The 54081-nt window shown below is 64.8% G+C and carries 61 protein-coding genes and 1 tRNA gene (2 of these 62 running past the window's edge); 25 read left to right on the forward strand and 37 right to left on the reverse strand.

Annotated features, from left to right (window positions below; translation table 11 throughout):
• Positions 1-413: the start of an FAD-dependent oxidoreductase gene (locus tag ACSC1Y_RS13695; RefSeq protein ID WP_435335477.1), read on the reverse strand. It extends 877 nt beyond the left edge of the window; the window shows 413 of its 1290 coding nt (coding positions 1-413); its start codon is at positions 411-413; its stop codon lies beyond the left edge, outside the window.
• A gap of 97 nt (positions 414-510) precedes the next feature.
• On the opposite strand from ACSC1Y_RS13695, the gene ACSC1Y_RS13700 reads away from it, so the two are divergent.
• Positions 511-1710: a threonine synthase gene (locus ACSC1Y_RS13700; RefSeq protein ID WP_435335478.1), complete on the forward strand. Its 1200-nt coding sequence runs from the start codon at positions 511-513 to the stop codon at positions 1708-1710.
• Positions 1711-1765: 55 nt separating this feature from the next.
• Here ACSC1Y_RS13700 and ACSC1Y_RS13705 read toward each other — a convergent pair whose 3' ends face one another.
• Entirely contained in the window at positions 1766-1942 is a 177-nt protein-coding gene (locus tag ACSC1Y_RS13705; RefSeq protein WP_435335479.1) for a hypothetical protein, read from the reverse strand.
• A gap of 177 nt (positions 1943-2119) precedes the next feature.
• Here ACSC1Y_RS13705 and ACSC1Y_RS13710 point away from each other — a divergent pair, with 177 nt between their 5' ends.
• The 3 genes from ACSC1Y_RS13710 (at position 2120) to ACSC1Y_RS13720 (ending at position 4313) form a co-directional block, all read left to right on the forward strand.
• Positions 2120-2809, forward strand: coding sequence for a metal-dependent transcriptional regulator (locus tag ACSC1Y_RS13710; RefSeq protein WP_435335480.1), 690 nt, complete (start codon positions 2120-2122; stop codon positions 2807-2809).
• The gene (locus ACSC1Y_RS13715; protein ID WP_435335481.1) at positions 2806-3525 is read left to right on the forward strand and encodes a TMEM165/GDT1 family protein; all 720 of its coding nucleotides are present in this window, start codon (positions 2806-2808) and stop codon (positions 3523-3525) included. Before ACSC1Y_RS13710 ends, ACSC1Y_RS13715 begins: the two co-directional genes overlap by 4 nt.
• Before the next feature lie 89 nt (positions 3526-3614).
• Positions 3615-4313 (forward strand): LysE family transporter, encoded by a 699-nt coding sequence (locus ACSC1Y_RS13720; RefSeq protein WP_435335482.1) that lies wholly within the window; start codon positions 3615-3617, stop codon positions 4311-4313.
• Between the two features lie 15 nt (positions 4314-4328).
• Here the strand turns inward: ACSC1Y_RS13720 and ACSC1Y_RS13725 are convergent, their stop codons facing one another.
• Entirely contained in the window at positions 4329-5024 is a 696-nt protein-coding gene (locus ACSC1Y_RS13725; protein WP_435335483.1) for an HD domain-containing protein, read from the reverse strand.
• 115 nt (positions 5025-5139) lie between these two features.
• Between ACSC1Y_RS13725 and ACSC1Y_RS13730 the strand changes: the two genes are divergently transcribed.
• Positions 5140-5859 carry an alanine--tRNA ligase-related protein gene (locus ACSC1Y_RS13730; RefSeq protein WP_435335484.1) on the forward strand — a complete coding sequence of 240 codons (720 nt, stop codon included), beginning with the start codon at positions 5140-5142 and terminating at the stop codon, positions 5857-5859.
• Between the two features lie 56 nt (positions 5860-5915).
• Positions 5916-6872, forward strand: coding sequence for a DUF3179 domain-containing protein (locus ACSC1Y_RS13735; protein WP_435335485.1), 957 nt, complete (start codon positions 5916-5918; stop codon positions 6870-6872).
• A 55-nt stretch (positions 6873-6927) separates the two neighbouring features.
• Here the strand turns inward: ACSC1Y_RS13735 and ACSC1Y_RS13740 are convergent, their stop codons facing one another.
• Both ACSC1Y_RS13740 and ACSC1Y_RS13745 read right to left on the reverse strand, forming a co-directional pair.
• Positions 6928-7104 (reverse strand): DUF5786 family protein, encoded by a 177-nt coding sequence (locus tag ACSC1Y_RS13740; RefSeq protein WP_435335486.1) that lies wholly within the window; start codon positions 7102-7104, stop codon positions 6928-6930.
• Between the two features lie 80 nt (positions 7105-7184).
• Positions 7185-7257 (reverse strand) — tRNA-Gln (locus ACSC1Y_RS13745).
• 198 nt (positions 7258-7455) lie between these two features.
• On the opposite strand from ACSC1Y_RS13745, the gene ACSC1Y_RS13750 reads away from it, so the two are divergent.
• Positions 7456-8001 carry a hypothetical protein gene (locus ACSC1Y_RS13750; RefSeq protein ID WP_435335487.1) on the forward strand — a complete coding sequence of 182 codons (546 nt, stop codon included), beginning with the start codon at positions 7456-7458 and terminating at the stop codon, positions 7999-8001.
• A 27-nt stretch (positions 8002-8028) separates the two neighbouring features.
• Here ACSC1Y_RS13750 and ACSC1Y_RS13755 read toward each other — a convergent pair whose 3' ends face one another.
• From ACSC1Y_RS13755 to ACSC1Y_RS13780, 6 genes are all read right to left on the reverse strand, one after another.
• Positions 8029-8463, reverse strand: a complete 435-nt coding sequence (locus ACSC1Y_RS13755; protein ID WP_435335488.1) for a metal-dependent transcriptional regulator — start codon at positions 8461-8463, stop codon at positions 8029-8031.
• A 13-nt stretch (positions 8464-8476) separates the two neighbouring features.
• Positions 8477-8974: a ferritin-like domain-containing protein gene (locus tag ACSC1Y_RS13760; RefSeq protein ID WP_435335489.1), complete on the reverse strand. Its 498-nt coding sequence runs from the start codon at positions 8972-8974 to the stop codon at positions 8477-8479.
• A gap of 91 nt (positions 8975-9065) precedes the next feature.
• The gene (gene sufD, locus ACSC1Y_RS13765; protein ID WP_435335490.1) at positions 9066-10277 is read right to left on the reverse strand and encodes a Fe-S cluster assembly protein SufD; all 1212 of its coding nucleotides are present in this window, start codon (positions 10275-10277) and stop codon (positions 9066-9068) included.
• Positions 10278-10291: 14 nt separating this feature from the next.
• A complete protein-coding gene (gene sufB / locus ACSC1Y_RS13770; protein ID WP_435335491.1) occupies positions 10292-11722 on the reverse strand; it encodes a Fe-S cluster assembly protein SufB in 1431 nt (476 codons plus the stop codon).
• Between the two features lie 60 nt (positions 11723-11782).
• Entirely contained in the window at positions 11783-12694 is a 912-nt protein-coding gene (locus tag ACSC1Y_RS13775) for an ABC transporter ATP-binding protein (protein WP_435335492.1), read from the reverse strand.
• 176 nt (positions 12695-12870) lie between these two features.
• On the reverse strand, positions 12871-15672 hold the full coding sequence (locus tag ACSC1Y_RS13780) for a DNA-directed DNA polymerase (RefSeq protein ID WP_435335493.1): 2802 nt from the start codon (positions 15670-15672) through the stop codon (positions 12871-12873).
• 145 nt (positions 15673-15817) lie between these two features.
• On the opposite strand from ACSC1Y_RS13780, the gene ACSC1Y_RS13785 reads away from it, so the two are divergent.
• From ACSC1Y_RS13785 to ACSC1Y_RS13795, 3 genes are all read left to right on the forward strand, one after another.
• Complete coding sequence (locus tag ACSC1Y_RS13785; RefSeq protein ID WP_435335494.1) at positions 15818-15997, forward strand: DUF7331 family protein; 180 nt, start codon at positions 15818-15820, stop codon at positions 15995-15997.
• Between the two features lie 67 nt (positions 15998-16064).
• Complete coding sequence (locus ACSC1Y_RS13790) at positions 16065-16457, forward strand: DUF7322 domain-containing protein (RefSeq protein WP_435335495.1); 393 nt, start codon at positions 16065-16067, stop codon at positions 16455-16457.
• A 124-nt stretch (positions 16458-16581) separates the two neighbouring features.
• Positions 16582-17007, forward strand: coding sequence for a DUF7346 family protein (locus tag ACSC1Y_RS13795; protein WP_435335496.1), 426 nt, complete (start codon positions 16582-16584; stop codon positions 17005-17007).
• Positions 17008-17044: 37 nt separating this feature from the next.
• Here ACSC1Y_RS13795 and rad50 read toward each other — a convergent pair whose 3' ends face one another.
• The 3 genes from rad50 to ACSC1Y_RS13810 form a co-directional block, all read right to left on the reverse strand.
• Entirely contained in the window at positions 17045-19717 is a 2673-nt protein-coding gene (gene rad50, locus ACSC1Y_RS13800) for a DNA double-strand break repair ATPase Rad50 (RefSeq protein WP_435335497.1), read from the reverse strand.
• Complete coding sequence (gene mre11 / locus ACSC1Y_RS13805) at positions 19714-21093, reverse strand: DNA double-strand break repair protein Mre11 (RefSeq protein WP_435335498.1); 1380 nt, start codon at positions 21091-21093, stop codon at positions 19714-19716. The genes rad50 and mre11 overlap by 4 nt, the downstream gene beginning before the upstream one ends.
• A 182-nt stretch (positions 21094-21275) precedes the next feature.
• Entirely contained in the window at positions 21276-21539 is a 264-nt protein-coding gene (locus tag ACSC1Y_RS13810; RefSeq protein WP_435335499.1) for a MarR family transcriptional regulator, read from the reverse strand.
• A gap of 190 nt (positions 21540-21729) precedes the next feature.
• Between ACSC1Y_RS13810 and pan1 the strand changes: the two genes are divergently transcribed.
• Positions 21730-22950 (forward strand): proteasome-activating nucleotidase Pan1, encoded by a 1221-nt coding sequence (pan1, locus tag ACSC1Y_RS13815; protein ID WP_435335500.1) that lies wholly within the window; start codon positions 21730-21732, stop codon positions 22948-22950.
• Between the two features lie 221 nt (positions 22951-23171).
• On the opposite strand, the gene ACSC1Y_RS13820 is transcribed toward pan1, so the two are convergent.
• From ACSC1Y_RS13820 to ACSC1Y_RS13840, 5 genes are all read right to left on the reverse strand, one after another.
• Positions 23172-24845 (reverse strand): TrkH family potassium uptake protein, encoded by a 1674-nt coding sequence (locus ACSC1Y_RS13820; protein ID WP_435335501.1) that lies wholly within the window; start codon positions 24843-24845, stop codon positions 23172-23174.
• Positions 24846-25535, reverse strand: coding sequence for a potassium channel family protein (locus tag ACSC1Y_RS13825; protein ID WP_435335502.1), 690 nt, complete (start codon positions 25533-25535; stop codon positions 24846-24848).
• Positions 25536-25579: 44 nt separating this feature from the next.
• The gene (locus tag ACSC1Y_RS13830; protein ID WP_435335503.1) at positions 25580-26134 is read right to left on the reverse strand and encodes a plastocyanin/azurin family copper-binding protein; all 555 of its coding nucleotides are present in this window, start codon (positions 26132-26134) and stop codon (positions 25580-25582) included.
• A gap of 44 nt (positions 26135-26178) precedes the next feature.
• Positions 26179-27228 carry a M42 family metallopeptidase gene (locus tag ACSC1Y_RS13835; protein WP_435335504.1) on the reverse strand — a complete coding sequence of 350 codons (1050 nt, stop codon included), beginning with the start codon at positions 27226-27228 and terminating at the stop codon, positions 26179-26181.
• A gap of 96 nt (positions 27229-27324) precedes the next feature.
• Positions 27325-28293 carry a DMT family transporter gene (locus ACSC1Y_RS13840; RefSeq protein WP_435335505.1) on the reverse strand — a complete coding sequence of 323 codons (969 nt, stop codon included), beginning with the start codon at positions 28291-28293 and terminating at the stop codon, positions 27325-27327.
• A gap of 187 nt (positions 28294-28480) precedes the next feature.
• Here ACSC1Y_RS13840 and ACSC1Y_RS13845 point away from each other — a divergent pair, with 187 nt between their 5' ends.
• Together ACSC1Y_RS13845 and ACSC1Y_RS13850 are read left to right on the forward strand one after the other, a co-directional pair.
• Complete coding sequence (locus ACSC1Y_RS13845) at positions 28481-28966, forward strand: Lrp/AsnC family transcriptional regulator (RefSeq protein WP_435335506.1); 486 nt, start codon at positions 28481-28483, stop codon at positions 28964-28966.
• A 57-nt stretch (positions 28967-29023) separates the two neighbouring features.
• The gene (locus ACSC1Y_RS13850) at positions 29024-29281 is read left to right on the forward strand and encodes an MTH865 family protein (RefSeq protein ID WP_435335507.1); all 258 of its coding nucleotides are present in this window, start codon (positions 29024-29026) and stop codon (positions 29279-29281) included.
• 8 nt (positions 29282-29289) lie between these two features.
• Here the strand turns inward: ACSC1Y_RS13850 and pdhA are convergent, their stop codons facing one another.
• Positions 29290-30354, reverse strand: a complete 1065-nt coding sequence (gene pdhA / locus ACSC1Y_RS13855; protein WP_435335508.1) for a pyruvate dehydrogenase (acetyl-transferring) E1 component subunit alpha — start codon at positions 30352-30354, stop codon at positions 29290-29292.
• Positions 30355-30565: 211 nt separating this feature from the next.
• Here pdhA and ACSC1Y_RS13860 point away from each other — a divergent pair, with 211 nt between their 5' ends.
• The 4 genes from ACSC1Y_RS13860 to ACSC1Y_RS13875 all read left to right on the forward strand — a co-directional run bounded on the left by ACSC1Y_RS13860 (position 30566) and on the right by ACSC1Y_RS13875 (position 34739).
• Positions 30566-31888 carry a M28 family peptidase gene (locus tag ACSC1Y_RS13860; protein WP_435335509.1) on the forward strand — a complete coding sequence of 441 codons (1323 nt, stop codon included), beginning with the start codon at positions 30566-30568 and terminating at the stop codon, positions 31886-31888.
• Positions 31889-31971: 83 nt separating this feature from the next.
• Positions 31972-32739: an NAD(+)/NADH kinase gene (locus ACSC1Y_RS13865; protein ID WP_435335510.1), complete on the forward strand. Its 768-nt coding sequence runs from the start codon at positions 31972-31974 to the stop codon at positions 32737-32739.
• Between the two features lie 45 nt (positions 32740-32784).
• Positions 32785-33246 carry a DUF7313 family protein gene (locus ACSC1Y_RS13870; RefSeq protein ID WP_435335511.1) on the forward strand — a complete coding sequence of 154 codons (462 nt, stop codon included), beginning with the start codon at positions 32785-32787 and terminating at the stop codon, positions 33244-33246.
• 155 nt (positions 33247-33401) lie between these two features.
• Positions 33402-34739 (forward strand): ferritin-like domain-containing protein, encoded by a 1338-nt coding sequence (locus ACSC1Y_RS13875; protein WP_435335789.1) that lies wholly within the window; start codon positions 33402-33404, stop codon positions 34737-34739.
• A 312-nt stretch (positions 34740-35051) separates the two neighbouring features.
• Here the strand turns inward: ACSC1Y_RS13875 and ACSC1Y_RS13880 are convergent, their stop codons facing one another.
• The 8 genes from ACSC1Y_RS13880 to ACSC1Y_RS13915 form a co-directional block, all read right to left on the reverse strand.
• Positions 35052-35309, reverse strand: coding sequence for a DUF7314 family protein (locus ACSC1Y_RS13880; protein WP_435335512.1), 258 nt, complete (start codon positions 35307-35309; stop codon positions 35052-35054).
• Positions 35302-35625, reverse strand: a complete 324-nt coding sequence (locus ACSC1Y_RS13885; protein ID WP_435335514.1) for a DUF7315 family membrane protein — start codon at positions 35623-35625, stop codon at positions 35302-35304. The genes ACSC1Y_RS13880 and ACSC1Y_RS13885 overlap by 8 nt, the downstream gene beginning before the upstream one ends.
• 16 nt (positions 35626-35641) lie before the next feature.
• Entirely contained in the window at positions 35642-36400 is a 759-nt protein-coding gene (locus tag ACSC1Y_RS13890) for a cytochrome b family protein (RefSeq protein WP_435335515.1), read from the reverse strand.
• 7 nt (positions 36401-36407) lie between these two features.
• On the reverse strand, positions 36408-37202 hold the full coding sequence (locus ACSC1Y_RS13895; protein ID WP_435335516.1) for a cytochrome b: 795 nt from the start codon (positions 37200-37202) through the stop codon (positions 36408-36410).
• A gap of 4 nt (positions 37203-37206) precedes the next feature.
• Positions 37207-38085 carry a ubiquinol-cytochrome c reductase iron-sulfur subunit gene (locus ACSC1Y_RS13900; RefSeq protein WP_435335517.1) on the reverse strand — a complete coding sequence of 293 codons (879 nt, stop codon included), beginning with the start codon at positions 38083-38085 and terminating at the stop codon, positions 37207-37209.
• 2 nt (positions 38086-38087) lie between these two features.
• Entirely contained in the window at positions 38088-38477 is a 390-nt protein-coding gene (locus ACSC1Y_RS13905) for a DUF7318 family protein (protein WP_435335518.1), read from the reverse strand.
• 3 nt (positions 38478-38480) lie between these two features.
• Positions 38481-39146 (reverse strand): plastocyanin/azurin family copper-binding protein, encoded by a 666-nt coding sequence (locus ACSC1Y_RS13910; RefSeq protein WP_435335519.1) that lies wholly within the window; start codon positions 39144-39146, stop codon positions 38481-38483.
• Between the two features lie 81 nt (positions 39147-39227).
• Positions 39228-40121 (reverse strand): DUF7319 domain-containing protein, encoded by an 894-nt coding sequence (locus tag ACSC1Y_RS13915; protein ID WP_435335520.1) that lies wholly within the window; start codon positions 40119-40121, stop codon positions 39228-39230.
• Between the two features lie 126 nt (positions 40122-40247).
• On the opposite strand from ACSC1Y_RS13915, the gene ACSC1Y_RS13920 reads away from it, so the two are divergent.
• On the forward strand, positions 40248-40736 hold the full coding sequence (locus ACSC1Y_RS13920; protein WP_435335521.1) for a DUF7321 family protein: 489 nt from the start codon (positions 40248-40250) through the stop codon (positions 40734-40736).
• Between the two features lie 6 nt (positions 40737-40742).
• Here the strand turns inward: ACSC1Y_RS13920 and ACSC1Y_RS13925 are convergent, their stop codons facing one another.
• Both ACSC1Y_RS13925 and nth read right to left on the reverse strand, forming a co-directional pair.
• A complete protein-coding gene (locus ACSC1Y_RS13925; protein WP_435335522.1) occupies positions 40743-41033 on the reverse strand; it encodes a hypothetical protein in 291 nt (96 codons plus the stop codon).
• A gap of 111 nt (positions 41034-41144) precedes the next feature.
• Positions 41145-41831, reverse strand: a complete 687-nt coding sequence (nth, locus tag ACSC1Y_RS13930; protein WP_435335523.1) for an endonuclease III — start codon at positions 41829-41831, stop codon at positions 41145-41147.
• A gap of 505 nt (positions 41832-42336) precedes the next feature.
• On the opposite strand from nth, the gene mvaD reads away from it, so the two are divergent.
• On the forward strand, positions 42337-43344 hold the full coding sequence (mvaD, locus tag ACSC1Y_RS13935) for a phosphomevalonate decarboxylase MvaD (RefSeq protein WP_435335524.1): 1008 nt from the start codon (positions 42337-42339) through the stop codon (positions 43342-43344).
• A gap of 56 nt (positions 43345-43400) precedes the next feature.
• Here the strand turns inward: mvaD and ACSC1Y_RS13940 are convergent, their stop codons facing one another.
• From ACSC1Y_RS13940 to cyoE, 3 genes are all read right to left on the reverse strand, one after another.
• Positions 43401-44768, reverse strand: a complete 1368-nt coding sequence (locus ACSC1Y_RS13940; RefSeq protein ID WP_435335525.1) for an FG-GAP repeat protein — start codon at positions 44766-44768, stop codon at positions 43401-43403.
• A gap of 255 nt (positions 44769-45023) precedes the next feature.
• Positions 45024-45701, reverse strand: coding sequence for a DUF7546 family protein (locus tag ACSC1Y_RS13945; protein ID WP_435335526.1), 678 nt, complete (start codon positions 45699-45701; stop codon positions 45024-45026).
• Position 45702: 1 nt separating this feature from the next.
• Positions 45703-47139 (reverse strand): heme o synthase, encoded by a 1437-nt coding sequence (cyoE, locus tag ACSC1Y_RS13950; RefSeq protein ID WP_435335527.1) that lies wholly within the window; start codon positions 47137-47139, stop codon positions 45703-45705.
• A 131-nt stretch (positions 47140-47270) separates the two neighbouring features.
• Here cyoE and coxB point away from each other — a divergent pair, with 131 nt between their 5' ends.
• The 4 genes from coxB to ACSC1Y_RS13970 all read left to right on the forward strand — a co-directional run bounded on the left by coxB (position 47271) and on the right by ACSC1Y_RS13970 (position 50853).
• The gene (gene coxB, locus ACSC1Y_RS13955) at positions 47271-48149 is read left to right on the forward strand and encodes a cytochrome c oxidase subunit II (RefSeq protein WP_435335528.1); all 879 of its coding nucleotides are present in this window, start codon (positions 47271-47273) and stop codon (positions 48147-48149) included.
• 151 nt (positions 48150-48300) lie between these two features.
• Entirely contained in the window at positions 48301-49161 is an 861-nt protein-coding gene (locus ACSC1Y_RS13960; protein ID WP_435335529.1) for a cytochrome c oxidase subunit 3, read from the forward strand.
• A gap of 19 nt (positions 49162-49180) precedes the next feature.
• On the forward strand, positions 49181-50563 hold the full coding sequence (locus ACSC1Y_RS13965; protein WP_435335530.1) for a hypothetical protein: 1383 nt from the start codon (positions 49181-49183) through the stop codon (positions 50561-50563).
• Between the two features lie 8 nt (positions 50564-50571).
• Positions 50572-50853, forward strand: a complete 282-nt coding sequence (locus ACSC1Y_RS13970; RefSeq protein WP_435335531.1) for a DUF7410 domain-containing protein — start codon at positions 50572-50574, stop codon at positions 50851-50853.
• Between the two features lie 27 nt (positions 50854-50880).
• Here the strand turns inward: ACSC1Y_RS13970 and ACSC1Y_RS13975 are convergent, their stop codons facing one another.
• On the reverse strand, positions 50881-51156 hold the full coding sequence (locus ACSC1Y_RS13975; RefSeq protein ID WP_435335532.1) for a DUF7111 family protein: 276 nt from the start codon (positions 51154-51156) through the stop codon (positions 50881-50883).
• A 123-nt stretch (positions 51157-51279) separates the two neighbouring features.
• On the opposite strand from ACSC1Y_RS13975, the gene ACSC1Y_RS13980 reads away from it, so the two are divergent.
• On the forward strand, positions 51280-51555 hold the full coding sequence (locus tag ACSC1Y_RS13980) for a PadR family transcriptional regulator (protein WP_435335533.1): 276 nt from the start codon (positions 51280-51282) through the stop codon (positions 51553-51555).
• Between the two features lie 18 nt (positions 51556-51573).
• On the opposite strand, the gene ACSC1Y_RS13985 is transcribed toward ACSC1Y_RS13980, so the two are convergent.
• Genes ACSC1Y_RS13985 through ACSC1Y_RS13995 form a run of 3 tightly spaced genes read right to left on the reverse strand, consistent with a single transcriptional unit; the run spans position 51574 to position 53103 of the window.
• A complete protein-coding gene (locus tag ACSC1Y_RS13985) occupies positions 51574-51726 on the reverse strand; it encodes a VOC family protein (protein ID WP_435335534.1) in 153 nt (50 codons plus the stop codon).
• A 50-nt stretch (positions 51727-51776) separates the two neighbouring features.
• A complete protein-coding gene (locus tag ACSC1Y_RS13990) occupies positions 51777-51956 on the reverse strand; it encodes a hypothetical protein (protein WP_435335536.1) in 180 nt (59 codons plus the stop codon).
• Positions 51957-51960: 4 nt separating this feature from the next.
• Complete coding sequence (locus tag ACSC1Y_RS13995) at positions 51961-53103, reverse strand: acyl-CoA dehydrogenase (protein WP_435335537.1); 1143 nt, start codon at positions 53101-53103, stop codon at positions 51961-51963.
• A gap of 215 nt (positions 53104-53318) precedes the next feature.
• On the opposite strand from ACSC1Y_RS13995, the gene ACSC1Y_RS14000 reads away from it, so the two are divergent.
• On the forward strand, positions 53319-54081 hold the 5' portion of the coding sequence (locus tag ACSC1Y_RS14000; protein ID WP_435335538.1) for a phytoene/squalene synthase family protein. The gene runs 305 nt beyond the window's last position; only the first 763 of its 1068 coding nucleotides appear in the window; it begins with the start codon at positions 53319-53321; its stop codon lies beyond the right edge, outside the window.

Genomic DNA, 54081 nt, shown 5'->3' on the forward strand with positions numbered 1-54081 from the left:
AACAGCGACCCGGGCGACCGCTTGCGAAGCTCGCGCTTGAGCCGGAACGTGTTCACCTTGTCGGCGAGCGTCACGTCGCGGTTGAACAGCGACTCGGTCAGCGACCCGGGGTCACGGAAGGGGTCGGCCAGGGTGGACCGGTGGCCCGGTCGACAGAGACAGGCCCCGGGAGCGAACGATCGAAGCTCCAACCGGTCGAGGTCGAGCTCTCGCTGGACCGCGGGGTACGCGGTGAACAGCACCTGGAACCCCCTGTCGTAGGTGAATCCGTCCTCGTGAGTCGACCGGACCCGCCCACCGACCTCGGATTCTCGCTCGTACAGCGTGACCGACGCGCCGGCCGCTGCGAGTCGGCTCGCGGCGACCAGTCCAGCGAGCCCGCCTCCGACGACGACCACGTCTCGTCCGTTCATAGGCCGTCTTCGTTCGTCGGGACCAAAGTCGCCCGGTCTTCGGACGGCCGTCGCATCGATGGACAGTGATTAGGGAGCACCGCCCCAAGCGACGTGCATGGAGACGACCGACGCCTTCGTCGGCCTGGACTGCGTGGACTGCGGAGCGCGGTTCGACGCCGCTGAGACGACGCACCGTTGCCCCGACTGCGGGGGTATCCTCGACCCGGCGTACGAATACGATTCGCTGGAGCTGTGGCGCGAAGACGTCGACTCCCGCGAGTTCGACTCGATGTGGCGCTACGAGGAGCTCCTCCCGTTCCCCCGGACCGCCGCCGTCACGATGGAGGAGGGAGCGACGCCGCTCGTCGAGTGCCCCTCGCTGGCGGAGGAGCTCGGCGTCGGCGCGGTCTACATCAAGGACGAGGGAAGGAACCCGACGGGGACGTTCAAAGACCGAGGTCAGACGGTCGCCGTCACGGCAGCGGCCCAGCACGGCGCGACGGACGTCGCACTCGCGTCGGCCGGAAACGCCGGGCAGGCGGCGAGTGCCTACGCCGCACGGGCGGGTCTCGACTCGCACGTCTTCCTGCCGGCTCGCTCCGGATTCACGAACAAGGCGATGGTCAACGTCCACGGCGGGGACATGACGGTCGTCGGTGGCCGCATCTCGGACGCCGGCGCGGCGTTCTCTGACGCCATGGAGGACCCGGAGAACGACCACTGGTACTCGCTCCAGACGTTCGAGACGCCGTACCGCCACGAGGGGAAGAAGACCATGTACTTCGAGATCGTCGAACAGCTCGACTGGGAGGTCCCAGACGCCGTGGTCTATCCGACGGGTGGCGGCGTCGGCCTCGTGGGAATGTACAAGGGGGCAACGGAGTTCCAGAACCTCGGACTGACCGAGGACGTACCGGGCTTCTACGCGGCACAGGCGTCGGGCTGTGCGCCCATCGTGGCCGCCTACGAGGACGGCCGTGCCGAGCACGAACCGTGGCAGCATCCGGACACCATCTGCGGCGGCATCGAGATACCGGACCCGGGCGCCAGTTCCTGGATCCTGGAGTGCCTTCGGGAGTCGGAGGGGGGTGCTGTCGCGACGGAAGACGACGAGATACTCGACTCGGCGATCACGGTCGCTCAGCACGAGGGACTGGAGATGGGAGCGACGTGTGCCGCCGCGGCCTCCGGTGCGTGGGAGCTCGCCCAGCGGGGAGAGTTCGACGAGGACGACACCATCGTCCTGATGAACACGGGAACCGCGAACAAGGATGCCGACGTGCTTCGCAGTCACCTCATGGGTAAGGGTATCTGAGCGACGGCGACAGTCTCTCCGAATCGGTGACTGAGTCGGTCACCCACCAGAACCGTCACTCCTCTCTTTCGGTGAGCAGGTACGTGTATCCACCACGGCGCTCGAAGGTCACGTCTCCTTCGCGAGCGCGACGCTGAGCGTAATCGGCGACCGAGCGTGTTCTGAGGTCGGTGACGTCGATCCTGCGTCGCCTGCGTGTCTCGCCCTCGACCGGGCTGGCGAACGTGTTCATACACGCGAAAATGAGCGGTTCCGATATGAAGGCGAGCCACGCGGAGTGAAAGTGAAACTGTCCGGCAGCGACCCGGTGGACACGGACACGCTTGCAGACGCTCCCCTCACGCGTGGAGTACAACGCGAGGGACCAACCACAGAACTTTAGGTTTAGACGAGTCTAATTCCAGCACCAATGCTCAGTGACGTCATGGAGGATTACCTGAAGGCGATCTACTACATACAGGAGCACGAGGGAACACCGGTCACCACCTCCCAGATCGCCGAGTATCTCGGCGTCACGCCCCCCACGGTGACGAGCATGGTCGAAAAGCTCGATGACCGTGGACTCGTCCACCGCGAGAAGTACAAGGGCGTCGAGTTGACCGACGAGGGCATCACGGTCGCACTCGAGGTCCTCCGTCACCACCGACTCCTCGAGGCCTACCTCACCGAACACCTCGACTACGACTGGTCCGAGGTCCACGAGGAAGCCGACGTTCTCGAACACCACATCTCGGAGGAGTTCGAGCGCCGCGTCGCGGAGGCGCTCGGCAACCCGACGGTCGACCCACACGGCGACCCCATTCCGGGTGCGGACCTCTCACCGCCCGAGGAGGACAGCCTGACCCGGCTCACGGAACACGACGTCGGTGCCGTCGTGGAGATCGCGAGAGTAAGCGACCGCGATGAAGAGGAACTTCGCTACCTCAAGGAGGCGGGAATCACCCCGGGGACGGTCGTCGAAATCGTCGACGTCGCCCCCTTCGGGATGGTCACCGTGGCCGTCGCCGGACACGAGCAGAGCCTTCCTGATACGGTCGCGGGCTCGATACGGGTCCGTCCCGTCGGCACGGAGACGGAACGTGCGACCGGCGATGCATGACCGAGTACTTCGGCATCGTCGTCGTCGCACTCGTCGCACAGCTCGCGGTGCTCCCCGGTGAGAAGGTACAGTTCATCATCGCGGGACTTTCGACCCGGTACCACCCGGCAGTGGTCGTCTCGGCGGCGGGAACGGCGTTCGCCGGGTGGACCGCACTGGAGATATGGTTCGGACAGGCGGTTCGTTCGGCGCTTCCCGAGCTCTACCTCGAGCTCATCAGCGGGCTGTTGTTCATGCTGTTCGCTGTCCTCATCTACCGGTCCACGCCGGACGCGGACGGGGAAGAGAACGTGGCGAACGAGCTGGAGACGGACGGCGGCACGTTCTCGTTCGACGCCGCTGATGGCGACCGCGTCGAACTGTTCGGTCGAGAGCTCCCGGCTCCGCTCGGAAGCTGGCTGCCCATCTTCGGGATGATGGCCGCCGGTGAATTCGGCGACAAGACCCAGCTCGTCACGATCGGACTGGCGATCGAGTACGGCGCGACCTCCGCGATCTGGGTCGGAGAGATGCTCGCGATCATCCCCGTGAGCATCGTCAACGCCGTCCTCTTCTACCGGTTCTCCCACGCGTTCGACGTACGGACGGCCCACCGTCTCTCGGCGGGACTGTTCGCGTTCTTCGGTCTCGATACGCTGCAGAGCATCGTGACCGGATTCTCCGTCTGGGAGACGGCGGTCGGCACCATCGCTAACGCCGCCGTCGCCGTCCTCTAATCCGGGGTACTGGGAGGCGTTCTTCGGACGAACCGGTGGCGAATCTCGATGTCCTTTTGAGACTACCACTCCCATGCGTAGCTACCTCCATGGCCACGTTCGTGACCTCCGCCGTTATCGGCGTCGTGTTCGGCTTCGCACTCGCATCGCCGCCGGGGCCGATGAACGCCATCATCGCGGAGGAGAGCGTCCTCCGAGGCTGGACCGCGGGCTTCCGAGCGGGACTGGGCGCGTTCACCGCGGACGCGGTCTTCTTCGTGCTCGCCGCGCTCGGGCTGGTCGGGTTCGTCGAAGATGCCCCGCTGGTCAAGGGGTCGATGGTCGCGGCCGGCGGCGTGCTGATGTGCTACTTCGCCTACGGCGCCTACCGGGACGCCAAAGAGGCAAGTTCGTTCGTCGACTCGACCGACCCCGATGGGGGCGACGGACAGAAGGGCTTCCAGAAGGCGTTCCTGCTCGCGCTCACGAACCCGTACCAGATCGTGTTCTGGCTCACGGTCGGCGTCCACATGCTGGACGCCGCCGCTATCGACGTGTTCGCCCAGGTCCCCTACGTCGGAGCGGACCTGACCGGAGTCCTCGTCGTAGAGACCGGCAGTCCGGCCCTCATCGTGGGGTTCTTCCTCGGCATCCTCTGCTGGGTGTCCGGATTCCCGGCGACGCTCGTCACGGTCGGCAAGCGGATCGACCGGTTCGCGCCGGCGGTCGCTGGCGTCAGTTCGGTCGTCCTCGCGGGATTCGGCGTCTTCTTCCTCGTCGACGCCGTCCAGACGCTCGGACTGCTGTGAAGAACAGGCCGCTTCCTACAACTCGACGTCGCTGTCCGAGTGCTCCATCTCCGAGACCTCCTCTTCGAGCCACTCGCGGAACCACTTTACGCGCTTGAGTCGCTGGTGTGCGATGCTCTCGGCAGCGTCCGACTCGATCCGTTTCGCGGCGTCCTTGCCACGCTCGAGGACACGGTCGACCATCTCCGAGGCGTCCATGTGCGTGCGGGCCTCGTAGCCCATCCGCAGGAGCATGAGTGCGGTTCCGTTCGCACCGACCTTGTCCAGGATGTCGGCCTCGATGAGACACCGCGTCTCCAGTGGGAGGTCGGAGAGGTCGCCCTGGTAGGAGTGGTTCTCGATGGAGCTACAGACCTCGTCGATGAACGAGACCGGGAACTCGCCGTGGGTCTCGAGATACTGGCGTGCGACCCGTGCACCCTCCTCGGCGTGCACCTCCTGGTCCGCGTCGAGCTTTGCGATGTCGTGGAACAGCGCAGCGACGCGCGTCACGTCGACGTCTGCGCCCTCTCTTCGTGCGATCTTGGTCGCCAAGTCGACGACGTTCAGGATGTGGTTGTGGCGGTACTCCGCGGAGTGCCACGGGTACCAGCGCATCCGACCTCCCTCGTCTTCGTTCTCGACGCTCGCGAGGAGATAGTCGTACACGAAACCTTTCATCGCCTCGAACTCTTCGTCTGTGACGCGGGATTCCTTTATTTCGACACCCAAAGAGAATCACCCCGCGTCCGGCGTTCTATAGTCATTGTTATCCGTACAAAGGTCTGTTCGACTCTTAGGCGTTACGACACCGCGAATTAAGTACGCAGCGGCCCTCCCCGCAGTTATGACGCGGGCACTGTATCTCGACGATTCGACGCTCCGACAGTTCGACGCCACGGTCGAACGTGTCACCGACGATAGAGTGGTTCTCGACCGGACGGCCTTCTACCCCGCCGGCGGTGGCCAACCTCACGACACCGGGACGCTACGAGCCGACGGGGAGTCTTGGGAGGTCACGGCGGTCGAGAAGAAGGACACCATCTACCACGCACTCGACGGGTCGGCTCCAGAGCCCGGAACCAGCGTCACGGCCGAACTCGACTGGGACCGCCGCGCCGCGCACATGCGCTATCACACCGCCCAGCACCTCCTCTCTGCCCTCCTGCTCGACGAGTTCGACGCGGAGACGACCGGGAACCAGCTCTACGACGACAGGGCACGGCTCGATTGCGCGTACGACCGATTCGAGGAGCGCGACCTGCGACGTATCGAGGACCGGCTGAACGACCTCGTCTCCGACCGACTCCCAGTCCGGTGGTACGAACTCGACCGCGAGGTCGCAGAGGAGCGACTCGACACCGAACGGACCCGGATAGACCTCCTGCCGGACTCCATCACCGAGCTGCGCATCGTCGAGATCGGCGACGAGGACGGACCGTACGACCGGACCGCCTGCGCGGGGACACACGTCGAGAACACCGACGATATCGGCGAGGTCACCGTCACCGGTCGCGAGACTCGCGGCAGCGGCGAAGAGCGCATCTACTTCGAACTCGACGCCTGACGTCGTCCGTGCACACGCCCGGAGTGCTTTTCCGCCGGGCACGCGCAGCCCCGAACATGAACGTCAGGCAGGTCCTGCCAACGGACGCGATACCCAGCGTCGACGACCCGTCGTTCGCCCCACTCGATTCCTGCGATGGCGACGACTCGGACGAGGTCGTCCTCGTCGACGGAGACACACCGCGAGCGTACCCGATTCGCTACCTGCACTACCACGAGATCGTCAACACAGACCGCGACGGGCACCCGATAGCCGTGACCTGGTGTCCGCTCTGTGGCAGCGCCATCGTCTACGACCGGGTGGTCGACGGCCGCGAACTCGACTTCGGCGTCTCCGGCAAGCTCGCTGACGACGACCTCGTGATGTACGACCGCCAGACTGAGTCCGACTGGAAGCAGAGTCTGGGCGCCTGCATCGCCGGTGAGTTCGAGGGCACCGAACTGACGGTTCTCCCCGCCGCGATGACCACTCTCGGTGCCGTCCGAGCGTCCCACCCGGACGCCCAGGTGCTCGAACGCCCAGGGGGCGTCTCCGAAGCCGGCCAGAAAGGCGGCGACGCCACGGAGATATCCTACGACTCCGACCCCTACGACCACTACTTCGAGATGGACGGCTTCGGCCTCGGTGCCCACCGCGGAACCGGGGACGACCGAGAGTGGACCCGGGCCGACGACATCGGGGCGAAGACCATCGTCCTCGGCATCGAGGTCGGCGACGACGCGCTCGGATTCCCCATGCCCCGCGTTCTGGACGCCGGTGGGGTCGTCCAGACGACGGTCGGCGGCCGTGACGTCGTCGTGTTCGCCACCGACGACGGCGGAATCCACGCCTTCGACGACCCCGGTTACTCGTTCGAGTACGACGCCGACGGCTTCTCAGCCGATGGTACGACGTGGGACCCGACCACGGGACGAAGCGACGACGGCCGCGAACTGGAGCGGCTGCCGGCTCGCCGGCTGTTCGCGTTCCCGTGGCAGGACGACCACGGCGAAGATAGCTTCTACGCGAGCTGAAAAGACGAAGTGAGAACCGTTCGACCGGGGCGCGTCTCGTCGGGAGTCAGTGCCGCTACTCGTCGTCGCCCTTCATGTCCTGGAGCTGTGCGACCAGCTCGTCGTTGGACATGTCGGGTTCGAACTCGACCGTTCCCTCGTGGTCGTGTTCGTGGACGCTGACGGCGTCGTCATCGTCGATGTCGTTGCTCTGTTCCTGTTGCTCAGACTCGTCGTAGCTACCGAATCCCATTGGACTCGGGCCTAAGGTATTCGGGTTGAAAAGTGGTGTGTTCTGTGGGAGGAGACGAATGTGCGAAGAATTCCTGTAAGTAGTCCCGACCGGATTCGAACCGGTGTCATAGGCTCCAAAGGCCCATATGATTGGCCACTACACCACGGGACTGCATCCAAGGCTTGGAAATCCGCGTACAATAAGATTGCTTTTCAGTATCCAAATTGGGGCAGTCACGTCCCGTGAAAACGGGACGAATCACCCCAGTCGACGAAAGTTACACATCCACAACATTCACGTTCGCTAAAACGTCGTCTCACGGGCGTCTGACGGGTTTTGAAGTGGGTACCTATCCAACAGTTGGACGACATGGCACCCACCCCACTGAGTCATCGCCACAGTTCGGGGCGGCGGACCACCGAGTTCGCTAGCTTCTACGGCGTCGCAAACAAGCTACTCCTGCTCGTCGGCGTCTTCTTGCTGAAGACGAGCATCCAGTTCACCTTCTTCTCCGGCTCGCTCCTGAGTATGGTCGCCTACTACGTCGTCACCGTCGGGCTCCCGTTCGCTGGCTTCGTCGCGCTTCGGCGCGCGAACCCCACCGTCTCGGGCCCGATGTCCTCCGGGTCGCGAGGTCGCGGCGACTCCTCGTCGCTGATCGACGTCGACCTGCCCTCGTTCGACCTCTCGCTGCCGGGCTTCGGCAGTGGTCGTGGTCGGGGTCGCGGCCGTAGCAAGAGTCGTCGCAGCGGTCGAGGCCGGAGCCGTAAGAGCCGCCGAAGCCGAAGTCGCCGCAGCGGTCGCGGGGGAACCTCACTCGGCGGCTCACCCTCGCTCGTCGCCCGCGTGCAGAGCGGAATCCGTCGGGTCGTCGCGGCGCTGCCGCTCCCGGGCGACGACATGGACCGTCTCTGAAGAACGGAACGAGCGCCTTCTGTGGTTTCAGTCCGCGGTCTCCTCGATACTGAGCTCGAGGTGTTTGCACTTGTCCGCCTCGGCATCGAAGCAGTCGGGACACTCGCTCCGGCGGTCGATGATGGTGTCGAGCCGCTCGGCGACGGTGTCGTCGATGACGGCTTCGAGCGCGTGCGCCTCCTCGCGGAAGTTCTCGACCTCGAGGACGTTCGCGAGGAAGCGCTCGATGATGCAGTAGGTCTGCAGGGCGTCTTCGGCGCGGACGATACCCTCGTCGGTGAGGGTCGCGCCCTTGTACTTCTCGTGCTCGACGAGGTCCCGCGCCTCGAGCTTGCCGACCATCTCGTTGACGCTGGCGGGAGAGACGTCGAGTGCGTCCGCTAACGTTCCCGTCGCAGCGGGCCCGTCTTGCATCAGCTGTACCAGGTAGATCGCCTTGAGGTACTGGTCCTGTGTGTTCATCGTGTCACCCCGCTCATTCGCGTGCCTCCATCACCGCGGTCACTTCCTCGACGCCCTCTGCTTCTTCCTCGCGGATAGCACGGAGGGTATCGAGGACGCGTTCACGGTCGACGCTGTAGTCGGTGTCGCTCGCCTCGATGGCCTCGATGAGGTCGTCGTAGAACTTGTACGCCGTCTCCTCGTTGCAGAGCTGGTCGTACAGCAGCCCGTCGAAGTCCTCTGGCCGTGTCTGTGCGTACTTCGCCTCGACGAGGGCGTTTATCTCCTCGAAGGGGACCGTCTCCGCGTCGAGTTCCTCGATGAGTGCCTCGAGGCGGTCTCTGTGCTCGGCGGACTCTTCGGCCGCGTGAGAGAGCAGCGCTCGCACGTCGTCGTCGGCCTGCTCCGTCTCGTCGGCCAGCGAGTCCAGATGGTGGTAGGCACGTGACTCGACGACCTCCTCGAGCACCGCGCCGATCTGCAACAGGCGCGCGAGCTGGTGGTCGGTCGAAACGCGCTGGCCCAGACTCATGTCGAAAACGCGGGGACGTGACTACCTAACTCTTTCCGACTCGGAGAGAGATAGAGACGAAATCGAGAGAAGAACCGCAGGGTGCGCGGTCTTACTCGCGAAGGCGCGCAGCGATGAGCTCTTCGAGGTCGTTGCGGAGTTCGTCGACCGCGACCTCCTCGAGGACCGGCACGAAGAAGCCCTCGACGAGCATGTCCTTCGCGCTCTGTTCGTCGACACCGCGGGAGGTCATGTAGAACAGCTCCTCGGCGTCGACCTGCCCGACCGTCGCGGAGTGACTCGCTTCGGTGTCGTGGTTGTTGATGATGAGCTTCGGGGACGCGTCGGCCTCGGACTCGTCGGAGAGCATCAGCGTGTTCTCACGCTGGTAGCTGGACGTGTCCCACGCCTCGCGGCCGACGTCCTGGACGCCCTCGTAGACGGAGCGTGCCTTGTCGTCGAGGACGCCGCGAGTGACGAGGTCGGCCGTCGTATGCTCGGCCTTGTGCCAGACCCGACTATTGATGTCGAAGTGCTGGTCGTTGTGGCCGAAGAACGCGCCGACGATGTGGCTCTCGGAGCTGTCGCCCTGGAGCAGCGTCTCGACTTCGGACTTCGTCAGGCGCGAGCCGATGTTGCCCTCGATCCAGTTGACCGTGGCGTAGGTGTCGGCGTTGCCGCGCTTGAGCGTGTAGTTGTACGTCTCCTCGTCGAGATTCTGGAGGCTCCCGTACTGCACGTGGGAGTTCTCGCCGGCGGCGACCTCGACGATGCCGCTGTAGTAGCACTCGCCATCCAGCTCGGTGCCGGTGGACTGGCGCTCGAGGATGGTGACGGAGGCGTTCTTCTCCGTAATGACGAGCGTGTAGTTGAACAGCGACCGGCTATTCATCGTCGTCCGGACCTTGACGTCCTCGGCGTCGACCTTCTCGGGGACGTAGACGACCGTCCCGTCGGTGAACAGCGCGGTCGACAGCGCAGTGAGATAGTTCTCCTGCGGGTCGATGACGCTGCCGAAGTGCTCTTTGACGAGCTCTTCGTGCGAGTCGACGGCCTCGGACCATTCGAGGACCTCCACGCCCTCGGCGCTGACGCGCTCTTTGTCCTGTGCCGCGTTGAGCGGGTCGACGAATGACTCGAAGTCGAGGTTCGAGAGGTTCGTCCAGTTGCGGCCCGGCGTCCGGATGACCTTCGGCATGTCGAGGTCTTCGAGCGCCGCGAGGGCCTCCAGACGCGTCTCCGTGAGCCACTCGGGCTCACCGAGGTCGGCCGAAATCTGTTCCACCTGGTCTCGTGTGAGATTTGCGTGTACCTGCGTACTCATGATGAATCCGGGGATTACCCGAGGCTACCCTCCATCTCCAGTTCGATGAGGCGGTTGAGTTCGACCGCGTATTCGATGGGCAGTTCTTCCGTGATGGGCTCGATGAAGCCGGCGACGATCATCTGCTTGGCGTCGTCGTCGTCCAGTCCGCGGGACTGGAGGTAGAAGACGTCCTCGTCGCCGATCTTGCCGACGGTCGCCTCGTGGGCGACGTCCACCTTGGACTCCTGGATCTCCATGTACGGCATGGTGTCGGAGGTGGACTCGTTGTCGAACATCAGCGCGTCACACTCGACGGACGTCGAGGAGTTCTCGGCGCCGTTGGCGATGTGGACGAGGCCGCGGTAGTTCGTGCGACCGCCGTCCTTACTGATGGACTTCGACTCGATGGTCGACTTCGTGTTCGGGGCGTTGTGGTAGACCTTCGCACCGGTGTCGATGTTCTGGCCCTTGCCGGCGAACGCGATGGTGATGTGGTTGTCCGTCGCGCCGCGGCCCTTGAGGATGGTCGCCGGGTAGAGCATGGTCGCTTTCGAACCCATGCTGCCGGAGACCCACTCCATCGTGCCGTCCGCTTCGACGATGGCGCGCTTCGTGTTGAGGTTGAACGTGTTCTTCGACCAGTTCTGGACGGTCGAGTACTGCACGTGGGCGTTCTCCTCGACGAAGACCTCCACACAGCCGGAGTGGAGGTTGTGACTCCCGTACTTCGGTGCGGAACAGCCCTCGATGTAGTGGACTTCGGAGCCCTCCTCGGCGATGATGAGCGTGTGCTCGAACTGGCCCATCCCCTCGGAGTTCATCCGGAAGTACGCCTGCACCGGCATGTTGACCGTGACGTCCTCGGGGACGTACACGAACGAACCGCCGGACCAGACGGCGCCGTGGAGTGCGGCGAACTTGTTGTCTGACGGAGGGACGCACTTCGTCATGAAGTACTCCTTGACGAGCTCTTCGTGCTCCTGGACGGCCTTGTCCATGTCGCAGAAGATGACGCCCTTCTCCTCCCACTGCTCCTGCATGTTCTGGTAGACGATCTCGGACTCGTACTGGGCGCCGACGCCGGAGAGCGCCTTGCGCTCGGCCTCCGGGATGCCCAGCTTCTCGAACGTGTCCTTGATCTCGTCCGGGAGCTCGTCCCAGTTGTCGGCCCCGCCGCGGGTCTCGACGTCCGGTCGGATGTACGGGACGATCTCTTCGATGTCGAGCTCGGACAGGTCCGGCTGTCCGGGCCAGTCCGTCGGCATCGGCATTTTCTGGTACTGCTTCAGCGCGCGGAGGCGCCGCTCCAGCATCCATTCGGGCTCGTCCTTGTCCTCGGAGATGAGCCGGATGGTCTCCTCCGTGAGGCCCTTCTCGGTCTGGAAGGCGGACTTCTGCTCCTTCTTGAACTCGAAGCGAGCCTCGGTGTCTGTCTCTTTGAGGTGGTCTTGATCGGAACTCATGATTTGATTGTAGGTTGGTTGTGGGTGGGTACGTATCTACCCTGTGCTAGCCACGACCGGTTACGCGGTCTCGTAGACCTCCTCGCGGACCCAGTCGTACCCCTTGTCCTCGAGCTTCTCGGCGAGCTCGGGGCCCTCGCTCATGACGACCTTGCCGTCGAGCATGATGTGGACCTTGTCCGGCTCGACGTAGTCGAGGATGCGCTGGTAGTGCGTGATCTGGAGGACGCCCGTGCCGACCTCGTCGCGGAGCGCGTTGATGCCGTGGGAGACGTCCTGCAGGCGGTCGATGTCCAGGCCGGAGTCGATCTCGTCGAGCACGGCGATGCTCGGCTCGAGGATGGCGGCCTGGAGGACCTCGTTCTGCTTCTTCTCCCCACCGGAGAAGCCAGCGTTCAGGTAGCGCTGTGCGAACTTCGCGTCCATGTCGAGCTGTTCCATCTTCTCCTGGAGGAGCTGCTGGAACTCGGCGACGCCGATCTCGCCCTCGTCGGCGGGACCCTCCATCGGGGAGGTCTCGTAGCCCGCTTCCTCTTCTTCCTCCTCGGCCTCGTCGTCGTCCTCGAACAGCTCCTCGCGCTCTTCGAGCTTCGCGTTGAGGGCCGTGCGCAGGAAGTTCGTCATCGTGACGCCCTCGATCTCCGCGGGGTACTGGAACGCCAGGAAGATACCGAGCGCGGCGCGCTCGTTGGGCTCCAGGTCCAGCAGGTTCCAGGTGCGCTTGTCCTCCGGAATCTCGAAGTCGTCGCCGAAGTCGCCCTCCTCGAGGTGGAGGAGCACCTTCCCGTCGGTGACCTCGTAGGCCGGGTGGCCAGCGATGACCTTCGCCGTCGTCGATTTACCGGAGCCGTTGGGGCCCATCAGGGCGTGAATCTCGCCCGAACGGACTTCCAGGTCGACACCATCGAGAATCTTCTCACCGTCTTCCTCTGCGACCTTCGCGTGAAGGTTTGTGAGTTCTAGTCGTGCCATTCTGAGCTACCTCTTATCGTCCTAGCGAAAGGGAGTGGGGTCCATGAAGCTTACGTAATCGCCTGTAATCGATTCCCGAACCAGAAAATTATTTTTAGGATTGGGGAACGGGTGGGGAGCGCCCTGTCTGGGCCCCGCACGCAGGTCTCCGTGCCCGGTCCGGACGGACCGGGCTCCTACATGAACGAGCCGAGACCCGTCTGCTCCTGCCCGCTCTTGACCTCGTCCCACGACATGCCCATCGCCTCGATGACGCGCTCGATGGGCCCCTTGAGCGTCTTGTCGAGCATCTTGTCGTAGTCGACCTCGAACGCCTCGGGAATCTGGTCCTCGTACTCGAAACAGATGACGTCCTGTTCGCGCTTGAACTCGCCGTAGCGGTGGTCCTGTCGTGCGTCGAACTCACCCGACGACTCCAGCTCTTCGAAGTACGACGGATGGACCTTCTTCAGGTACAGCCGCTTCGGCTTCGACCCGCGGTCGAAGTTCGTTCCCAGGAGCAGGTTCGCGTACTTCGCGCCTCGAACGTGAGCGGTGTCGGTGTCGTAATCGTCGAGTCGCTTTCCGATGCCGCCAGGGATGGCGATGTCGTCGAGCGACACCTCGCCGGCCTGGAAGTCCTGGATGACGTCGTGGACGTACTCCTTGATGTCGTCCTCGCTGGCACCGCGAACGATCTGGTCGATGACGTGGTGCTGGACCTCCTTCGTGATAGGGGCGATGTCCGAGCGCTTGTACTCGAAGCCGGTGATGTCGATGTCGTCGACCTCCTTGCCCTCCTTCCAGACGATGTGGCCCGCGTAGCGCTTCTTCTTGCCCGCCTGGAAGAAGCGCCGGTAGAGCTTCTCGAACTCTATCTGGAAGCGATGTTCCTCGCCGGCGTCGAGGTTGACGTCGAGTTCGTCGCGCGCGAAGTCGTCGTACGCGCCGTTGATGTGCTCCTCTATCTCGAACGACTGCTTTATCGCCTCGTCGACCGAGATGTCGGCACCGAGCTCGAGCATGACGCTGTCGGTGTCCCCGTAGGCGACCTCGTAGCCGATCTCGTTGGCCGACCGTTCGGTGAACCTGATGACCTCCCGGCCGGTCGCCGTGACCGCCGCGCCCATCTCCTTGTCGTACAGGCGGAACCGGTCCCAGCCCAGCACGCCGTACAGAGAGTTCATGATGACCTTGACCGCGGCCTGCTGCTGGTCGAACCGCTCGTAGTCCTCGCTTCCCGGCTCGAACTCGTTCCGGCGAGCCTTCTTCTCCTCGCGCTCTGCCAGCAGCTCGTCCACCATCTCCCGGATCATCCCGTCTTCGTCCTTCCGGAAGTGGGTCCCGTTGGGGGCACGGTAGGTGTCGCCCTCGAACGTCTCGGGGTCGACCTTCGTCTCGGGACTCGCGTTGATGGTCACCATGCACATCGGGTAGAGGCTCTTCAGGTCGAGCACCGTCACCATCTCCTTGACGCCGGTGATGGGGTCGAAGACGGCTCCACCCTCGTAATCCTCGGATTCCTGCTTGCCCTTCGAGGGTAGCGCCCACTTTCCGTGGACCTTCTGGAGGACGTACATGTCGACCGCGTCGCCCGCCGTCGGCGCGTCCTCCAGCTTGCAGCCGACGAAGGTCCGGACCTCGTCGTAGAACGAGACGATGTCCTGTTTCCGGTCGATCTCGACGCAGAGCTCGACGTCGCGCAGGTTGTACTCGAGCAACTTCTCGGGGTCTTGCTCCCAGAGGTCGCCGATGTCGCCTGTGTAGCGCTCCTTGCCGACGTCGAGTTCCGCCTCGCCGACCGCGTCGAGCCGGTACGAGTCGAGTTCGGAGAACTGCCGGCTCTTGTACGCGTAGAGCAGGTCGAAGACCACGCGGCCCTTGATGTCGGGGCCACCCCAGCCCGACCGCCAGACCTCGTTCACACGCGAGAGGCGGTTCGAGTCGAGGTCGTACCCGTGCATCGTCGAGTCGAGCTCCTCGAGCCGGTCGAGGAGGTAGGGCGCGTCGAAGTCCTCGAGGTTCCAGCCGGTCAGGACGTCGGGGTCGGTCTCGTCGATGTAGTCGACGAACGCCTCGAGCATCGCCATCTCGGCCTCTCGTTCGCCGCCGCCGTTGTCGTCGTCACCGACTCCGGTGAACACCTCGACGCGAACGTCGATGTCGCCCTCGATGGGGGCGTAGTCGGCCAGGTCGGCGGGGGCGTCGCCGTCGAACTCGTCGGCGACCGCGAGCCAAACGACGTACTCGTCGTCGTAGGAGTCGTGCGAGGTGAGACAGATGATGGGCTCCTCGCCGTCCTCAGGGAACCCGTTTCGGTCGTTGACCTCGATGTCGAAGGTGTTCACCCGGGGGGCCGCGTCCACGTCCACGGCTTCGACCTCTTCCGGTGGCACGCGGATGCTCCCGTCGTTCCCACGCCGCTCGGGGATGCGGATGCCGCTGTTGATGCCGTGGTCGATGAGGAACCGGTTCGGGAACAGGATGTCGGCCTCGTAGTGGTCGAACCGGTCGCGGATGTTTCCGACGTCGCGCGGGGTCTTCCCGAATATCCGGGTGAGTTCCTCGCCGCGGATGCTGACGAACGGCTCGCCGTCTTCGTTCGTTTCCTCCCACCCGGTGATGGCGTCCTCGCGTTCCAGCTCGGCCTCGTCGAGCGAGTCAGTCGGCGCGTAGAAGTACGGCTCGAAGCCGAGTACCTGCACGTGCTCTGCGGTCCCGTCCGGCGTCCGTCCGAAGACGTGGATGATCGGCTGTTCGTGCTCACCAGACCCCGCGATGGTGTAGTCCACCTGCATGACGGCGAGTTCGATGGTGTCCGTCGCCTCGGGGAACAGCGCCTCGTCGCTGTCGACGATGTTCGCCTCCTCCAGCCCCGGTGTGGTGATGGCTCTCGCCTCCGCCTCGATGTCGTAACCAGCACCGCCGGCCTCGCCCGCGTCGGCGTCCTCGTCCGTCCCCCCGAAGTCGTCGAGGAGGGACGCCTGTTGGTCGCTCATTGGCAACGCCTTGGCTGTCACCAACTAAAAAGCAGGTGATTCGGTGGACGGTCTATCGCGACGGCGTGAGCGCATCGTTCGGCTGGTGTCGGTGGCACGGCAAAAAGACATATACCCTGGTACTGCTTAGCAAACTGACGAGGTGATGGGCTTGTCCGACCACACGTCTGACGGTGACGGATCGACGCCCGAGCAGGAAGCAGCCGATGGGACGGAGTCCATCGAGACATACGAGACGGAGGACAGCGTCGTATTCTTCGACGCGGACAATCCGCTTGCGTGGCTCGAAGCCACCAAGTCGTTCGCACTGAGCGACCTCGCATAGGCCGCTTCCCCCTGCCGACGGTTCTATCGCAGAATCCTTTTGGCGACCCCCGCCGTACTACGGCCCAGTGTTCAACGAGCGAAGCGAGCACGAACCGGAGGAGCACGACCCCGAGGACGACCTCCGGGACTGGGAGGGAGAACTCACGCCGAGCGTCCGTATCCCCGAAGCGCCCAACTACGAGGACGTCGACGTCCCGGGCGACATCTCGTTCGAGTTCTGGCGGATGGTTATCGCCTTCAACGGGGCCCTGCTCGGGCTCAGCGTCGGCGTGATGTTCGTCCTCTTCGACGGGAACTGGTCGCTCGGTGGCCGCATCTTCCTCGCCGGGCTCGTGTTCTTCGCGTACGGGGCCTACCGGTTCTGGAAGTTCGAGAATCAGGAACGAACCGACGACGCTGACACGTCGGACGATTCCCCGGCAGATTCCGTCTCCGAACCGGACGGACGTGACGACTGATGGAGGCGGGAGCGGAGCCCCTGCTCTCCATTCGTCGCGTTCCGGTTCCCGCACAACCGGAGTGCAACAGTTCTCGGTGGGACGAAGCGTAACAGCCACCCGCATCCGGTGCGAACGACCAGCTATGCGAACGGTCCGTACCGACGACGGGACGCGATATATCCTCGTCAAGCAGTCGAGCGACGCCAGTCTCGTGCGAGACCCGACGACGGGCGAAGAGCGGTACATCGAGAACGCTGCCCTCGAATCCGTCTCCGGGGAGAGTCCGCTCGAGACGGCTGCGGGAGCGGTCTCCCCGGCGGTCAGGCGCGTCCTGACGGCCGTCCACGACGACCGCTCGTTCGGGCTGCTCGTCGAGCTCGTCGACCGGGACGGCGTCGCGGTCAGGGACCTGCTCGGGAGCTACGACCTGTGCGAGAGCGACCTGCACGGGCTGCTGACCGAGTTCCGGGCCGCGGGGCTGATCGAGGAAGCGCGTATCGCCGGCGAGCGGGGCTACGCTCCGACCGACCTGGCACGGGAGGGTATCGAGGCACTTCGGGTCGAGTGAACCACGAAGCCACGAACGAGAAGAGGTGCGGAGGTCGTCAGTACAGTTCCGCGAGCGGTTCGACGTTCCGCGTCACCGTCGACCGGTTCGAGGTCGGGTCCTTCTCGACGTGAACCAGCGAGTCGGCCGCACCGACCAGCTCCTCGTCGTGGCTCACGACGATGATCTGTTCGACGCCGTACTCGCTCCGCATTGTCTCGACGAGCGTCAGCAGCTGGGTGACGTGGCCCGAGTCGAGGAACACCGTCGGCTCGTCGAGGATGAGCGGCGGCATCGGTGCGGCACCGTCGACGCCCTCCGAGAGGAGGCGGTAGATGGCACACCGGAGGCTCAGGTTGAACAGGGCGCGCTCGCCGCCCGAGAGCTGCTCGGGGTCGAGGGTCTCACCGTCCTTCTGGTAGACCGTGAGTTCGTACTCGCCGGAGAGCTCGATGTGTGAGTACGAGTCGTTCTGGTAGACGAGGTCGAACGTCTCGTTCAGCATCCGTTCGAGCGTCTCGACGTTGCGCTGGCGGAGGTCGGCCCGGAGGTCTCGGTACATCTGCTGGAGGTCCTGTGCCTCGTCGTACAGGGACTCGAGCGCGTCGAGCCGTTCCTGCAGGTGGTCGAGCTTCTCCCGGAGCGCCTCGAGTTCTGCAATCTCGCCACGGACCCGTCCGGCGCGGTCGGTGAGTTCGTCTCGTTTCTCGCGCAGGGACTCGAGTTCCTCGGTCGCCTGCTCGATGTACGTCTCAGCGCGCTCTCTCTCCTTTCGCGCCCGCTCGACCTGCGAATCGTCGACCTCGTCCTCGAGTTCCGCCTTCCGCTCGCGCTTGTCGGCCAGCGTCCGGCGGCGTTCGTCGTTCTGGTCGCCGAGCAGTTCTCGCTTCTCGGTGAGGCGTTCGAGTTCGGCTTCGGTCTCCTCGACGGTGGCCAGCGTGTCGGCGAGGTCGTCGAGTCGGTCGAGCCGCTGCGTGACGGTGGACTTTTCGGCGTTCACCTCGCCCAGCTGTTCGCGACTGGATTCGAGCGCCTCCCGCTCTTCGGCGGCGCGTTCTCGCTTCTCTTCGGCCTCGTCGTCCAGCTCGTCCGCCTCCGCCAGCAACTCCTCCCGGCGCTCCCGACGCGCCGCGAGGTTCGACTCCTTCTCGTCGAGCAACTGTTCGAGGTTCGACTGCCGCTCTCTGAGCCGGTCGATCTCGGCTTCGGCCTCGACGAGTTCGTCGGCCGCCTCGAGTCGCTCCCCGAGGGAGTCCAGTTTCGCGTCCAGGGCTTCCAGCCGCTCCTCGGCCTCCGCGAGCGCGTCGCGGTCGTCGTCGACAGAGTCGACGTGGGGTGAGTCCTCGACCGGCTGGCCGCACTCGGGACACTTGCCCTGGTCGAGGAGTTCCTCGGCGTCCTCGATTCGTGCGCGAAGCATCTCCACTTCCGTCTGGCACTCGTTCCTCGTCTGTCGAACCTCGTCGCGCTCGTCCCGGAGCGACTCGCGGTGCGCCTCGGCCTCTCCGAAGTCGACCGGAGCGTCCTCGAAGCGCGCACGAACCGCATCGACCTCGGCTTCCAGTTCGTCGACCGTCTCGCGTCGCTCCGCGATGGACTCGGCCTCCGCCTCCACTTCGTCGGCCAGGTCGGCTGCTGCCGCTCGCTTCTCGGCTGCAGCCTCCTCGGCCTCCTCGGCTTCGCCTGCGAGCCTGTCGGCCCGCTCGCGGTGGTTCGATAGTTCGTTCCCGAGGTCGGCGATGCGCTCTTTGCACTCGTCGAGTTCCGCACGGACCTCATCGCGACGGGCCTCGACGGCAGCCGCGTCGGCGTCGGCCGGGAGGGAGGTTTCACCGAGCAGGTCGTCTCGGTCCTCGTGCGCCGTCGAGAGCGTTTCGCGGTGTTCTCGAACCGCCGTCTTCAGCCGCTCGCGCTCGCGCTCCGTCTGGGCGATGCTCGTCTGGAGTTTGTCGACGTCCTCCTCGACGGACGCGAGTTTCTCTCGCTTCTCCTCGTAGGAGTCGAGCATGTCGACCGCCTTCTGGCGCGTCTCCTTCGCGGTCTCGACCTGTCCCTCGAAGCGAGTAATCTTCTCCTTCGTCTCCTTCAGGTCGGACTCCAGTTCGTTCAGAGTCGCGTGGAGGTCCTTCTCCTCCTTCTCGGCTATCTGGTCGCTCAGACCCTCGTATCGCCCTCGAACGTTGTCGAGCACGTCGTTGACGCCGAGCCGGGCTTCGCTCGCGCGCTCTCTGTACTCCTCCAGTTTGCCGAGCTGGAGCAGGTCGTCTATCATGTCCTGTCGGTCCGAGGGCGAAGCGTGGATGAGTTTGTTCACCTCACCCTGACGGACGTAGGCGCAGTTGACGAAGGCGTCCGCGTCCATTCGGAGGAGATCGGTGACCTGCCCACGGACTGCTCGGGCGCCTTCCCAGGAATCGTCGGGCCCCTCGAGGACACAGGTCGCGGTCTGGGCGCGGTCGCTGGTGAATCGGATGCGACGTTCGAGGTGGTACGACCCACCCGCGTGCGTGAACCAGACCTCGACTTCGGCATCCTCGGCCCCGGTCCGGACCACGTCCTCCAGGGTTCCAGGCAGGGCCTTCGACCCGTAGAGTGCGAAGAAACAGGCCTCGAGCAGGCTCGACTTCCCGCTCCCGTTGACGCCGTGAACGACCGTGACACCACGGTCGAGGGTCACGTCGGCGTCGCCGTAGCACTTGAAGTTCGAGAGCCTGACGCGCTCTATCTTCACAGGTACTCACCCATGGAAGCCTGACCGTCGCTCTCGCCCGTCGAGCTCCCCTCCGTGGCGCCGTTTCCACCTGACGCGTCCGCGGCGACCGGTTCGTCGTCGGTCGAGGGGTCTTCGTCACCGGACGGGCCCGCCTTCTCGGCGTCAATATCGGTGGCGGTGCCATCGGCGTCGGTGTCGGTAGCATCTGCGTCGGTGGACTCGGTGTCGGTAGCATCCGCGTCGTCGGCCTCCGCTGCGTCGGCCGCCGCCGTCTCGCTGGCTGCGGACGTGAACGACCCGAGGTCCTCGTCGACCAGCGACTGGACTCGTTCTTTCACCTCGTCGCGGACGTTCGAGTCGGCGATCTTGCTCGCGCGGACCGTCTCGTCGACGTCGCGCGCGGCCTGGCTCAGCCCGAGTTCGCGAACGCGCTCGCGGACCGCCTCGTCGGGGTCGGCGAACGAGACCTCGACCGACTCCTCGCCCTCGAACTCGCGTTTGTCGGTGACCCGGGCCACGAGTGCGCCGCGGTCGACGGCGAACTCCTCGATGGCCGCGGGAGAGACCGGCTCGCCCTCGCCGGTCACGTCGACCAGGACGACAGCGTCCTCGCAGTCGTACTCCCTGACCGCCTCTCGGACGCGCTCGACGCCCTCGCCGGGGGCGAGTTCCACGTCGACGAAGCGGAAGCCACGGTTGCCCTGGACGCCCCGGCGAGTGATGCTGACGTCGTCGCCGGTCGTGACGATGTTGTAGCCGCGGTCGTCGCGCTCGCTCGCGCTCACGCGCTCGGTCGACCCGCAGTAGGTGACCCAGGTATCGCCGAACTGCTCGACGCCGGGGGCGTGGTTGTCGCCGAGCAGGAGGGCGTCGAAGTCGACGGTGGATTCCTCGAGCAGTCGCTCGGTATCCCAGTCGGCGTGGGCGAACGGCTCGAACAGGCCGTGGGTTACGAGCACCGCGTGGTCGGCTTCGTGGGGTTCGAACTCGTACGTGAGGTCGTCCCGTCGGGAACGCGGCACGAAGTCCAGTCCGTAGAATGCCGTGTCGCCGAGGACGTAGGGCTCGCTTCCCAGACGGGTCGCGAGGCCGATGTCGGCGAAGAGGTCGAGCCACTGCCCGTCTCGCTTTCCCTCGTGGTTGCCGACGACCGCGAGGAAGGGGATTCCCGCCTCAGAGAGGGTTCGGAGGGCGGCGACGGTCCCCTGCAGGTCAGTGAGTCCGGGCCTGCGGTCGTGGAAGAGGTCGCCCGCATGGACGACGGCGTCGACATCGTCGTCGACGGCGTCCTGTACGACCTGCCGAAACGCGCGGAGGAAATCCTCCCGTCGCGTCGGCGAGTGGTACTGACGGTACCCGAGGTGGGTGTCGCCAGTGTGAATCACCCGTGTCATGTCGTCCCCTTTCCCTCGGCGGCGTAAAGTCGTTGCGTGGCCGGGGTGAAAGTGAACGTCGGCGGGACTGCCGCCGGGGGGATGACCACTCGCAGACCGATACACCGGTGGCTTCGTGAGTGGCGTCGAAAGTGGGGCGCTATGGGACCCCGAGGTGGGTAGACGAAGTCTGGTCGACCGCCTTATTCGACGGTCAGGGTGTAGAGACGCTTGCGCGCGTCAGAGAAGGAGAAGCGCGAGTCGACGGCGTCGGCCTCCTCGAGGCGAGTCAGTGCGTAGCGGACCGTCCGGGCCGGGAGCAGTGTCTCCTCCGCGAGCTGACTCTGCGTCAGCGTGTCGTTGTACTCCAGCACCTTGGCGACGAGCTTCGCGCTCGGGGGCAGTTCGCGGACGTCGTCCCAGCTACCGGTGGTCTGTTCAGGCTCTTGCAACTCGGATGCACTCATCGTACACACCACTTTCAGATACTCTCTAATAATACTTGCCCTATAGATGCATTACTATGGGTAATTCACCGCCCGACCTGTGTAGATGTGAGAACGTCCGAATCACGGGACGTAACCGGGGCAATAGGTTGATGAAGCTTTCGGGGCTCCACCCGAAGCCTCTTAAGAATCAGAACCTAATGCAACCACGATGACCGACACTGTGGACGAAGTGGACCTTCCCTACGACGAGGAGGACACGTCCCAGCAGGAGAAGATCGAGGCCCTGCAGGAACGTCTCGAGGTGCTGGAATCGCAGAACGACGAGATGCGAGACAAGCTCCTCGACGCCAATGCGGAGAACAACAAGTACCAGCAGAAGCTGGAGCGGCTCACCCACGAGAACAAGAAGCTCAAGCAGTCCCCGCTGTTCGTCGCCACCGTCCAGGAGATAACGGACGAAGGCGTCATCATCAAGCAACACGGGAACAACCAGGAGGCACTCACCGAGGTCACGACCGAGATGCGCGAGGAGCTCGAACCCGACATGCGCGTCGCGGTCAACAACTCCCTCTCCATCGTGAAGACCCTTAGCAACGAGACCGACGTCCGCGCACGCGTGATGGAGGTCACCCAGAGCCCGAACGTCACCTACGAGGACATCGGTGGGCTCGAAGAACAGATGAACGAGGTCCGCGAGACCGTCGAGATGCCCCTGGAGAAGCCCGAGGCGTTCGAGGAGGTCGGCATCGATCCGCCGTCGGGCGTCCTCCTCTACGGGCCGCCGGGCACCGGGAAGACGATGCTCGCAAAGGCCGTCGCGAACCAGACCGACGCGACGTTCATCAAGATGGCCGGGTCCGAACTCGTCCACAAGTTCATCGGTGAGGGGGCGAAGCTCGTCCGCGACCTGTTCCAGGTCGCCCGCGACCACGAACCCGCCGTCATCTTCATCGACGAGATAGACGCCATCGCCGCGAAGCGGACGGAGTCGAAGACCTCCGGCGACGCCGAGGTCCAGCGGACGATGATGCAGCTCCTGTCCGAGATGGACGGCTTCGAGGACCGCGGCGAAATCCGCATCATCGCGGCGACGAACCGCTTCGACATGCTCGACCGCGCCATCCTCCGCCCGGGCCGGTTCGACCGCCTCATCGAGGTGCCAAAGCCCAACCAGGAGGGCCGCGAGATCATCTTCAAGATCCACACCCGCGACATGAACGTCGACGACGACGTCGACTTCGCGGAACTCGCAGAGATGGCCGAGGACGCATCCGGTGCCGACGTGAAGGCCATCTGTACCGAGGCCGGCATGTTCGCCATCCGCGACGACCGCCGGACCATCACCATGGCGGACTTCGAGTCCGCCTGGGAGAAGATACAGGCAGAGGACGACGGCGACGACGACGAAGTCTCGAAGACGTTCGCCTGAGGACGGAGACCTCCTCGTCACTTCGATTCGCATCCTCCGATTCTCACGACCGACCAGCGCTGCGGCTCTCCCTCTGCACGTGACGAGAGTTCATATAGGAGAGCGAGGCAACCGTCGGCATCACGTAACCAGCGCCGTCCGTCGGCCTCGCGGGTGTGCGGTGCAGCCACGGACGACCCCTCCCCTGGCACCGCCTGTCCGCCATACTGCTCAGAGCCGGCTTACGGGTTCAGCCCCTTCACCGCCGACCGGAAGAAGACGAGGATGGGGATGATCTCCAGCCTGCCGACCCACATGTTGAGGAGGAACATCGCCTCGGCGACGACCGGCATGTCCGGGCCGGTGATGCCCGTCGAGAGGCCGACGTTCCCCTGGGCACTCGCGACCTCGAACAACGCATCGGCGTAACTGAACTCTCCCGGGACGACGTTGACCAGCACGAGACTCGTCGCGAGGAGGAGGATGACCCACAACAGGGTTACGATGGCCGCCTCCGCGAACTCGCGGTCCATCTCCTCTCGAGTCAGGGTCCGCCCGTTCAGTCTCACGTTCACGACCGCGTTCGACGGGAGGAAGACGCGCCTGAACTGCCACTGGATTCCCTTCGAGACGGTGTAGCCTCGGATGATCTTGATTCCGCCGACGGTCGACCCGGCGGCGCCGCCCATCGTCATCGCGCCAGCGAGCAACAGCTTCCCGCCGTCCGACCACCGGCCGATGGGCGAGGACTGGAATCCGGTGCACGAGAGTGCGCTGACCCACTGGAACGTCCCGTCCCGCACGGCGTCGAATTGCGCCGTCGAGAGCAGCGGCACCGGCGAGGGAACCGTCCGTCCGAATCCCTGCGGAACCAGGTCGACGAGGACGTTCTGTGCAGACAGCGCGACGATACCGACGGCCAGGAGCACGAACAGCCACCGCGTCTGGAGGTCCTCGTACAGCTTCCGCCAGCGCCCCTTCGAGAGGATGGCGTAGTGGATAGGGAAGGCGATGGCGCCAAGCGTCATCACCGGGAGCAGGATGGACTCGATGAGCGGAGAGTTGTAGGAGGCCATCGAGTCGTCGGTGACGGAGAACCCGCCGGTCGAGAGTGCAGTCATCGCGTGGTTGAGCGCGTGCCAGAACGCTTCACCGGCGGGAAGACCCTCCGAGAGCCAGATGGCGAGGAACAGTGCAACGATGGAGAGCACCGTGTAGCTGACGAATATCTTCCAGACGGTCCTGACCGTGGAAACGACGCTCGGGTGGATCTTCTCCTCACGCGCTTCGGACCGGTAGAGGGCGTAGCTCCCGCTCCCCGGTCGCGAGAGGATGGAGACGGTGAGGACGATGACGCCGACGCCGCCGACGTACTGGATGAGCGATCGCCACCACTGGACGGACCGGGGGAGCGACGGCTCGTGAATCGCCATCGTCAGGCCGCTGCCCGTCCAGCCGCTCATCGACTCGAACAGCGCGTGCAGCGGATTGCGGAAGTAGCCGAGGCTGGACTTCGTCGCGAGGCCACCCGCGGTGACGAGTGGCCAGCTACTCGTGTCGACGGTCGTCGGAACGTAGCCACCCATCACCGGTTCCGGGGTGACCCACGCGACGACGAAGAACGCGACGGCCCCGAAGACCGCGGTCGCGAACCAGCCGCCTGCCGCGATGACCATCCCGTGTTTCATCATCGGGTCGGGCGCATCCGCGAACTGGGTCCGACAGGCACCGCCGACGGTCGCCGTGACGACACCGGCGGTGAGGAAGCCGAGAGCCGGGTACCACTCACCGAAGACGAGGGCGACACCGACTGTCAGAATCATCAGGCCGGCCTGCATCACGAGGAGCGTCCCAACGTCTCGGAGAATTATCGCCAGGTCGGCCGGGACGCCGCTGACTGTGCGTGTTCGAGCCATCTATTCCAGGCCGTGGTCTGCGTAGTGGCCGAACACGTCCGTCACGTCCGGGGTGGCACCATCCGATGCGTAGACGGTGAGCAGGTCGCCGGCTTCGATGCGGGTGTCTCCGCGGGGGGTGATGGGGTCACCGTTGCCGTTGCGTTCGACGGCGACGATGAGGATTCCCCGGTCGAGTAATCCGCGCTCGTTGGTCTCGCTGAGCGTCAGGCCGGCGATCGGTGCGTCCTCGTCGACGGTTATCTCGAAGACCTCTGCAGTATCGCCGACTCGCATGTAGTCCTTGATGGAAGGGCGCTTCACCGCGCGGTAGAGGTACTCCGAGATGAGCCGCTGGGGGTTCTCCATGGTCTGCACGCCGACGCGCTCGAACAGTCCCATGTGTTCGGGGTTATGGACGACGCTGACGACGGCGGGGACCTCTCGCTCCTGGGCGAGGAGACAGACCATGATGTTCGTCGCGTCCTGGTCGGTCGTCGAGATGAGTGCATCCGCCCGGTCGATGCCGGCTTCGTCGAGCGTCTCGGCCACCGTCGCGTCGTCCTCGATGACGAGGCAATCGAACTGGCGAGCGGCCCGCTCGGCCTTCTCGTGGTCCTGCTCGATGACGACCACCTCGTTCCGGTCGCGCGTCGCGATCTCGATGAGCGGCGTGCCGATGTTGCCAGCTCCCACGACGATGATGTACATTATCCGCGGCTTCTGTGGCAGCGGTCGAAAAAGTACCGTTTCGCTTACTTCGGCGTCTCGTAGTTGCCGCCGTACTTCATGAAGACGTAGGCCATCGACAGGACGGCGACCATGGTGCCAGTCGTCGCGACGCCGATTGTCTTGGCCGAGTCGGGCAGGCTCGGACCGCCGCCACCGCTGGAGGGGGCCTGACCGGAGTCGTTGACGATGATGGTTCCCTTCATGCCGAGACCGGCGTGCGGGTCACACTGGTACTCGTAGGTCCCTTTCGTGTCGAACTTCGACTTGAACGAGAAGCCGGTGTTCTCGACGGTCTTGTGTCCCTCCCAGGACGCGCCCTCGGGCGTGCTCGTCGGGTTGACGTTGTGGTTGTCCGACTTCCAGACGAACTCGACCTCGCTCCCCACGGCGACGTAGAGCGGGTCGTCCGTGCCCGGAGTGTACACGTAGTTACCGCCCGGTCCGACCTCGACCGTCTTCGTCGACTGTGCGCTCACGGAATCTGCCGACGCACCAACTGCGGCGGCCCCTGCAACGCCTGTCGCGCCCTTCAGAAACTGGCGACGAGAGACGGGCGCATCCACTGTGTCGCGGCTCATACGCGGGAGTTAGGAGTCGGCTGTAGTGAAATCTTCGATACGCGTCACAGCCTGTAGTCGTGGTCACCCGTTTCGCTTTCGAGGAACGCTGCGGTGAGGTCCACCGCCGCCACGATGTCGTCGCCATGCGCCACCTCGGTCGGGGTGTGGAGATAACGGGTCGGGATGGAGACTGCGCCGACGGGGAGCGCACCGTGAGACCGCTGGAGTCCCCCGGTGTCCGTCCCGCCGGAGGGGAGCACCTCCAGCTGGTAGGCGATGTTCTGGGCCTCTGCCACGTCGCGGAGCCGGCGGTGGACCTTCCGGTTCGTGATGACCGACGAGTCCTTTATCTTGATACCGGCGCCCTCCCCGAGTCTGGTCACGTAGTCCCACTGCTCGTAGTCGGTGAGGTCGTTCGCGACAGTGGTGTCGAGCGCGAGTGCGAGGTCCGGGTCGAGGTCCACGCCGATGGCCTCGGCACCGCGGAGACCGACCTCCTCCTGGACGGTCGCGGCGAAGTGGACCGTCACGTCCGGGTCGTCGATGCGCCGGGCGAGTTCGAGCAACACGAATACGCTCACGCGGTTGTCGATGGACTTCCCGGAGACGCAGTCGCCGAGCGGCTCGGTTTGCTGGGACATCGTGACCAGGTCACCGACCGAGACGCGGTCTTTCACCTCCTCTTTCGGGAGACCCACGTCGACCCGGACGTCGTGGACGGACCGCTCGTCGTCCTCGTCGCCGCCCGTGTGCGGCGGCGGCGAGCCGATGACGCCGGGGAGGTCGCCGTCCTCGGTACGAACGTTCACTCGCTCGGCCCGGAGGACCTGCGGGTCCCAGCTTCCGAGTGCGTCTATCTCGACGAAGCCGTACTTGTCGACGTGACGGACGAGGAAGCCTATCTCGTCCATGTGTGCGGCGACGACGACGCTGTAGTCGGCGTCGCCCTCGATGGTCCCGACGACGTTTCCCATCGCGTCGGTCGCTATCCGGTCCACTTCACCGTCGAGCTCTCGTCTGACGATATCACGGACGTCGTCCTCGTATCCCGGCGCACCGTGCGTCTCGGTGAGCTCGACGAGCAGGTCGTAATCGAAGTCGAAGTCGGCCATGTGAGTCTCTGGCGCGGTGATCGAATAAAAAGGGCTGGAAAGCTGTGACCGTCAGGATACGTCGACAGCCACCCGCCAGTTGCTGCCGAACACAGTCTACCGCCAGTTCCTTCCGAACTGTCCGTCGGACGCGGCCGCGGGGACGTGCGCGCGGACCAGACCGCGGACGGCCCGCCACTTGATGAACGCGAAGCCGAGGAAGATGACCCCGAAGCCGACCAGCGTGGAATCCTCGACGAGCTGTCCCAGGACGACCCAGCTCATCAGGGTCGCGACGACGGGCTCAAGGTAACCGACGAGGTTGAGTTCGGTCGGGCCGAGCCGGTCGAGCAGCTCGAAGTAGAGCAGGAAGGCGACGACGCCAGAGGCGAGCGAGAGGTAGGCCAGGGAGCCGACGGCCGTCTGCGTCCACTCGATGGCCGCGAACGACTCGCCGCGCCCGACGCTCACGACGTGGAGCAGTCCGGCCCCGAGCAGCATCGACCACGCTTCCATCGTCTGGACCGGGAGACCGGTATCGAGCGGGCGGGTCAGCACACTACCGAGGGCGAAGCTCGTCCCGGCCATGAAGACGAGGAGCACGCCGACGAGGCTCGCCGAGAGGGCACTTCCCGGCTCGGGCTGGACGACAACGAAGACGCCGACGATGCCGAGCAGGAAGCCGACCGCACCGAGGGGCTGGAGCGGGTCGTCGACGTCGAGGACGCTTCCGAATCCGGCCGTGAGGATGGGTGAGAGGCTGATAACGACGGCGGCGACGGCCCCGGAGATGTGGCGCTCGCCCATGTAGAGGAGCGCGTGGTAGGCCGCGAACACGAAGAGGGCCGTCACAGCAGTCTGTACCCATTCGTCGCGGGACCGTGGCCGCCAGCGGTCGGTCGACGCCACCGCGTACGCGAGGACGATGACTCCCGCGACGTCGTAGCGCAGTGCCGCGAACAGCACGGGAGGGAAGTGGTGAAGGCCGACCTCGATAGCGACGAAGGAGGTCCCCCAGAGAGTTGCGAGTAGTACGAACAATCCGCCAGTATCTGGAAGTCGTCTCCAAGAGTTTGCAGAGAGCATGTAGTTATCTGCAACGTCGTGGGTCGCTGCTATTAAACCCTTTCGCAGTAGATGTGGTTTTTTGAGTAAAATATGCCACCCTTGCCCAGAGAGTAGAAACAGTTTCTATATCGAGTTCGATATCGGAATCTGTTCCAAAATAATGCATCACGAACGTTCATTATCGCGGAACACGCACGCTCTCACGATGGACGAACGAGACGTGCGTTTGCTCAAGGCGATCGCCGAACTCGGCACGGGAAGTCCGGAACGGCTCCACGAGGAGACCGGCATCCCCGTGTCGACCATCCACTACCGGCTCAAGAACCTCAAAGAGGACGGCATCGTCGAGAACGACCTCTACGACATCGACCTCGACGCGTTCGGGCTCGACGTGACCGTGATCATCGAGGTCCTCGCCGACTACAGCGGTCCGCACACGGAGATGTCGTCGCAGCTCCGGGAGATAGAGGGTGTGACACAGGTGTTCTCCACGATGGGTGAGACGGACTTCATCGCCATCGCGAAGCTCGGAGACAGCGACATGGTGGGCCGACTCATCCGGAACTTCGAGGAGGTCCCCGACGTCGAGCGCACCAACTCGACCTACGTCATCGACACGCTCTGGGACGACAGCCGTGGGCTGCGGAGCTACTCGCTGGAGACGCTCCTCGAGGAGTTCACCGAGGACTGAGTCACGCGGCTGGACGGCGAGGAACGCTTTTGCCAGCCGACCGTGAACTGTCGACGTATGGATACGGCCGAGCGTGAAGTCAGAGAGCAGTTGCACGCCATGCTCGCGCCGGCAACCTATCCCGTGGCCGACCCCTTCGAACTGGTCCCGACGTTACCCGATGGACCGACGACCCGCGTGACGGTCGGTTCCGCTCGGTACACCGCGATGGAGCTGGCGGTCAGGCTCGCGTCGCACCAGTCGTTCCCGTACGAATCGGTGGACGAACTCGTCGACGACGTTATCGCGGCGATGCGGAAAGAAGAACTCCTCTAGCCGTTCCGTCAGTGGCCGATTTCCGGGTCGTCCACCATCCGGCGTCGCTGCCGGCGGAGTCGGTCCGGCTTCTCCTCGAAGACGTGTTCGAACATCTCTTCGGGTTCGTAGCCGGTGTGTTGCTCGGCCGCCTTGACCGCCTGTGCGACCTCCTCTTTCGCCCACTGGTGGACGGCTTCCTCGTCATCGTCGTCCCAGCCGAACTCCTCCTGCAGGTAGGTGCGAGACCGGTCGAGCGGGTCCTCCTGCAGCCACTCGGGGGCATCGTCCTCGTCGCGGTACTTGGTCGGGTCGTCGGTCGTGGTGTGGGCACCGCGCCGGTAGGTGACCGCCTCGATGAGGGTCGGACCGCCGCCGTTTTTCGCCTTCTCCAGTGCCTCGGAGACGACGTCGTGGACGGCGAAGACGTCGTTGCCGTCGACGCGGACGCCCTCGAAGCCGTACGCCTGGGCCTTCTGGGCGATGGTCGCGCTCGCGGTCTGGCGCTCGCGCGGGACGGAGATGGCGTAGCCGTTGTTCTGACAGAAGAACACCGTCGGCGTCTGGAACACACCGGCGAAGTTCATTCCCTCGTGGAAGTCGCCCTCCGAGGTCGCGCCGTCACCGAAGGAGACGAGCGATGCGACTTCGTCGCCCTTCAGCTTCGCAGCCATGCCGATGCCGGTCGCGTGCGGGAGCTGGGTCGCGATGGGGATGGTGATGGGGAAGGTACGGAGGTCCTCGCCGTCCTCGCGGTCGATGTACTGCCCGTCGCCCAGCAGGTGCAACAGGACCTCCCGGAAGTCGATGCCGCGCTCGACGTACATCGCGTGGTCACGGTACGTCGGGAACAGGTAGTCGGTGTCGGCCAGGGCCGACGCCGCACCCACCTGCGCCGCCTCCTGCCCGCGCATCGGGGCGTACGTCCCGATCCTGCCCTGACGGTGGAGGCTGATGGCTTTCTCGTCGAACGTCCGTGCGAGTACCATCGTCTCGTAGAGCGCTGTAGCCTCGCGCTCAGAGAGGTGGCGATCTCCGACGGCAGACCCGCCCGGCGACATGACACGGACCAGATTTTCAGCCTCACTCGACATAGATATTCACCTGAGAGTCTATCGGACGATTGGGCCGATACGTAATAAAACATCGCCTCTAACAGCATAGGCCGATGATTTCGAAGTAGAACTTATGAACCAGAACCAGATGCTTCGAGAATCTATAGGTGGCGCCCGGTCTATGATGAAGAATCGTTAGCCATGCGGGTGAGTCGCAACCCTTAGGCGCACCCCGGGCGCACCCCAGCACATGACAGACTGGATCGGTCGGACCTTCACCAGCGACACCGGGTGGGACCACCTCGAGACGCTCGTCGACATCGGCAACCGGATGGCCGGGAGCGATGGTGAACGGACCGCCGCCGAAGCCACACGCGACGCGCTCGCCGAGGTGGGCGCGCGCGACGCCCGCCTCGATGAGTTCGACATCCAGGGCTGGACGCGCGGGTCGAGCGGCGTCGCGGCCGCAGGTGAAACCTTCGTCCTACAACACGAGGTCATCGCCCTCCCGCGGAGCCCGAGCCAGACGGCCAGCGGCGAGCTGGTCGACCTCGGATACGGGCTTCCCGGCGACTTCGAGGAGACCGACTGCGAGGGGAAGGTCGTCATGGCCCGCTCGGATGTCCCGGACCACTACGACCGGTACCTCCACCGCCGTGAGAAGTACTACCACGCCGTCGAGGCCGGCGCCGCCGCCTTCGTCTACCGGAACCACGTCGAAGGCTGCCTGCCGCCCACCGGCTCCGTCGGCACGCCCGACTCGCCCATCGGGGACATCCCGGCCGTGGGCGTCTCCGCCGAGACCGGAGCCCAGCTCGCGCGCAAGTACACGGGCGAGGAACTGACCGTCTCCGTCGAGGCGGACATCGGCGACGCGACGAGCCAGAACGTCCACGCGGAACTCGGCCCAGACACCGAGAGCGAGGTACTCGTCACGAGCCACGTCGATGGTCACGACATCTCGACCGCGGCGATGGACAACGGCGCTGGCACGGCCATGGTCGTCGAACTCGCGCGAATCCTCGCCGAGCGTGAGGACGAACTCGACACGCGCGTGCGATTCGTCTGCTTCGGTGCCGAGGAGGTCGGGCTCGTCGGCTCCGAGTACGAGGCCGAGCGCGCCGACCTCTCGGCCATCAAGGCCGTCCTCAACAACGACGGCGTCGTCCAGGCACGCGACCTCGCGTGTTACTCCCACGGGTTCCCCGAACTGAGCGACGCACTCGACACCGTCGCCGACCGCCTCGGTCACCCAATCAAGGACGTCCCGAAGCTCGGCCCGCACAGCGACCACTGGCCGTTCACGCAGTGGGGCGTCCCCGGCTACCACGCGTACGGTGAGCGCGGGGGCTCCGGACGCGGATGGGGGCACACGCACGCGGACACGCTCGACAAACTCGAGAAGCGCGACCTCCGAGAACAGGCGGTTCTGCTGGCCGAACTCGCCGTCGTCCTCGCGAGCGACGCCTACGAGGTCTCACACCGTCAGCCCGAAGACATCGCGGCCGACCTCGAGGACGAGGACCTCGCGGAAGGGCTCCGCATCACCGGGGACTGGCCGTACGACGAGTAGTCCCAAGAACGGGACCACCTGGGCGGTCCCCCTCACGGTTGGCGACTGTAGCCTTTTTTGCCCCCCGGGCCGCACGGGAGAGTATGAAGCGGGTCGCGGGCGACGAGGAGTCGCCGCCGACGGTCGGAGTCGCAGGTGAGTCGGGCACGGACCGCGTCGCCCAGGTGGAGTCCGCCATCAGGGAGGCTGGTGGACGACCGACCGTCGGAGACGCAACCGAACTCGTCGAGTCCGGCTGTTCGTTCGTCGTCGCCGTCGAGGAAGCGGCGGTGCTCTCGCTCCTCCGCGCCGGCGTCGACGTTCCCGTCCTTCCGGTCGACGCTGGTGGCGGCGTTCGGTCAGTCCCCCACGGTGACGTGACCGAGGCCATCGCGGCCGCACTCGCGGGCGACACCTCGACCGACGAGCGCCAGTGTTTCGACGTCCGGGTCGGCGGGGAACGCCACGTCGCGCTGTTCGACGTGACTCTCGTCACGACCGAGCCCGCACGTATCTCCGAGTACGCGGTCGACTCTCGTGGCGAGCACGTGGCCCGGTTCCGTGCGGACGGCGTCGTCGTCGCCACCCCGACCGGGAGCTTCGGCTACGCCGGTGCGGCCGGGTCGCCGGCGATCGAGCCCGGGACCAGGACCGCGACCGTAGCCCCCATCGCCCCGTTCGCTATCCAGCCCGACCACTGGGTCGTCAAGGACGACGCCGTCACCCTGTCGGTCGAGCGCGACGAAGGGGCCGTCTCCCTGCTCGTCGACGACCGGACCGTCCACGAGATCGGCCCGGACGTCACCGTCTCGCTCTCTCCCGGGCGGTCACTGTCGCTCCTATGTACTCCCCAGAGCGCGGGTCGCTGGTAGCTCGCTTTGGAAAAACTCTAATGCGCCAACGACACACGTCTCCGTATGGACCCAGTAGTGAACATCTTCGGCCCCCTGGACGCGCTCCAGGCCGAGGTCTACGGCGGGGTCAGTGCCATCGAGTACATCCTGCTCGTGCTCGTTCTGGTCAACATCGGCACCCGCTTCCTCGCGCACCGCGACGCCGTCAAACAGGCAGAGAACGGTGAGGACCTCGAATCGGTCGCTCGCTATCTCCCGCACGAAGCGTCGAACGTCGTCCTCATCCTCGCGACGTTCTACTACACCACCGTCGAACCGCACGGCGGCGTCGTCATGTCGATGCTCGTCGTCGGCATGTTCCTCGCCGACTTCTTCGAAGCCGAGGTTCGGAACGTGGACGTCCGTGCCGAGCGGAAGCCGCGGGCACCCAAGGGCGCGGTCGGCGCATCGGTCCTCGTTCTCGCCTACGCCCTGTTCCAGTCGCTGTTCTTCCTCGTGAAGGGCATCTGGACGGCCATCATCTGATCCGATCAACTTCTCTGTTTCAGCCGCCGACGAGCAGCCTCGGGTCCGTCGTTTCTGGTCGGATTTGGGTGAGAATCCCGCCGTAGACTGGCCAGACTGGTGTCGCAGTCCGGCAAATCCTCATACACGACATCTCCCTCGACAGTGCTGTGACGATGAAATCGACCACCGACCCGACCGGGGCAGACGACCGCTCGACGCGTGACACCAGAACCCGTCGCAACTTCCTTGGCGGTGCGGCGACGGCCGGAGCGCTGGCCCTCGCTGGCTGCATGGGCGCGGACAATCAGGGGACGACCACCGGCACCGGCACCGCGACCGACGACCGGATGACGGAGGGCGGTACGACGACCGAGGGGACCGACTCGAAGGACGGGATGGACGGTAACCCCGACGTCCCGATACTCAACTACGCGCTGACGCTCGAACACCTCGAGAACGCATTCTACCGCGACGGACTCGAGACGTTCGCGGACGACGAGCTGGCGAACGCAGACGTGCTGTCGAAGTTCGGCGAGACGGTCCGTATGGACGTCCCCGAGTACCTCACCGTGGTCGGCGAGCACGAAGCAGCCCACGTGGCTGCTCTCAGCAAGACCGTCGAGGACCTCGGCGGGACGCCAGTCGAGGAGGCCGAGTACGACTTCGGCTACGAGACTCCGTCCGAGTTCCTCGCCGTCGCGATGGCACTCGAGAACACCGGTGTCGCCGCCTACGCGGGGGCCGCACCCGCCGTCGTGAACAACGACATCCTCGCAGCCGCCGCCGGTATTCACAGCGTCGAAGCCCGCCACGCCAGCTTCCTGAATCTCGTCAACGGCGAGGTCCCGTTCCCGCAGGCGGTCGACGAGGCGAAGTCGATGGGTGAGGTGCTCGAGATCGCCGGCCAGTTCGTCACGAGCGGGGTCGACGCGAGCGCGTTCGAGACCGGCGACGACCGGCCGAAACAGGACCGCAAAGCGGAGAACGAGACCAGCGACGTCGACGTTCTCAACTACGCGCTGACGCTCGAACACCTCGAGAACGCATTCTACCGCGAGGGGCTCGAACGGTTCAGCGACGACGAGCTGATGAACGCCGACGCGTTGTCCACCTACGGCGAGGAGCTCGTCCAGCGGGTCCCGGGTCACCTGAAGATGACCGGCGAGCACGAAGCCGCTCACGTGACGGCCATCAGCAAGACCGTCGAGGACCTCGGCGGGACGCCCGTCGAGGAGGCCGAGTACGACTTCGGCTACGAGACTCCGTCCGAGTTCCTCGGTGTCGCGAAGGCGCTCGAGAACACCGGCGTCGCCGCCTACGCGGGCGCTGCCCCGACGGTACAGGCAGACGCCGTCTTCAACGCAGCGATAGGCATCCACAGCGTCGAGGCACGCCACGCCAGCTTCCTCAACGAGCTGAACGTCTCCTCGCCGTTCCCGATGGCTGTCGACGAACCGAAGACGATGGCCGAGGTGACGAAGATCGCCGGCCAGTTCATCGTCGAGGACTGAACGGCCCGACCCCACTGGTCCGCGTTCGCCGGTAGACGTAGCCCCCATTCCCACCACGGTCCGACCAACCGAACTCCTCTTCGTCGACGCTTCTCCCCGTCCGCTGCGTCTCTGAACGCTGCCTCCGCATCCACTACCGACGTCTCCACATCCACACCCGGACCAGGTCTCCCCCTCCGGGAGGTATGAGACGCTGGCCATGGGTAGCCCGACCTGGGCCGGGTTCGACAGAAGAAGAGGACGTCTCGAAGGGAGCACGAACGACAGCTGGTACTAGCCGGTGTGCTGGTCGAGAGAGTCGGTAGGAGAGAATCAGCTCGAGAAGCGAGCGCGCGCTTCGCGTGCGGCCGGAATGACGAGCCAGAACGTGAGCGTTCCGAGGATGGTGAACCAGAACAGGCCGTCCATCACGATGATGCCCATCGCGTCGAACGCGTTCGGGCTCTCGGGGACGGCCCCGGTGAGCTGCTTCCCCTCGAAGCTCGGCGTCTTGTACCAGCCGGCGAGCACCATCCAGATGAGGCCGGCTCCCGTGGCGATAGCCATGCCCTTGCCAAATTCGTCAGCCATTATCCGAACCTTCGTCGGTGTCGTCTTTAGACTTTCCCATTCCAGCGGTGCGAAATCGCGTCGAGAAGGCGTAGATAGCCGAGCCGGCGACGATGAGTCCCAGCCCCAGAAGTGCGAGCAACACGTTTATCTCCGAGAGCTCTGCCTGTGCGCGGTTCGTCGCGGTGTCGAGCAGGACGAAGCCGCCGATGACACCGACCATCGCGAGCAGGGTCGCGAAGACGGTCACGGTCTTGTACAGCCGGAGCGGCACCTCGACCTCTCTGCTACGCGGACCAGCAGATTCTCCGGACTCGTCGGTCTCTCTATCGTCCATGAGAAAGAAGTCGCTGTTACCGCGGCGGGCGCAGGCGGTAGTAGCGACGGTTGAGGTCGTACATGTAGCCCTCCTGCATCGACTTGAAGACCGCGTACGCGATGAGGCCCGCGATGGGCGGTACGAGGAACGTCAGGTCGAACAGCAGGTGGGAGTCCATCGGGAGCAGGTTCTTGACCGAGAGCGCCGAGATGGTGAACGCGAACACGACGCCCATCACGCCGACGGCGGCCCAGAACGGCTGCTCGACCGGTCGCCTCGCACTTCCCTTGTTCACGAAGGGAACGATGGCGATGAAGCCCACGACGACGACGTTCGCGACGACGCCGTAGGTACGGTCAGCCATCAGCTTGCTGTCGCCGAGGATGGCCAGCTCGGGGTTCAGGGGACCCAGCTTCAACAGGCCGAACGACCAGTAGAGATACCAGTCGGGCAGGATGATAGCCGGAGTGGTCGATGGGTCCGCTGGCGGCCCGATGTGGGGCGGGAGCGTCGCCGCCAGGAAGATCGTCATCCCGACGAAGAAGCTCGTCAGGGCGAGGTTGCGGATCATCTCGTGAGGCCACGTGGGGAAGCCCAGCACGTCGCGCTCGACGTAGTCGGACTCCATCCGGAGGTCCTGGTCCTCACGTCGCGCTCGCTCGAAGTACTCGTACGTCAACCGGGAGAGCCCCTGCGAGCGCTCCTTGCGGTCGCGCCACGTGGGGACCTCGTCGTCCGGTGCGACGATGCCGGTACCGCTGCCGTCCGTCATTGGTTCGTTTTCGTCTGACATGGTTCGATTAGTGCGGTTCCGCGATGCCCTGCATCCAGACGATACCGATGTGGATGGCGATGAGCGTCGTCACCACGAACGGGAGCAGGAACACGTGGATGATGTACATCCGCTGGAGCGTCGCCTGGCTCAGCGAGAAGCCGCCGAACAGGAGCTGTGCAACCCACTCACCGGCGAGCGGGACAGACAGCGACATCTCGACGCCAATCTGGCCCGCCCAGTAGGCGAGCTGGTCCCAGGGGAGCAGGTAGCCCGTGTACCCGAACACCATCGTCAGCGAGATGAGGATGATGCCGAGAATCCAGTTGAGCTCGCGCGGTTCCTTGTACGCGCCCGTGAAGTAGACACGGAGCATGTGGAGGAACACGGCCGCCACCATCACCTGCGCCGCCCATCGGTGGATGGAACGGAGCATGAACCCGAAGTTCAGGTCCGTCATGATGAAGACGATCTGGTTGTACGCCGTGGACGGGTCGCCCGTCGTCGCCGGCGAGTAGTAGAACCCGAGCAGTGCGCCCGAGAGCGCCGCGACGACGTACGCGATGGTCGAGAACGACCCTAACGCGTACAGCGGGTACCAGTACCAGAACTTGTTGTCGAGATTGTACTGCTCCGTGTGGCTCTTGGGCATCTGGAGGTTGACCTTATAGTACAGGTTCTCGACGAGCTCCAGGTAGTCCACGAGCCGGAGACGCCGGTCCATCCAGATGAGGACCGTGAGATACGTCTTCTCGATGGGGGTGAGGTCCTTCGTCTTCATCCAGCCCCCGTGGTCGAATTCGTCTTTCTTCTCTAGACTCATGGTATCACTCCTTGGCCGGCCGCGGCAGTGCCACGAACGACTTCTCGACGATGTTGAACGGGTCGTACACCGACTGATGGCACTGACAGTAGATAGCGTCTGCTGCAGCGAACTTGGCGGAACCCTCCTGTTTGAACCCGGGCACGCAGCAGAAGTGCGTGCACTTGTTCAGGTGGGCCATGACGCCTTTCGAGGTGCTCGCCTTGAGCCATTCGCTCTCCTTGGCGGCTTCCTCGATACGTTCGGAGCGGATGACCTCGACCGGCATCGTCTCTGCGGGGTCGAGCCCTTCAGAGCGCCAGGTTCCGTTCGCGGGCTTGCCGATACCGTCCGTGCCCACGCCGTTCCCCCACGTCTTGTAGTCGTCGAAGTGGCTGAGCTTCATCTTCTCGCCGCCACTGACGTCGTTGTTCTGCCACTCGTACTTCGAGCTCTTCGTGTAGCGGAAGTAGTTGGTGAGGTCTGAGTTCTCCTTCTGGGCGTTGGGGTAGACGCCAGCGTACGTCTGAACGCCGCAGTACTGGTACCACTCTGAGGAGTACTCGACGCCACCGATCTCCTCCTTGGCGACGGTGACCTCTCGACCCTGCTGGGTCTCGGTCGACACCTCGGGCCAGACGCCCTTGATGTAGAAGTCGTCCTCGCCGTCGATGGGCTCGAGTTCGATGGGTATCTGTGGCATCCCGCGCGGTGCGGGACCGTCTGTGTTTTCGACTGCACGGAAGGTGGTCGTCCCACCTCCCTCACCGCTCGGGGCCGTCGCGGAGTTGACGGCTGCGGCTCCCGCGGTCGCGATGCCTGCGAGAGACGCACCGCCAACGACGCCCTTCACGAAGCGGCGGCGGTCCGATTCGACTGGGTATTTGTCTTCGTCGAGTGGCATTGTTATCGCTTGTAGTAGGGGTACACGGCTCTTTTGAGCGTGTCCATGGCGTTTTCTCCGGCGAGGTCGACGCCGTCGGCGTCCCCCTCACGGATGTACAGGTCCTCCCACTTGCGGCGCCGCTTCTTCACGATCATCACGTCCGGGAGGAACTCCTTGCGGTACAGCACGAGAATGAACGCGAGGTCGATGAAGATGATCGCCAGCAGGAATCCGAGGTACATGTTCCCGACTTCGTCGAGGCCCCAACCGCTCACGAGGCCGTAGGTGAACAGACCGACGAAGACGACTTCGATCGCGGTCAGCAGGACGATGGCGACGGCCGCTGCCGTACTCTCACGTGCTGGTTCGTAGCGGTGGATGTCGCCGTAGTTGCTTCCTTTCGTCGACATGGTCTATTTCCTCCCCGGGCTGCTCGTGTTGGCGGACTCGCCGTACTTCAGCACGTAGAACGTGAACATGAGTGAGCTGATGATGGCGAGGATGGTCGCGATGCCGACCCAGTGGGCCTGGAACGGAACGCCCATGTGTTCGGGGTCGACTTCGCCACCGCCGCCGGACGGGGCAGCGCCCGCGTCGTTGACGATGATGGTGCCTTTCATACCGAGGCCGGCGTGGGGGTCACACTGGTACTCGTACGTGCCCTTCGTGTCGAACGTCGACGAGAAGGAGAACCCGGTGTTCTCGACGGGCTTGTGCCCCTCCCACTTCGCGCCCTCGGGGACGCTCGTCGGGTTGACGTTGTGGTTGTCGGACTCCCAGTTGAACGTCACGGTGGTTCCCGGCTTGATGTACAGTGGCTTGTCGGTACCCGGGGTGAACACGTAGTTCCCGCTGGGGCCGACGACGACGGTTTCGGAACCGCCGCCTCCGCCACCGCCCCCGGACGTTCCGGTACTGTTGCCGGTGCCGGTACCTGTTCCGTTGCCGGTACCTGTGCCGGTGCCCGTCGTAGAGCCGCCGGACGTTCCGGAGGTCGTCGTCTCCTCCTCCTGAGAGGCTGCGGCAGGCGCCGCCGCACTCGCTGCTGCAGCGCCTCCGGCAACGCCGCTGGCAGCCATCAGAAAGTCCCGCCTATTCATACATGATGTGCTCGGGAGTGGGTTCGCTTAAACCCACCGATGCGGCCGCCGCAGAGGGGTTCAGGAATCCGTTTCGACCGTGGGTCCGGTCTGTTCGTCAGTGTCACGCCCACCCCGTCCGTCGGCGTCTCGCCCCCCTCTTCCGACGGTGTCACGCCCGTCCCGTTCGTCGCCCGAGGCGGACCGCTCGACCACCGGCAGGAAGTCGGGCCGTTCCCCGTCTTCGAGGCCGATGGCTCGCAACCGTTCCTTGTACTCGCTCGCCCTGAACCTGTCGGACAGGCGAGCGTTTGCGACCGTCAGGAACAGCAGGGCCGAGCCGAGGGTGAACACGATGCCCATGAGTATCATCACGCCGCGTGCGAGGCTCGCGTTCCCCAGCTCCGCGGGCGGCGTCGCGAAGACGGACGCGCCGAAGAGAGCGAGCCCGCAGAGACCGAGCGTGAACGCGATGGCCTGCAACATCCAGTTCCCGAGCTGCCCGCTCCCCTCCGGGACCTCGTCGGGATGTGGGAGAACCGCCCCGGCCGGAGCCGTTGCAGGGTCGTAGGAGTCCATCGAACAGAGCGCGACCGTCGGCTTGACGTCGCGGACGACGGTCCCGAACCCGTCGACGCTCCCGTCGGGATACACCATCGCGTACCCCTCGTCGGAGTAGGCGAGCAGGCAGTTCTGTCCCTCGTGACGAACACGTTCGAGGACCGCGAACACGTCCCGGTTGGCGATCTGGGCGTTCAGGTCGGACTCGACGCGGTCGAGGAGTTCCGGGCCCGTAATCCAGGTATCTTCGTCGAAGGCGGCGTCCCACTCCTCGTAGGACATCCGCTCCATATCCTTCGGACCGAAGTTGTCGAAGTCGTACTTCTCTTCGACGGCCTTGCGGAGGTCCTCGGCGGTCTGCTCCGTGGCTGGTGGCCCCAACGCATCGTCGTGGTCACCCTCCTCGTCGCTCATTACCCGCATCTGGGGAAGCGAACCGGGTAAGCGTTTCGTGTGCCGGCCTGCCGCTGATACCGTCCGCGGAGACGCGGCCGAACCGCTTTCCGACCGTTTAACCCACCCGCACCCGGACTGCCCGGTATGGTCTCGGATTCCACCATCGCGACGGTCGTGCTCGTGCTGGTGACGGCGAGTCTCCCGTTCTACCTCTACGGTGCGTGGATAATGATCGACACCGAGGTCGTCACCTGGGGCGTCCTCGTCTACCACCTCAAGTTCATCGTCACCGGATTGGCTCTGACGACGGTCCCGATGGTCACGTGGATGGCGCCACGGCTGTTCGAGCAGCTCGGTGGGCTGTCGGCACTGCACGCGTTCCTCGGGTTACAGGCCTACGCGATGCTGGTGTTCGCACTGACCGGCATCGTCAGGATAGTCCGGGCGAAGCGGCGGTACAACCTCTACAACGACCCCGACCAGGACGTCGACATCGACGCCCTGGGCGAACGGATGGACCACTGGCGCTGGCGGCTCCGGGCGGGCGTCTTCGGATACGTCCTGTTCTGGCTCCTCGCCTACGTGGTCGGGGTCGCGCGGTACGCGATACGGTACGGATTCACCTCGTTCTAGACTCGGTCAGTTCGGCCCCTGATTGGGCATCTCGTCGGGGTGGTTGTCGTCGTTCGTCTGGTTCTCCGCGACGTCGCTCATCTTCTCGGTGTTCTTGCGTTTCCCCGGTTCGAGTTCGTCCTCCTCTCGCTCTTCGACCGCGTCCTCGTGGGCCTCTTCGGTCTCTTCCTCCTCGTCTTCCGGGACGTCCGACGCGGTGTCTGTCTCGTTCGATTCACCTGGCTCGCCGAGTTCGTCGGGGACGCCGTCCTCGTTCCGGCGCTCGACGTGTGTGTTCTGGTCGGTGTCGTCGGACATGGCTACGGGAGTAATTAGTGCGGCAAGCGCCAAGGGTAGCGGGCCTACAGGGTTAGTCCCGTCGGGCGGTTCGTGCCGAAACCGTGACCGTCGGACGGGCGGCCGTTCGAGTCAGTTCCAGGGCTCGCCGGAAGCGAGGTCGACGGCCGAGTCGCCCTTCTCCGACGGGCAGATGTCCGCGAGGACGCACGCGTCGCAGTCAGGGTTCAGCGCGTCACAGACCGCCCGCCCGTGGTCGATGAGCAGGTGAGTGAACTGTTGCCAGTGCTGTTCGTCAACCACGGCGAGGAGGTCCTGCTCGATCGCTTCGGGCCGCTCCTCTTCGGTCAGTCCGAGTCGGCGCGAGAGGCGCTGGACGTGGGTGTCGACGACGATACCCTCGACGATGTCGTGCCCGTGCTGGAGGACCACGTTCGCAGTCTTCCGACCGACGCCCGGCAGGTCGGTCAGTTCGTCCATCGTGTCCGGTACCTCGCCGTCGTGTTCCTCGGCGATGATGCGTCCCGTCTCCTTCAGGTAGCCGGCCTTGTTGTTGTGGAACGTGATGCCGTAGATGTCCTCGGCGAGCTCCTCCTCGGCGGCGGCGGCGTAGTCGGCGGCGGCGGGGTACTTCTCGAACAGGTCCGGCGTGACCGAGTTGACCCGCTCGTCGGTGCACTGTGCGGAGAGGACGACTGCGACGAGCAGTTCCAGCCGGTTCGAGTAGGTGAGCGAGATGGTCGAATCTGGATACTCGTCCTGGAGTCGGTCGACGACGGTCGATGCCTGCTCCTCGCGTGTGTCGAGAGGGGTTCCCATGGTGTCATCTTCGAGGCGGCCCGTTTCAGCGGTTCGGTTCGCCCCTGTTCCCTGTTCACTAAGGCCACGTTACTAAGTGCCATAAGATTCAAGACAGGACGAGGCGTCTCCCGACCTGATTCCGCTCGACAGCCCACCTGGAGGGGTTGCACCCACCCGTCCATACCGGGCACTCGACCGGGTAGGGGGGTGCGGGAGAGCCTCGCAACAGCGCCACCGGTCTCCCGTCGTGCGAGCCCGGCCCACCGGCGTCGACCCACCGCGACGCCGGAACTTTCGATCGAAAGGTCTACATATTTGCTGTCGGCCGATGACCAGTAAGTAGAGGACCACCTGGAGTCGGTGGTGGCCATCGGGTCTGTATGCCGTCCCCCCTAACTCCGGCGGCGTATCGCCTGTGACTGCTTCCACCACCGTTTTCAGTGCCCGTCCGGGTGGACCTCCTCTTGTTGCTGCCGATGCAGCCTCCGTGACTTTTAAGCGGGCGCTTGTCGGCTACTGAACTATGAAAGCCACCGCGATGGCCCACCCGATCCAGGGACTTGTCAAGTACCACGGCATGCGAGATTCTATCGAGCGACTCCCGTATCACGACTCTATCAGCGTCTGTACGGCCCCGAGCCACACGAAGACGACCGTCGAGTTCTCGATGGACTACGACGAGGACGTCTACATCGTGGACGGCGAAGAGCTGGACGGGCACGCGTTCGACCGCGTCGAGCGCGTCGTCGAGAAGGCCCGTTCCATGTCCGACGCGGCCCACACGGTCTACCCGGTCCGCCTCGAGTCCGAGAACTCGTTCCCCTCGAACGTCGGCCTCGGTTCGTCGTCGTCGGGCTTCGCCGCGGCCGCGCGGGCCCTCGCGGAGGCGGCCGAACTCGATGCGACGCTCGAAGACATCTCGACCATCGCGCGCGTCGGCTCCTCGTCGGCGGCCCGTGCTGTCACCGGTGGCTTCTCGTACCTCGCGGCGGGCCTCAACGACCAGGACTGCCGCTCGCGCCGCATTCCGACCGAGCTCGACGACGAGCTGAAGACCATCGTCGCGCTCGTGCCCGCGTACAAGAACACTGACGACGCGCACGAGGAGGCAGCGGACAGTCACATGTTCGATGCCCGCCGCGCACACGTCCAGGACCAGCTCGTCGAGATGCAGGACGCCCTGCACGACGACGACCTCGACCGCGTCTGCGAGATCGCCGAGCACGACTCGCTCTCGCTCGCGGCGACCACGATGACCGGCCCCGACGGCTGGGTCTACTGGCAGCCCGCCACGCTCGCCGTCTTCAACACCGTGCGCGAACTGCGCAACGAGGGCTACCCGGACGACGACGACGTGAACTCGGTCCCGGTCTGGTTCTCGACCGACACCGGTGCGTCTGTCTACGTCAACACGACCGCAGAACACGCAGAGCGCGTGAAGGAAGCCGTCGCGGAGACGGGCGTTCGCACGACCATCTGGGAGGTCGGCGGCCCGGCACAGCTGCTCGACGAAGGCGAAGCGCTGTTCTGACCGGCTGACAACCGGACATTAGTCCGTTTCCCGCTGGTGCAGAAGCGCCTTCTCACCTATCGTTCGAACACGTATGCAGAGCCGTCGTTGAACGGGACAATTGAAGGCGCACCGGCGACGAGTGTCTCGTCGTGAAGTGCAAGTGTGTGGCCGAAGCGCTGCCTTCGAATCTGCTCGGTGAGCGTTAGGGCTTGCTGAAGTCTCCACGTTCCATCACCTTCTCTCTCGTAGACGTAGATCGTTCTGGGCCGAGACTGATCAGGTGGCCTGCTTCCACACGGTGCCGAAACGAGAATTGTTTCCTCATCAATCGTGACGGCCCACCCGAAGAGGTCATACGACTCCGGTTCTGGACCCGTGAGCCGTTGAGTCTCGACCCACTCTCCTGCCGGACCGCGTTCGTACACATACGCCGCACCAGCGTAATTTGGCGTCTCAGCCACCTCAAATGGTGCGCCGAGAACCGCGACATTCCCGTCTAAATCGATTGTCTCGCCAACCTCGTCACGCGTGCTTATCTGCTGCGGTCGCGTCCAGTCTCCGTTCGAGTCTTGATCGAACGAATACGCTGCACCCTCATCGTTCCTATAACTAAAGGCCCCCACGACGAGTGTCCCATCATCGATGGCGGCGGATCGGCCGAATCCATCGAAGTTCGATTCCGACTGCTCAGGTGACTTCAGTAGCTGTTTCTCGACGAACGTCCCGTCCCCTTCTCGCTGGTATATCCGTACTCTACCAGGATAGTCTTCAGTTTTTATAGGTCCCCCGAAGGCAGCCGTCTCTCCGTCGAACGCGATAGAGGTAGTGAGCCCGCCGTCCGGGTCATAGAACGCGATACTCTGCCGTTCTCTCCAGATTCCGTCGGTAGAACGGTGGAAAACGAATGCCGTCCCCCTCATTACTCTCGCTTCGGGGGCACCGATTATCATCCAGTCACCCTCGACGACGATGGATTTTCCGAACCCCTCCGCAACGTCGGGAAAGCCAATGGACGGGCTCACTGTCTGTTGCATGACCCACTCACCGCAACTCCCTCGTTCGAACACGTACGCTGTTCGTTCCAAGCCACCCTCGAACTCTCCGTAGCCGACGACGAGTGTCGTCTCGTCGAGTGCGACAGCACGTCCGAACGTATTCGCAGGTCTAGTGAACATCTGTGTCTCGTCGAACCCTTCTGACCTGCTGTACGTGGCACTATTTTGACTGGTGCCGGCCGAGAGGCCAGACGACAGTCGTGCACTAGCCGAGCCCATGGTACCTATTCCCGCGATTCCCAGTACTCCGCCGGCGGCGAGCTGCTGGATGAGACGTCGACGACCGACGTCCATCGTTACTGCAGAAATAGCATCCGTCGACGCACCGTTCGAGACGGGTTCTCCACTGTCGGGCTGTTGTATTTTCCCAAATAATTTCTTCGCCATGATAGTATCAATATCTGGCAAATAAATAGCCTAAATGCATTAGTTCTAAACCGGGGCACATACCAATCTTACGGGAATTTGGCGGTACATCCGAGTTGAGTCAGGAATTGATGGATTGGTCGTAGAAAATAGCTACACGAACGATTCGGTTAGACGACTGCTGAGGCTCCGACGTTGAAGTATCAGAATAACAGCCAGTACGCCGTCATCGGGACACAGAAAGGACCGACACTGAGGACGTTCACCAACGGTGTGCTACCGTAACGGCCGCCAGTACAGCAGCCCGACCGTCACCGCGAATACCGCCGTCGACAATGGGAGGGACTGCTGGGTGGCCGCGGTCGCCAGCGCAGAGCCACTGCCAGCGACGCCGGTGACGATGGTCGCGAGTATCGGCCAGCTACAGGAGACACAGGAGAGAAGCCCCAGAACGCCCGAGACCGCAGAGCTCGCCGCGTCGACGACCGTGGCGTAGACCAGGTAGGTCAGCGCGGCGTAGCCGACGACCTTGTACGGGAACAGCGCGAGGTTGACGAGGTCGCTCTCGTAGGTCACGGCGGGGCCGAACCCCGGCGGGAGCGAGGTCGAGACGTACCAGCCGTACGATGGCTGGTACGCGCCGGTGTCGAAGAAGAGGTACCCCTCGCTCCAGAGGCCGCCGAAGTACGCGAGGACGAGTCCGTACCCCAGCGCGATGAGCGCCGCCCGCCGTTTCCGTCCCGTCGGTGCGGGTGGAGCCCGCGCGCGCCAGAGCGCCCACGCGCCGAGATTGATCCAGACGAACGGGAGCACGAGCGTCCCGAGCGTGGCGGTTCCACCGTCGGCGAGGAACAGCCCGACCAGGAGTGCCTCCGCGGTGAGGACGATAATCGCGGCGAAGAGCGTCGACGGCTCGGGGACGAGCCGTTCCATCGTCGCCTCGTCGACCGCCATGTCAGACGACCAGCGAGTCGACGACGACGGCGGCCAGGAGCGCGCCTAGGTAGGCGTTCGACGCGTGGAACGCACGGAACGCCGCGTCGGTGGTCTGCTCGCGATGCAGTCGGACGACCATCCAGAGGAAGACCGTCCCGAGGCCCGCGCTGACGAGTGCGTACAGCAGGCCGAGGTCGGCGACGGCCGAGAGTGCACTCGCACCCACGAGCGTGGCCGCGAGGTACCAGAGGATGTGCTTCCGGGTTACGGCCTCGCCGTGGACGACGGGCATCATCGGGAAACCCCCGCGTGCGTAGTCTTCCTTGTATGCGAGTGCGAGGTTGTAGAAGTGCGCCGGAGTCCAGAGGAAGATGACCGTCGCGAGGACGATGCCAGGCAGGCCGATGCGTCCATCGACCGCTGCCGAGCCGATGAGCGCCGGGAGCGCGCCCGCTGCGCCGCCGATGACTGTGTTCTGGACCGTGTTCGGCTTCAACAGCAGCGTGTAGACGATGCTGTAGAAGGCGATGGCGACCAGCCCGAGCGCGGCGACCAGCAGGTTCACCTGCGCGAAGACGACCAGCGACGCCGTCACGAGGAAGAACCCGAACGCCAGCGCGTTCCGCACGGAGATGACGTCGACGGCGAGCGGGCGGTCCGAGGTCCGCTGCATCCGCCTGTCCACGTCCCGTTCGAGGACGTGGTTGAACGTCCCACTCGCGCCGATAGAGAGGACGCCGCCGAGCAGGGTCAGGACGATGGTCTCGACGGCCAGGTCGGTTCCGGTCGTCGCGGCCCCGAGCGCCATCGCGGCACCGGCGACCAGACAGAGGAGCCACATCAGCCGCGGCTTCATCATCCGGAAGTAGGCGTTCGCGACGAGCTTCGCGCGCTGGAAGCCGCCCGACGGAAGCTCGCACGGTTCGGCGGTCGTCTCGGTACCCGACCCGACGACCGTCGGTTCCGGGACCGTCTCCCAGTCATGGTCGGTCGCGGTCTCGGCTTCGAGCGTCCACGCGAGGGCGACGACCAGACCGGTGAAGATGGCGACGCCGACGAGCAGGTGGACGCTCGACAGCAGTGCGGTCGTCCCTGCCGTCGCGGCCAGAGCTCCGAGGCCGACCTGGAGCGGGTAGAGCAGGGCGGACAGGACGACCGCCGTCGTGACCCGGCGGTCGACATCGCCCAACCACGCGGCGAGTGCCGTCGCGACGGCGAGGAATCCCACGACGAGCGCGACGACGCGGTGTCCCCACGCAACGACGAGGTCAGGTTCCGAGAGTGGCACGAGCCACTGGCCGTTGCACGCCGGCCACGTCGGACAGGCGTCGGCGGCGCCGGTCACGGCGGTCGTCGCGCCGACGATGATGAGCAGGTAGACGCCCATCGCCGCGGCAGCGAGCAGCCCCGTGAACCGGTCGTGCGTCCTGACTGGAGAGGGGAATCTGCGAGACACGGCAGTTAGGGGAAGGTTCGCCTGCGTGTACTTAGAGGCCCCGCTTTTCCGTCCGCTGGCTCCCGGGAAAGGCGGCCGTCCGGGGACATTCAGCACATATTTAACCCCATCTTCCCAACCGTCGAAATGCCATGAACACGAAGCGACTCGCCTCCCTCGGGCTCCTCGGCGCGGCGTTCTTGCTGGTGCTGGTCGACCCCGTTGCAGCCCAGGGCGGGGCGTCGTCGTCCTCGGAGGCCATCTGGGGGCTGAACGAGAAGCTCCTCGTGGTCGCCATCCCCATCACGGTCCTCGTCGAGGGCGTCCTCATCTACACCGTACTGAAGTACAAGGACAACGAGGAGGCGAAACCGACGCGTGAGAACCGCCGGCTGGAGATCACGTGGACGGTCGCCACCGCGGTCATCCTCCTCTTCGTCGGCCTCTCGGCCACGATGACGATGGCGAACGACGCGGTCATCGTCGACGACAGTTCGGTCGAGAACCGTGCCGACGTCCCGACGGACGCCGAGCACGTCAACGTCTCAGCCTACCGCTACGGCTGGACGTTCACCTACGACGAACACAACGTCTCGACGTCGAACAAGCTCGTCCTCCCGAAGGACCAGACGACGTACTTCAACATCACGACGCAGGACTGGCTGCACGCATTCCACGTCCCCGCGCTCGGCCTGAAGCACGACGCCGTCCCGGGGCAGCACAACTACATCCAGACCACGCCGTACGAGGTCGGGACCTACCAGGGCTACTGTGCCGAGTACTGTGGCGTCGGCCACTCGGGCATGATGTTCGAGGTCGAGGTCGTCAGCCAGCAGGAGTACCAGCAGTGGCTCAAGAGCCAGTGTGAGAGCAGCGACGGTACCTGGAACGCGGGCGAACAGACCTGTACCAACAAGGGCTCCAGCGGTAACGGCGGCTCCGGCGGTAACGGCGGAAACAGCTCGTCGGGTAACAACTCGACGACCACCGCGACGACGACCGAGTCGGTTCGCATCGCGACTGCGGCCTGAGATCGGTCCTCTCGTTCTCTCGTATTTCCCTGTCTCCAAGCGCGGCCAGCGTGCCGTCCATCTCGACACACTGTCCCGTGTGAACACGCCTCGTAGCGGCTGACGAACGCGCTTGGATGGATTTTTAGTAGTCGGGTCGCAACCCCCGAGTATGACAGTCGCGGAAGAATCTTCGGACGACCACGGGCACGGCCATCACCTCCCGGCGGTCGAGGACTGGCCCAAGGGATTCGGCGAGGCCAGCTGGTGGCCGTTCATCACGGCCATCGGGGGCGGCGGCATCTACCTCGCCGCTGCACTCGCCCTCCTCGCCCAGCGAGGCACAGTCGGATACACCGCGTTCGCCGCCGTCGCCATCGGAAGCGTCGGTGCGTTCGTCTTCGGCCTGTTCGGCTGGCTCTACCACACCTTCGTCTCCACGTTCTGGGAGCGGAGCAAGAACCACAAGGACGAACAGAAGCTCACCTGGGGGATGGTCGCGTTCCTCGGGAGCGAGGTCGCCACGTTCAGTGCCGGCTTCATCTACTACTTCTTCGTCCGGACGGAGGGCTTCGGTGAACTGCCACACCTCGTCGGCAGCCTCGTCCTCGTCAACACCCTGCTGCTGGTCCTCTCCAGTGTGACCATCCACTTCGCGCACATCGCGCTCCTGAAGGGCAACCGCAGCCGGTTCCTCGGACTGCTCGGTGCGACGCTCGCGCTGGGTACCATCTTCATCGGTGGCCAGATCTACGAGTACTACAAGTTCATCGTCAAGGATGGCTTCACACTCGGTGCTGATGCCTTCAGCCAGACGTTCGCCAGCGGCTTCTACGCCCTGACCGGCCTCCACGGTCTGCACGTCACCCTCGGCGCGGTGCTCATCGGCATCGTCTTCGTCCGCGGTCTGCGCGGGCAGTACTCCGCCGAGCGCCACGTCTCCGTCAGCACGGTCTCGATGTACTGGCACTTCGTCGACGCGGTCTGGATCTTCCTCGTCGTCGTCCTGTACGTCGGCGCGGGCGCACACTAACCGACACGCCTCTTTCTCGATGGTCTCTCGTTCCGACAGCAGTCGCGCGCTCCTCGCGGTCCTCGGAGTCACGGCGCTCGCGTCGGGGACGGCGCTGGCCCACGGTGGTTCGCTCCGGGGCGAAGCCGAGACGCTCGCGATTCCGACCTGGCTGTTCCTCATGACCGGCGGTGCAGCCGTCGGCGCGTCGTTCCTGCTCGCGACCACGGTCACCGACCGGCGGTACGTCGCTTCCGTCGACGACTGGCACCGGATTCTCGGAGGCGTCCCCCGCCGAGCACTCCGCGTGCTCGGGAAGTTGTTGGGTGTCGTCGGCCTCATCGCGGTGCTGGTCTTCGGCTTCGTCGGACCAAGTGCACCGCTTCGAAACCTGGCCGTCCTGCTCGTCTGGGTCGGCTGGTGGACCGGATACACGATGACCGCGTACCTCGTCGGCAACACCTGGCCCGCCCTCGACCCCTTCAGGACCATCGCAGAGGCGCTCCCGACGCTGGACCGGACGTATCCCGACGGCGCGGGCTCCTGGCCCGCCGTCGTCGGACTGCTCGCGCTCGTCTTCGTCGAGGTCGTCAGTCCGCTCGCTGACGAGCCGCGCCTACTCGCAACCGTCGTGATAGCGTACGGAACTCTGACGCTCGCGGGCGCGGTGGTCTTCGGCCCCGACGACTGGTTCGAGAGAGCCGACCCGATCTCCGGCGTCTTCCGGGCGTACGGGCGGGTCGCACCGCTTCGGTTCGCGGACGACGAGAGGAGCCTTCGGCTGCGTCTTCCCGGGATGGCCCTCTCGGACGCTTCGTGGGTGACCGGCCGCGGCGAGGTCGCGTTCGTCGTCGCCCTGCTCTGGGTGACGACGTATGACGGTATCGTGACCACGCCCGCCTGGGGAGACCTCGTTCGCTTCCTGGTCGGTCTCGGTCTGCCAGCACTGCTTGTGTACTTCGCCGCGTACGTCGGCGGGTTCGGGCTGTTCTTCGGCGTGTACCAGCTCGCGTCACGACTCGCACGGCGGACCGGCGATACGTATCTCACCCCGGACGAGCTCGCACGACGGTTCACGCCGCCGTTGCTCGCTATCGCCGCGGGCTACCACCTCGCGCACTCGCTCGGCTACTTCGTCTCGTTGTCGCTTCCGCTGGCGGCCGCGCTGGTGAATCCGCTCGCACCGCCCGCGTCTCCGCAGCTGTTCGTCCTGCCGGCGTGGGTCGGCGGCGTCGAACTCGCGGCGGTGCTGCTCGGCCACCTGCTCGCCATCTGGGTCGCCCACGCCGCCGCCTACCAGCTGTTCCCCGGCAGGCTGCAGGCGGTTCGAAGCCAGTACCCGTTCATCGCGGCGATGATCGGCTACACGATGGTGAGCCTCTGGGTCGTCGCCGAACCGAACCTGTTGCCGCCGTTCCTCTGATACCGACCATGACAGACAGAATCGACCACGCCACACTCGAAACCGACGTGCCACCCGGCAAGACGACGTACGACTGCCCCTACTGTGGCCGCCCGTTCCGACGGGAGGAGTACCGGACGCTCCACGTCGGACTGACCCACTACGACGTGATGACCGAGGCGGAGACGGCGGCGTTCCAGGACGCTTACCGCGAGGAGAAGACCGAACTCGGTCCCTTCCGACTGAAAGCGCTCGCGGCGCTCGTGGTGCTGTACTTCGGGCTGCTCATCGTCTACTCCATCGTGACCTGAGCGAGGAGCGGTAGTCGGCCTGGGTCGTCACATCCCCATGTCGGCGGCGGGTTCGGGGACCGGCAGGTCGTGCGGGGAGACGCCGAGAAGCTCTGCGGCGTGGTCGAGCGCCATGTCGAAGCCGTAGTAGCGTTCGAGTTCGTCGCCGTCTGCGGTCGGGCGTACCTTCAACATCGCGTAGCCGTCGATGTTCTGGGCTATCGCCGCGGTGGTTCCGCCCTTGTCGAACTCGAGGACGCGTTCGGCCTCTGTCTCGTAGTAGCGGGCGGTGATACCGTTCTCCGTGACCGTGTCGTCGCTCATAGCCGGCGCTTTGCACCGGCGGGTGTCATAGGTACCGGTTCCGGGTGGACACGGTCCAGCCCGACCACCACCGCCGCGTCCGAAGGCGAAACACATCTGTCCGTCTGGAACGACGCCTCTCGCATGACGAAGTTCCTCCAGAGCGGTCGTCGCCGCGACCTCTGTTTCATCCTGGCGGACGCCGGCTCGCTCCCGGCCCAGAAGCTGAAGACGCGTCTCGAACGCCACTACGACGAGCGCATCGAGCCGAAGTCGTTCTACGGCGCGCTGGAGTCGATGGTCGACGCCGGTCTCCTCGTCGTACGAACCGAGGGGCTCCACGACGTCTACGAGCTGAGCGAGGCCGGTGACAGGATGCTCCAGGCGCACTACGAGTGGGTCGAGTCGCGGATGCGGTGACGCCCACCCGACCGCCCCTCACTCGGCCGGTTCGACGACGTTGGACCGGTTGCCGTACAGGACATCGAAGGTCGCGTGGACACCCGGAACGGCCTCCGGAACCCGCGTGAACTCGACCCCACGGTCGGAGACGGACCGGTAGGTCGCGTGGCACTCGTCGGTCTCGAACACGCGGAGGACACGGTCGGCGACCGGAAGTGAAAGTGGTTCACGCTGGGAGCTCAGGTCCGGAAGACCCGGCGGAACAGGCCGAGTCCGAGCAGACAGAACGCCGCGAAGAAACCCGCGGCGAGGAACGTTTCCGGGCCGTCAGCGGCGGTTAGCCGGCCGAGCACGATGGTGACTAGGAAGATGCCGGCGAGGAGCCCGGAGCCGACACCACCCGCCCGGAGTGCGCCCATCCGTTCAGTCGAGGAGTTGCTGCGCGATGGTGTTGCGCAGGACCTCGGAGGTCCCCTCGTATATCTCGTTCAGCTTCGCGTCCCGGTAGAACCGCTCCGCGGGGAAGTCCTTCGTGTAGCCGTAGCCGCCGTGAATCTGGATACCCTCGTTGGCGACCTCACGGGAGATCTCAGAGGCGTAGAGCTTCGCCTGTGCGGCCTCCTTGATGAACTTCTCGCCGCGGATCTTCTTGTCCGCGGCCTGGTGCATCAGCAACTTCGCGCACTGTATCTTCGTGTCCATGTCCGCCAGCTTGTGCTGGATTGCCTGGAACCCGGAGATGGACTGGCCGAACTGCTTGCGTTCCTGGGCGTAGTCGAGCGCCTGCTCGAGTGCGGCGCGGGCGATTCCCACGGAACGGGCGGCGATGGTGATGCGGCCGCCGTTGAGGGTCTTCAGCGCGTGGACGAAGCCCGCACCCTCCTCCCCGAGCAGTCGGTCGGCGGGGATTCGGAGGTCGTCGAACCGGAGTTCGGCGGTCGGACAGCCCTTGTCACCGAGCTTCTTCTCCGTTCCCTCGACGTGGAAGCCGTCGTCCTCTCCGGGACGGACGATGAACGACGAGATGCCCTTGTTACCCGCGTCGGGGTCGGTCTTGGCGAAGACGGTGACGGTGTCCGCGACCGAACCGTTCGAGATCCAGAGCTTCCCGCCGTTGATGACGTACTCGTCGCCGTCGCGTTTGGCGGTCGTGTCCATCGCGGGGACGTCGGAGCCCGCCTGCGGCTCGGAGAGTGCGAACGCACCGATGTCGGTCCCTTCGGCGAGCGGTGTGAGGTACTCCTGCTTTTGCTCCTCGTCACCGAACTCGTAGATCATGTTGCCGGCGAGCGAGATGTGGGCGGCGACGATGGTTCCGAGCCCACCCGACCCGCGAGCGATCTCCTCGAGGCCGATGGCGTACGAGTGGTAGTCCAGTCCGGCACCACCGTACTCTTCGGGGAAGGGCATGCCCATGAGGCCAAGCTCGGCCATCTCGTCGACGAGCTCGGCCGGGAACTCGTCCTCGTGGTCGATGTCCGAGGCGACGGGGACGACCTCTTCGTCGACGAACTCGGCGACCATGTCCCGAATCTGCTTCTGCTCGGCAGAGAGAGTGAAGTCCATACCGGAAGGTGTCGCCGTCGTCCCTTTACTCTTGCTCAATCTGGAGGATAGTCCATGATGTTTCCTGGTCTCGACCAATCGGGCCTCCGAAAGGTATAGACGACTCGAGGCCTGCCTATATGTATGAACGACTCGTCTCGCCGGCCGGCACGAGCCACGCCACCCACGCACGTGGCAGGAGGCTTTTTCAGCGTGGAATCCCCAGGGGAATGTGAATGAACGAGGAACAGGAGCCGTATCCCGTCGACGACGACCTCGAGTGGTGTTACGAGGCTGTTCAGGGTGTCTCTCGTACCTTCGCCATCACCATCGACGAGCTCGAGGAGCCGACGGCCCGACACATCTGTCTCGGGTACCTGCTCTGTCGCGTGGCGGACACCGTCGAGGACGCGGGACACATCCCGCCGGCCGAGAAGGCCGAGCTGTTGCGAACCTACGCTGCCGTACTGGACGACGACGACCCGACGACCGTCGCGGAGTTCCGCGAAGCCGTCGATCCCTATCTGCCTGCCACGCTCGACGACGACTGGATGGTCGTCGCCGAAGCGCCCCGGGTGGTCAGAACCTACCGGCGGCTCTCGCCCGAAGCGCGCGAGAGCATCCTTCCACCGGTACTCGAACTCACGAACGGGATGGCCGACTTCGTCGAGCGACACGCCGAGACCGGCGGACTCCGTATCCAGACCCTCGAAGAGCTCGAGGAGTACTGCTGGTACGTCGCCGGGACCGTCGGCTCGCTCGTGACGGGTCTCATCACCCGGGGAGCCGCCGACTCGCGAACCTCGAGCCTCAAGGAGAACGCCCGCTCGTTCGGGCTCCTCCTCCAGCTGGTCAACGTCGCGAAGGACGTCAGCGACGACTACCACGAGGAGAACAACGTCTACCTGCCCGCCGAGTGGCTGGCCGAGGAAGGCGTCGACCGCGACAACGTCCTCGACCCGGACAACGAGGATGAGGTCGCCTCCGTCATCGAGCGCG

The organism is Haloarchaeobius lipolyticus, assembly GCF_051208015.1.
Classification (GTDB): domain Archaea; phylum Halobacteriota; class Halobacteria; order Halobacteriales; family Natrialbaceae; genus Haloarchaeobius.

Coding starts and splice junctions, on each gene's coding strand:
- ACSC1Y_RS13700 (WP_435335478.1), top strand. CDS start 511: ATGGAGACGACCGACGCCTTCGTCGGCCTGGACTGCGTGGACTGCGGA.
- ACSC1Y_RS13705 (WP_435335479.1), bottom strand. CDS start 1,942: ATGAACACGTTCGCCAGCCCGGTCGAGGGCGAGACACGCAGGCGACGC.
- ACSC1Y_RS13710 (WP_435335480.1), top strand. CDS start 2,120: ATGCTCAGTGACGTCATGGAGGATTACCTGAAGGCGATCTACTACATA.
- ACSC1Y_RS13715 (WP_435335481.1), top strand. CDS start 2,806: ATGACCGAGTACTTCGGCATCGTCGTCGTCGCACTCGTCGCACAGCTC.
- ACSC1Y_RS13720 (WP_435335482.1), top strand. CDS start 3,615: ATGGCCACGTTCGTGACCTCCGCCGTTATCGGCGTCGTGTTCGGCTTC.
- ACSC1Y_RS13730 (WP_435335484.1), top strand. CDS start 5,140: ATGACGCGGGCACTGTATCTCGACGATTCGACGCTCCGACAGTTCGAC.
- ACSC1Y_RS13735 (WP_435335485.1), top strand. CDS start 5,916: ATGAACGTCAGGCAGGTCCTGCCAACGGACGCGATACCCAGCGTCGAC.
- ACSC1Y_RS13740 (WP_435335486.1), bottom strand. CDS start 7,104: ATGGGATTCGGTAGCTACGACGAGTCTGAGCAACAGGAACAGAGCAAC.
- ACSC1Y_RS13750 (WP_435335487.1), top strand. CDS start 7,456: ATGGCACCCACCCCACTGAGTCATCGCCACAGTTCGGGGCGGCGGACC.
- ACSC1Y_RS13755 (WP_435335488.1), bottom strand. CDS start 8,463: ATGAACACACAGGACCAGTACCTCAAGGCGATCTACCTGGTACAGCTG.
- ACSC1Y_RS13760 (WP_435335489.1), bottom strand. CDS start 8,974: ATGAGTCTGGGCCAGCGCGTTTCGACCGACCACCAGCTCGCGCGCCTG.
- sufD (WP_435335490.1), bottom strand. CDS start 10,277: ATGAGTACGCAGGTACACGCAAATCTCACACGAGACCAGGTGGAACAG.
- sufB (WP_435335491.1), bottom strand. CDS start 11,722: ATGAGTTCCGATCAAGACCACCTCAAAGAGACAGACACCGAGGCTCGC.
- ACSC1Y_RS13775 (WP_435335492.1), bottom strand. CDS start 12,694: ATGGCACGACTAGAACTCACAAACCTTCACGCGAAGGTCGCAGAGGAA.
- ACSC1Y_RS13780 (WP_435335493.1), bottom strand. CDS start 15,672: ATGAGCGACCAACAGGCGTCCCTCCTCGACGACTTCGGGGGGACGGAC.
- ACSC1Y_RS13785 (WP_435335494.1), top strand. CDS start 15,818: ATGGGCTTGTCCGACCACACGTCTGACGGTGACGGATCGACGCCCGAG.
- ACSC1Y_RS13795 (WP_435335496.1), top strand. CDS start 16,582: ATGCGAACGGTCCGTACCGACGACGGGACGCGATATATCCTCGTCAAG.
- mre11 (WP_435335498.1), bottom strand. CDS start 21,093: ATGACACGGGTGATTCACACTGGCGACACCCACCTCGGGTACCGTCAG.
- ACSC1Y_RS13810 (WP_435335499.1), bottom strand. CDS start 21,539: ATGAGTGCATCCGAGTTGCAAGAGCCTGAACAGACCACCGGTAGCTGG.
- pan1 (WP_435335500.1), top strand. CDS start 21,730: ATGACCGACACTGTGGACGAAGTGGACCTTCCCTACGACGAGGAGGAC.
- ACSC1Y_RS13820 (WP_435335501.1), bottom strand. CDS start 24,845: ATGGCTCGAACACGCACAGTCAGCGGCGTCCCGGCCGACCTGGCGATA.
- ACSC1Y_RS13825 (WP_435335502.1), bottom strand. CDS start 25,535: ATGTACATCATCGTCGTGGGAGCTGGCAACATCGGCACGCCGCTCATC.
- ACSC1Y_RS13830 (WP_435335503.1), bottom strand. CDS start 26,134: ATGAGCCGCGACACAGTGGATGCGCCCGTCTCTCGTCGCCAGTTTCTG.
- ACSC1Y_RS13835 (WP_435335504.1), bottom strand. CDS start 27,228: ATGGCCGACTTCGACTTCGATTACGACCTGCTCGTCGAGCTCACCGAG.
- ACSC1Y_RS13840 (WP_435335505.1), bottom strand. CDS start 28,293: ATGCTCTCTGCAAACTCTTGGAGACGACTTCCAGATACTGGCGGATTG.
- ACSC1Y_RS13845 (WP_435335506.1), top strand. CDS start 28,481: ATGGACGAACGAGACGTGCGTTTGCTCAAGGCGATCGCCGAACTCGGC.
- ACSC1Y_RS13850 (WP_435335507.1), top strand. CDS start 29,024: ATGGATACGGCCGAGCGTGAAGTCAGAGAGCAGTTGCACGCCATGCTC.
- pdhA (WP_435335508.1), bottom strand. CDS start 30,354: ATGTCGAGTGAGGCTGAAAATCTGGTCCGTGTCATGTCGCCGGGCGGG.
- ACSC1Y_RS13860 (WP_435335509.1), top strand. CDS start 30,566: ATGACAGACTGGATCGGTCGGACCTTCACCAGCGACACCGGGTGGGAC.
- ACSC1Y_RS13865 (WP_435335510.1), top strand. CDS start 31,972: ATGAAGCGGGTCGCGGGCGACGAGGAGTCGCCGCCGACGGTCGGAGTC.
- ACSC1Y_RS13870 (WP_435335511.1), top strand. CDS start 32,785: ATGGACCCAGTAGTGAACATCTTCGGCCCCCTGGACGCGCTCCAGGCC.
- ACSC1Y_RS13875 (WP_435335789.1), top strand. CDS start 33,402: ATGAAATCGACCACCGACCCGACCGGGGCAGACGACCGCTCGACGCGT.
- ACSC1Y_RS13880 (WP_435335512.1), bottom strand. CDS start 35,309: ATGGCTGACGAATTTGGCAAGGGCATGGCTATCGCCACGGGAGCCGGC.
- ACSC1Y_RS13885 (WP_435335514.1), bottom strand. CDS start 35,625: ATGGACGATAGAGAGACCGACGAGTCCGGAGAATCTGCTGGTCCGCGT.
- ACSC1Y_RS13890 (WP_435335515.1), bottom strand. CDS start 36,400: ATGTCAGACGAAAACGAACCAATGACGGACGGCAGCGGTACCGGCATC.
- ACSC1Y_RS13895 (WP_435335516.1), bottom strand. CDS start 37,202: ATGAGTCTAGAGAAGAAAGACGAATTCGACCACGGGGGCTGGATGAAG.
- ACSC1Y_RS13900 (WP_435335517.1), bottom strand. CDS start 38,085: ATGCCACTCGACGAAGACAAATACCCAGTCGAATCGGACCGCCGCCGC.
- ACSC1Y_RS13905 (WP_435335518.1), bottom strand. CDS start 38,477: ATGTCGACGAAAGGAAGCAACTACGGCGACATCCACCGCTACGAACCA.
- ACSC1Y_RS13910 (WP_435335519.1), bottom strand. CDS start 39,146: ATGGCTGCCAGCGGCGTTGCCGGAGGCGCTGCAGCAGCGAGTGCGGCG.
- ACSC1Y_RS13915 (WP_435335520.1), bottom strand. CDS start 40,121: ATGAGCGACGAGGAGGGTGACCACGACGATGCGTTGGGGCCACCAGCC.
- ACSC1Y_RS13920 (WP_435335521.1), top strand. CDS start 40,248: ATGGTCTCGGATTCCACCATCGCGACGGTCGTGCTCGTGCTGGTGACG.
- ACSC1Y_RS13925 (WP_435335522.1), bottom strand. CDS start 41,033: ATGTCCGACGACACCGACCAGAACACACACGTCGAGCGCCGGAACGAG.
- nth (WP_435335523.1), bottom strand. CDS start 41,831: ATGGGAACCCCTCTCGACACACGCGAGGAGCAGGCATCGACCGTCGTC.
- mvaD (WP_435335524.1), top strand. CDS start 42,337: ATGAAAGCCACCGCGATGGCCCACCCGATCCAGGGACTTGTCAAGTAC.
- ACSC1Y_RS13940 (WP_435335525.1), bottom strand. CDS start 44,768: ATGGCGAAGAAATTATTTGGGAAAATACAACAGCCCGACAGTGGAGAA.
- ACSC1Y_RS13945 (WP_435335526.1), bottom strand. CDS start 45,701: ATGGCGGTCGACGAGGCGACGATGGAACGGCTCGTCCCCGAGCCGTCG.
- coxB (WP_435335528.1), top strand. CDS start 47,271: ATGAACACGAAGCGACTCGCCTCCCTCGGGCTCCTCGGCGCGGCGTTC.
- ACSC1Y_RS13960 (WP_435335529.1), top strand. CDS start 48,301: ATGACAGTCGCGGAAGAATCTTCGGACGACCACGGGCACGGCCATCAC.
- ACSC1Y_RS13965 (WP_435335530.1), top strand. CDS start 49,181: ATGGTCTCTCGTTCCGACAGCAGTCGCGCGCTCCTCGCGGTCCTCGGA.
- ACSC1Y_RS13970 (WP_435335531.1), top strand. CDS start 50,572: ATGACAGACAGAATCGACCACGCCACACTCGAAACCGACGTGCCACCC.
- ACSC1Y_RS13975 (WP_435335532.1), bottom strand. CDS start 51,156: ATGAGCGACGACACGGTCACGGAGAACGGTATCACCGCCCGCTACTAC.
- ACSC1Y_RS13980 (WP_435335533.1), top strand. CDS start 51,280: ATGACGAAGTTCCTCCAGAGCGGTCGTCGCCGCGACCTCTGTTTCATC.
- ACSC1Y_RS13990 (WP_435335536.1), bottom strand. CDS start 51,956: ATGGGCGCACTCCGGGCGGGTGGTGTCGGCTCCGGGCTCCTCGCCGGC.
- ACSC1Y_RS13995 (WP_435335537.1), bottom strand. CDS start 53,103: ATGGACTTCACTCTCTCTGCCGAGCAGAAGCAGATTCGGGACATGGTC.